Source organism: Frondihabitans sp. VKM Ac-2883 (assembly GCF_015350875.1).
GTDB lineage: Bacteria > Actinomycetota > Actinomycetes > Actinomycetales > Microbacteriaceae > Frondihabitans.
Window position 1 is genome coordinate 502,780 of sequence record NZ_JADKSF010000002.1, and the last position, 56,961, is coordinate 559,740.

The window sequence follows — 56,961 nt, forward strand, 5'->3', positions numbered from 1 at the left end:
CACGTCTATGGCATCAACATGCCGACACGGCAGGAGCTGATCGCGCACGATCGCAAGATCCCCGAGATCGCCAAGGTGCTTGGCGCCGACCACCTCATCTACCAAGAGGTCGAAGACATGCGCGCCGCGATCACCGAGGGGTCGAACGTCACCGACCTCGAGATGAGCTGCTTCACGGGCGACTACGTCACCGGCTCGGTCACCCCCGAATACCTGGCGTGGGTCGAGGCGAACCAGCTCAGCTGAGCCCGGCACGCACCGCCCCCGCCCGGGCGGCACCCCCTGTTTCACCCCGTGGTGAGACCGGACGGGTGCGTAGGCTGATCGGCACCATGTCTGATGCTCCTCCACCCGACCCCGCGATGCGTCTGCTCGACTCGGTAGCGCCGAGTCGGCCGAGCGACGAAACGGGCGCCCCGGCGCTTGGCATTCGCGGCCTGGCCAAGCGGTTCGGCGAAAAGGTCGCGGTGCAGGGTCTCGATCTGGAGGTTCCCGCCGGATCCTTCTTCGGGCTCGTCGGCCCGAACGGCGCAGGAAAGACCACGACGCTCTCGATGGCGACGGGCCTGCTGCGCCCCGATGCGGGAGAGATCAGGATCCTGGGCACCGATGTGTGGGCTGATCCCACTGCGGCCAAGCGCCTCGTCGGGGTCCTCAGCGACGGGATCGCCCTCTTCGACCGTCTCAGCGGCGAGCAGCTCATCACCTATCACGGCCTGCTCAACGGCATGGACCGCGAGACAGTGAAGACGCGCACCCGCGACCTGCTCGACCTGCTCGACATGAACGAGGCGGCCGGCAAGCTCGTCGTCGACTACTCGGCCGGCATGACGAAGAAGATCGCTCTCGCCACGGCTCTGGTGCACGCACCGCGACTGCTGGTGCTCGACGAGCCGTTCGAGTCAGTCGATCCGGTCTCGGCCGCCAACATCCGTGACATCCTGCACGGCTACGTCGAGTCGGGCGGCACTGTGATCGTGTCGAGCCACGCGATGGACATGGTGCAGCGCATGTGCGACCACGTGGCCATCATCGCCTCCGGGCGAGTGCTGACCTCGGGCACCGTCGACGAGGTCCGCGGCGGGCGAGACCTCGAAGACGTCTTCGTCGATCTCGTCGGCGGTCGCCACCACACGAGGGGGCCGGAGTGGTTGCGCACCTCCTGAGCCTCCGGCTGCTGGTGCTGCGCAACACCCTGGCTCGGAGCCCCTGGCAGCTGGTCGCCGTCATCGCCGGAGGCATCTACGGCGTCGGGATTCTGGCCGTGGTGTTCGCCGGCCTCGTCTTTCTCGGTTCGGCCCCGGTCGGCCTGATCAAGACGATCGTCGTGCTCGCAGGGTCGGCGACCCTTCTCGGCTGGGCGATCGTGCCGTTGCTCGCGTCGGGGATCGACCAGACGCTGAGCGTCGCGCGCCTCAAGATCTTCCCGCTCGCTCCCACCCGCCTGGTGGCCGCCCTGGCCGTCTGCGGTCTGCTCGGCATCCCCGGCGCGGTGACGCTCCTGGCGGGCCTCTTCACGGCCGCCACCTGGTGGCGCCAGCCGGGGATCGCCCTCGTCGCCCTCCTGGTGGCGACGCTCGCCGTGCTGACCTGCGTCTGCGCGTCACGGATGATCGAGTCGCTCAACGCGGGCCTCTCCGCCCACCGGCGGTACCGCGAGATTTCGGGGATCCTGCTGCTCATTCCGCTGCTCCTGCTCGGCCCAGCCATCACCGTGCTCGCCCAGGGGCTCCGGGGCGCTGCAGCGACGCTGCCCGTCTTGGCGGAGGGGCTCAGCTGGAGCCCGCTCGGTGCCGCCTGGTCGGTCCCCTCCGACATCGCCCTCGGCCATCCCGGAGCCGCCGCTCTGAAACTGCTCATCGCGCTCGCCACCCTCGCGATCGTCGTCGTCGTCTGGCGCCGCAGCCTCGCGACCGCACTCGTCTCGACCCAGCAGCCGGCCTCGAAGAGCGCGGCCGCGGGCGACATCGGTCTCTTCGCCCGCCTCCCGGCCACCCCCACCGGCGCCGTTGCGGCCCGAGCCCTGACCTACTGGATCCGCGACCCCCGCTACAGCCGGCAGTTGATCCTGATCCCGATCTTCCCGATCCTGCTCTTCGTCAACAGCCGCACGCTCGATCTGCCGGGCCTCGTGACCGCCTCGGGTCCGGTCGTCGCGGTGCTCGTCTCGCTGTCGATCTTCACCGACCTGTCGTACGACTCCACCGCCTTCGCGGCGCACCTGTCGGCCGGGTTGCCCGGCCGCGCCGATCGCGCCGGGCGCGTGATCGCCGTCTCCTCGTTCGCAGTGCCCATCGTCGTCGCGATCACGGTCGGATCGGTGGCGGTCGCGGGATCCTGGTCGTCTCTGCCGGCCTTGCTCGGCCTGTCGATCGGGATGCTCCTCACCGGGCTGGGTCTCTCGAGCGTGTCGTCGGCGCGGATCGTGCTGCCGGTTCCCGCGCCCGGCGACAGCCCCTTCGCTGCGAAGACCGGGGCCGGGTTCACCACGTCGGTGACCACGTTCGCGACCTGGGGCGTTCTGCTGCTGCTCTCGCTGCCCGAGATCGTGCTGACGGTGGTCGCCGGAGCCACGGGCAGCGCCCTGCTCGGCGCGATCACACTGGTGGTCGGGCTGGGGCTCGGCGCGACCCTGCTCGTCAACGGAGTGCGAATCGGCGGCCGCGAGCTCGATCGGCGCGGGCCCGACCTGCTGGCCCGCCTCCGCGTCCAGCGCTAATCGTCAGCCCACTCGGGGCTGAGGAGGTGCTGCCCGACTGACTATTCGAGTTCGCCGTCGACCGGCTGATCGGCCTCGTCGGGCTCGGGTGTCTCGACGACCGTCCGCTCCCCTTCGACCGAACGACCGCGGCGCGACAGGATCGCGTCGAGGATGACGGCGACGATCGCTCCGACCAGAGCGCCGATCGCGATGCCATAGAGCACGAAGTAGCCGAAGACCTGCGCGAACGGCGTCTGGTCGTCACCGGGTGCAGCCACAACGGCGATCAGCGTGACGACGACGCCCACGACGATTCCGCCGAAGATGAAGACCGGGTATTTCGGCGCTCGCCGCACTCGCACCTCGTCGCGGGTCGCGCTGACCTGCGGCTCGGGCTGCGGAAGATCGTCGGGTGCCGTACTCACGACACCATTCTCTCAGGAACAGCCGCGCTTCCCGACCCGGCGAGCTTCGCTTCGAGAGAGCCGAGGATCCCACGGCTCACTCGGCTGACCCACCCCACGCGATGGGAAGGTATCCGACGAGGTCGGCCCGGCTGCCGGACGCCGACACGAGCGCGCGGTCGACCGCGTCCTCCCATCGGAGTCGCCCGTCGGCGAGCGCCAGAAAGGTCTGCGCGTCGGTCTCGACGACGTTCGGCGGGGTGCCGCGCGTGTGGCTCAGCCCCTCGCGAAACTGCACGGCCCCGAACGGAGGAACCCGCACCTCGACCGTCGCTCCCGGCTCGCGGTCGCCGAGTAGCTGCAGCAGATACCGGACCGCCGTGGCGGTCGTCGGCCTCACGGCTTCGGTGCCCTCCTCGAGTGCCGTGCGGACGGCTGCCCGCCCTGTGGAGGGATCGATTCTCGCTTTGGCCATACTCGATAAGGTATCCCCCGTGCGAATCCTCGTCCTCGGCTCCGGTGCTCGTGAGCACGCCATCGTCACCGCTCTTCTCCGTGAGGGGGCGGGTCGAGACGGCAGCGCCGCTTCGGCGACACCGCCGCACCATATCGTCTCCGCGCCCGGCAACGCCGGTCTAGCCCACGACGTCGAGACCGTCCAGCTCGACGCGACCAACGGCAAGGTTGTCACCGAGTACGCCCTCGAAAACGACATCGAGCTGGTCGTCATCGGCCCGGAGGCACCCCTGGTCGCCGGTGTCGCCGACGAGTTGCGTGCCCACAGCATTCCCGTGTTCGGCCCCGGCAAGAGGGCTGCTGCCCTCGAAGGCAGCAAGACCTTCGCGAAGCGGATCATGGACGAAGCGCGAGTTCCGACCGGTCGCGCCGTTCGCACGGGCAACCTGGCCGAAGCGACCGCGGCGATCGACGAGTTCGGCGCCCCCTACGTCGTCAAGGCCGACGGCCTCGCCGCCGGCAAGGGGGTGCTGGTCACCACCGAGCGCGACGCGGCCCTCGAGCACGCCACCTACTGGCTGCAGCACGGCTCAGTGCTCGTCGAAGAGTTCCTTGACGGGCAAGAGGTCTCGCTCTTCCTGATCTCCGACGGCCACACCGTGCTCCCGCTGAGCCCCGCCCAAGACTTCAAGCGCCTCCTCGACGGCGACGCCGGCCCCAACACCGGCGGCATGGGCGCTTACTCGCCGTTGCCCTGGCTCGCCGACCGCTTCGGCAGCGAGGCCGACTTCGTCGCCGAGGTGATCGAGACGATTGCTCTCCCCACGGTTCGGCAGCTCGCCAAAGAGGGCACGCCGTTCATCGGTCTTCTCTACGCCGGGCTGATCCTCACCGAGCAGGGCATCCGCGTCATCGAGTTCAATGCCCGGTTCGGCGACCCCGAGACGCAGGTCGTCCTCCCCCGGCTCACATCACCGCTCAGCGACCTGCTCCTCGCCGCGGCAACCGGCTCGCTCTCGCAGCATGCTGCACCGACCTTCGCGACCGACGTCGCCGTCACGGTCGTCCTCGCCAGCGAGGGCTACCCCGAGTCTCCGCAGACCGGTCGCGCCCTCACCGGCCTCGACGAAGCGCTCGCCGTGCCGGGCGTCAGCATCGCCCACGCCGCGACGGCCCGCCTCGACGACACCCTCGTCGCCACCGGTGGCCGGGTGCTCAGCGTCGTCGGCGCCGGCGCCGACTTCACCGAGGCCCGCGCCCGCGCCTACGAGGCGCTCGGTCGAATCGGCCTCGAGGGCGGCCATTACCGCCGCGACATCGCCGCGAAGGTCGCCGAGTGACCACCGCCGCGCCGACCCCCGCCTCGGGCGATCTGCCCGGCTGGCGCCACTTCTACTCGGGCAAGGTGCGCGACCTCTACGTGCCGCTGGGCGCGACCGACCTCAGCGACGCCCCGGCCGTGCTCGTCGTCGCGAGCGATCGCGTGAGCGCCTTCGACCACCTGCTCGAGCCCGGCATCCCCGACAAAGGCGCCCTGCTCACGCGTCTGAGCCGGTGGTGGTTCGAGCGGTTGCCCGTCGCCAACCACCTCCTGTCGAGCGGCAGCGTCGCGGATCCTGCGGTTCCGGCCGTTCCGGCCTCGGTGGCCGACCGGTCGATGCTGGTGAAGTCGCTCGACATGTTCCCGATCGAGTGCGTCGTGCGCGGCTACCTCGTGGGCAGCGGGTGGCTCGAATACCAGGAGTCCGGCACCGTCTGCGGTATCCCGTTGCCCGCCGGCCTCGCATCGGGCGACCGCCTGCCCGAGCCGATCTACACGCCCGCGTTCAAAGCCGAGCTGGGCGACCACGACGAGAACATCACGTTCGAGCGCACCGTCGAACTGGTCGGCGAGGCCACCGCGACGGCCCTCCGCGACCTCTCGCTGTCGATCTTCCGGGCGGCGTCCGAGATCGCCGAGGAGCGCGGCGTGATCCTCGCCGACACCAAGTTCGAGTTCGGCGCCGACCGTGTCACCGGCGAGATCACTCTCGCCGACGAGGTGCTCACCAGCGACTCCAGCCGCTACTGGGATCGCCACACCTACGACGGCGGTAACCGCACTGACAGCTTCGACAAGCAGATCGTGCGCAACTGGCTTCTCGACAACTGGAACAAAGAGGGCACCCCGCCCATGCTCCCGGCCGAGGTCGTCGAGCAGACGGCGGGTCGATACCGCGAGCTGCTCGAACGCCTCACCTCCTGATCACTGATTCGGCCGTGGCCGAGCGGCAATCCATGAATCTGGATGGACCTGATTAACGATCGGAGCGAAGAAGATGCAGAATGTTCCGGTGACGAACGCAACTGCGACGGACATCCAGATTCAGGATCGCCCGTGGACCGACCCCGAAGGCGCACACCTCCGCTGCGAGCAGCGGGCTGAGATCGCCATCCGCTACGGCACCGACGATTCCGAGCCGGGCGTCAAGCCCACGGCCGACGACATCGCCGAGTTCGTCGTCGCGACGATCGACGGCAAGCCGGTCGCGTGCGGGGGCCTCCGCGAGCTCCACGACGAAGACGGCGTGGCCCCGGCCGGGGATGCCGAGATCAAGCGCATGTTCGTCCGCTCGAACAGTCGCGGCGGCGGGGCAGCCGTCACCGTGCTCCAGGCCCTCGAATCCCGCGCCGTGGCTCGCGGCTGGAGCCGCCTGGTGCTCGAGACGGGCAGCGCACAGCCCGACGCGATCCGCTTCTACGAGCGTGAGGGCTACACGCGCATCCCCAACTTCGGCCACTACGTCGGGCACCGCGACTCGATCTGCTTCGGCAAGACGCTCTCCTAGCAGCACCAGGATCCGCCGCCCGACGTCTCGCGGACACCGGGCCCTGCCGCGGCACGTCGCCGAGTCCGCACAGCGTCGGCTAGAGGTCTGTGCTGGCTAGAGGTCTGTGTCGGCCAGAGGTCTGTGCCGGCTGGAGGTCGGTGCCCGCTATCGGTGAGTACGGTGAGCCCATGACCTACCAAGCTGACGCCGACTCCCCCGCCGACGACGGCCCCACCCACCCCATCTTCACGACCGTGGCCGAGGGCGACCTCACCCTCGACGACCACGAGGCGATCACCGCGACCCTCGCGCGGGCGTTCCCGTCATACGATCACTGGTACCAGGGCGCGCGGAGCTGGGCCGGAATGCAACCCGAGCTGCGAGTCATCGCCCGTGCTGGCGACGTCGTCGTCGCCCACGCCGGCATCCGACGCCAATTCGTGACCGTCGGCGATGTCGACCAGCTCGTCGGTGCCGTCGGGATGGTGGCCGTCTCGCCGATCCTGCAGGGAACCGGCCTCGGCACCGGCCTGCTCTCGTACGTCGACGACGCACTCAGCGGGCTCGGCGTTCCCTTCGGCCTGCTCGAGACCGGCGAAGCAGTGCAAGGTTTCTACCGCCGCCACGGATGGGAACCCCTCGACGGAGTGACCGGCCACTACAACGCCCTCACCGCCGACGGAGCATCCACCCTGGTGAGTCAGGACGAAGGCTGGCTGATCCGCCCCCGCGGCGCCGACCGCGAGGCCTGGCCCGACGGCGACATCCGCTGGAACGGCCAGATGGTCTGAATCTATTTGGCGCGACGCGGGTCGCGGGCGCGGACCTCCGACAAGCTCCGGCCATCCGCGCCTGCGACCCGCGCCGCACCGCTTCCTCTTGGCGCGACGCGGGTCGCGGTGCCGGACCTCCGACAAGCTCCGGCCGTTCGGCACTGCGACCCGCGCGGCGCCGGCCGCGCAAAGCCAAACCCTCGCGGGCGGCGACCGAGGTGGCCCTGGGACCACCTCGGACGCCGAACGCGAGGGTTTTGTGATGCTGAGGCCGAAAGGCCCTACTACTGCGAGATGCCGACGGCAGCCGGATCCTCGTTCGAACCGGGAGCCTCGGGCGAGACACCGGCGCGAACGCGAGCCCCGAGATCGGGGTCAACCGACGTCCAGTAAGCGAACACGCGCTCGAGCAGGTCGGGGCGCGTGACCTTCGACACGTGGCCGACGATGTTGCCGACCATGCGCTCACGAGCGGCGTCGTCGAGAACCTCGCGGTACAGGGTGCCGGCCTGGCCGAAGTCATCGTCTTCGGGGTGCAGCGTGGCGGCCGTGCGGGTCAGGAGCCCGTCGGACTCCCAGCCCGAGTCGTCACCGTGCGCCTCGGGCGACGCGTGTGCGCCACCGACCGAGTTGGGTGCGTAGACCGGGGTCGTCGCCGACGAGAAGTGGTAGCGGGCGCCACCGTCTTTCGAGTAGTCGTTGACCTCGGTGTGCGGCATGTTCACCGGCAGCTGCGCGTGGTTGGTGCCCACGCGGTAGCGGTGAGCGTCGGCGTAGCTGAAGATGCGGGCGAGCAGCATCTTGTCGGGGCTGGCGGCGATCCCGGGCACGAAGTTCGAGGGGGCGAAGGTGGCCTGCTCGATCTGCGCGAAGTAGTTCTCGGGGTTGCGGTTGAGTTCCATGGTGCCAACCTCGATCAGCGGGTAGTCGCTGTGCGGCCACACCTTCGTCAGGTCGAACGGGTTGAAGCGGTACGAGGCCGCGTCGTCGTAGGGCATGACCTGCACCGACAGCTTCCAGGTCGGGAAGTCGCCGCGCTCGAGTGCCTCGGAGAGGTCGCGGATGTGGAAGTCGGCGTCTTCACCGGCGATACGGTCGGCGTCGTCCTGCGTGAGAATCTCGTTGCCCTGGTCGCTCTTGAAGTGGTACTTGACCCAGAACTTCTCGCCCGAGGCGCTGATCCACTGGTAGGTGTGCGACCCGAAGCCGTCCATCATGCGCCACGAGGCCGGGAGGCCGCGGTCGCCCATGAGCCAGGTGACCTGGTGGGCCGACTCGGGCGAGAGAGTCCAGAAGTCCCACTGCATGTTGTGGTCGCGGAGGTGCGAGCCCGGAAGGCGCTTCTGCGAGTGGATGAAGTCGGGGAACTTAATGCCGTCGCGGATGAAGAAGACGGGCGTGTTGTTGCCCACGAGGTCGTAGTTGCCCTCGTCGGTGTAGAACTTCAGCGCGAAGCCGCGGGGGTCGCGCCAGGTGTCGGGCGAACCCTGCTCACCGGCGACGGTAGAGAAGCGAGCGAGCATCTCGGTGGTCGCACCGGGCTGGAACAGCGAGGCGCGGGTGTACTTCGACACGTCGTTCGTCACGGTGAACGTTCCGAACGCGCCGCCGCCTTTGGCGTGGACGATGCGCTCGGGCACCTTCTCGCGGTTGAACTGCGCGAGCTTCTCGACGAGGTAGACGTCGTGAAGCGCAATGGGGCCGTCGGCGCCGACGCTCTGCGAGTGCTCGTCGCTGGCGACGGGCGCCCCGGCCTGAGTTGTCGTGTGGTTGTGCAATTGGTCAGTCATGAGACTCCTTGCTGATCGAGATGGACGAAAGAGAAAGTTCAGGATCCGACGGCTCGGCCGCGCCAGCGGCCCCGTCGAGCTCGGAGGCTCGGCACTCGGGGCACAGCCCCCAGAAGGTCACCTCCGCGGTGGTCACCGTGTAGCCCGAGGTCGACGACGGGGCGAGGCACGGCGCTTCGCCGACCACGCAGTCGACGTCGGCGATCGCTCCGCAGATGGAGCAGACGACGTGGTGGTGATTGTCTCCGGTGCGGAGCTCGTAGCGAGCGGGCGAGCCAGCCGGCTCGATCCGCCGGAGGATGCCGATGCCGGTGAGGGCAGCGAGCACTCCGTATGTCGCCTGGAGGCTAGTGCCGGGGAGCCGGGCGGCCACGCGAGTGAAGACCTCGTCGGCCGTCGCGTGCGAGTGGTCGATCAGCGCTTCGATCGCGGCGACACGGGGTGCCGTGACGCGGAGGCCCGCGTCTCGGATCCTGGTGCTCGCCTCGAGTGAAGTCATGCGACAAGTGAACCACTTGTTTTGAGTGATTCAAAATAAGCGAGGAGTCCTCGCGGTGGGCGCATACTTGTCAGCGCCCGCCTCACCGATTGGAATAGCCACGCCTCCCGTCTCTACCGTGCTGCTCACGTTCCGCCTCGACCCCGTCGCGCTGGCCGTGATCGTCGGTGCAGCCATCCTCTTCGGAGCCGGTGTCATTCGAGCCCGTCGAGAGGGCACCCGCTGGAGCCCGGCACGCACAGCGGCCTTCTTCGTGCTGGGGCTCGGGTCGTACGCGATCATCTCGTTCGGGTTCCTCGGCGCGTACAGCCACGATCTGCGCTTCGCCTTCACCACCCGGATCGCACTGCTGCTGTTCGTGGTGCCGGCCCTCATCGCGCTCGGTCGGCCCGTGCACCTGGCCCGAGCGGCACTCGGGGAGGCCGGGCGGGCTCGATTGGAGCGGTTCCTCGGATCCTCGTTTCTGAGAGTCGTCGGCAGCGCGATCTTCTCGCCGCTGTTCGCGCTGGCCGTCTTCGCGGTCTTCCTCACGCCGCTCGCCTTCTCGATCCGCGAGAACGCCGTGGGCGAATCGCTCATCACGGTGCTCGTTCCGGTCGCCGGGCTGCTGATGATCCTGCCGGTCTTCGAGGGGTCTCGCGTGCACACGAGCTTCTTCATCACCGTCGAGTTCCTGCTGGCGTTCGTCGAGCTGATCCTCGATGCCATCCCCGCGATCGTGCTGCGCATCACCGGCCATGTGCTCGACCAGGGGCACGCCGTCGCGGCGTTCGCGCCCGGGTGGTTCCCGTCACAGCTGCGCGATCAGCAGCTCTCGGGCGATCTGCTCTGGTTCATCGCCGAGGTGGCCGACATTCCCGTGCTGATCTTCCTGTTCGTGCGCTGGAGTCGCACCGACCGCCGCGAGGCCCGCGCCGTCGACGAGCTGAGCGACGACGAGATGGAGGCGCTGACCCGGGCACACCTGCGCGGGGCTCGCGACTGACCTGGCTGCCTGCTTGCCTGGCTGGCGCTCTTGCAAAGGCACACAGCTGAGGGGAAATAAGGGAGGCGCCCAGCCATCGGGGGAAATGGCTGGGCGCCTTCGGGCCGGGAGTGGATCAGATACTCCACGGCTGAGCCGGAGTGAGTCAGAAGCCCGATCACAAGGCCTCGTCTCTCCGACAAGCTCTACTCTGGGCCCGCCGTATAAGAGCGGGCTGACAGGAATCTTGGCGTCTGCCGCTAATGGCGCGACTTGTAGACTTGGCGAGTCCGCTCGCCTCCCCTCTACGTGATGGAGTTCCTGTGCCCACGATCGTCGTCGAAGTCATGCCCAAGGCTGAACTGCTCGACCCCCAGGGCAAGGCAGTCACCTTCGCTCTCGCCCGTCTCGGCAAAGACTTCGCCACCGAGGTGCGCATCGGCAAGCGCTTCGAGATCACCGTCGACGAGGTGACCGACGCCATCCTGGCCGACGTGAAGCAGCTCGCCGACGACGTCTTCTCGAACTCGGTCATCGAAGACGTCGTGTCGATCGAGGTGCTCCAAGATCCTTCGGCAACCGCCCCGGCCGAAGCGTCCAGCACCGCCGCCGCCCTCTGATGGCAACCGGCATGCGCATCGGCGTCGTCACGTTCCCCGGGTCGCTCGACGACCGCGACGCCCAGCGCGCCGTTCGCCTCGCGGGTGGCGAGCCCGTCGCCCTGTGGCACGGCTCGCACGACCTCGACGGCGTCGAGGCGATCATCCTTCCCGGCGGCTTCAGCTACGGCGACTACCTGCGCGCCGGCGCCATCGCCAGCCTCTCGCCGATCATGAGCGAGGTCGTCGATGCCGCGAACAAGGGCATGCCCGTTCTCGGCATCTGCAACGGCTTCCAGATGCTCGCCGAGGCCCGTCTCATCCCGGGCGCGCACACCCGCAACGCGCACCAGCAGTTCATCCGCCGCGACCAGCGCCTTCGCGTCGAGAACGCCGACACCGCCTGGACGAACGGCTTCGAGCAGGGTCAAGAGATTACCATCCCGCTGAAGAACGCCGACGGCCGCTTCATCGCCGATGCGGAGACCGTCAAGCGGATCGAGGGCCAGGGTCAGGTCGCCTTCCGCTACCTCGGCGTCAACCCCAACGGATCCTTCGACGACATCGCCGGCGTCTCGAACGAGCGCGGCAACGTGGTGGGCCTCATGCCCCACCCGGAGCACGCCACCGAGCCCGGCTTCGGCCCCGACACGGCCCTCGCCATGTCGTCGGGCGTCGACGGCCTCACCTTCTTCACCTCCGTCATCCGAAAGGCGCTCGTCGCGTGACTACCGAACTCACCCAGGCTCCCGGCAGCGCAGGATCCGAGCGCCACATTCCCGACACCGTCTCGAACGCTGCAGCGACACCTGACCGCGAGCAGCCCTACGGTGCACTCGGCCTGAAAGAAGACGAATACCTCAAGATCCGCGAGATCCTCGGCCGTCGCCCCACCTCTGGCGAACTCGCGATGTACAGCGTCATGTGGAGCGAGCACTGCTCGTACAAGTCGTCGAAGATCTACCTCCGCCAGTTCGGCGAGAAGGTCTCCCCCGCCATGAAGAAGAACCTCATGGTCGGCATGGGCGAGAACGCCGGCGTGGTCGACATCGGCAACGGCTGGGCCGTGACCTTCAAGGGCGAGAGCCACAACCACCCGAGCTACATCGAGCCGTTCCAGGGTGCCGCGACCGGCGTCGGCGGCATCGTCCGCGACATCATCTCGATGGGCGCCCGCCCGGTCGCCGTGATGGATCAGCTCCGCTTCGGCGCGATCGACGCCCCCGACACGCAGCGCGTCGTCGACGGCGTGGTGTCGGGCATCAGCTTCTACGCGAACTGCCTCGGCCTGCCGAACATCGGCGGCGAGACCGTGTTCGACGCCGTCTACCAGGGCAACCCGCTCGTCAACGTTACGAGCGTCGGGGTCCTCCGCCACGAAGACCTCCACCTCGCCAACGCCAAGGGCGCCGGCAACAAGGTCGTGCTGTTCGGCGCCCGCACGGGTGGCGACGGAATCGGCGGCGCCTCGATCCTCGCCTCCGACACGTTCTCGGCCGGCGGCCCGACCAAGCGCCCCTCGGTGCAGGTCGGCGACCCTTTCGCCGAGAAGGTACTCATCGAGTGCTGCCTCGAACTGTTCCGCGACGAGCTCGTCGAGGGCATCCAAGACCTCGGTGCCGCGGGTATCTCGTGCGCCACCTCCGAGCTGGCCAGCAATGGCGATGGCGGCATGTTCATCGAGCTCGAGAAGGTGCTGCTGCGCGACCCCACGCTCACCGCCGAAGAGATCCTCATGAGCGAGAGCCAGGAGCGCATGATGGCCGTCGTGCGCCCCGACAAGCTCGACGCATTCCTCGCGGTCGTCGCGAAGTGGGAGGTCGAGACCAGCGTGCTGGGTGAGGTCACCGATACCGGCCGCCTCATCATCAACTGGCACGGCGAAGAGATCGTCAACGTCGAGCCGCGCACCGTGGCCGTCGACGGCCCCGTCTACGAGCGCCCCGTCGCCTACCCGTCCTGGCTCGACGAGCTCCAGGCCGACACCGCTCGCGGCCTCGATCGGCCCGAGACCGGCGACGAGCTCCGCGAGCAGTTCCTGGCCCTTCTCGGCTCCCCGAACCTGGCCGACAAGTCGTGGATCACCAACCAGTACGACACCTACGTGCTCGGCAACACCGCGCTCAGCTTCCCCGACGACGGCGGCATGATTCGCGTCGACGAAGAGAGCGGCCTCGGGTTCGCGATCGCGACCGACGCCAACGGCCGTTACTGCCAGCTCGACCCCGCGCAGGGTGCTCGCCTGGCTCTCGCTGAGGCCTACCGCAACGTTGCCGCCACCGGTGCCACCCCGGTCGCTGTCACTGACTGCCTCAACTTCGGCTCCCCCGAGAACCCCGAGGTCATGTGGCAGTTCTCGAAGACCGTCGAGGCCCTGAGCGACGCCTGCCTCGAGATGGAGATCCCCGTCACGGGCGGAAACGTCTCGTTCTACAACCAGACCGGTACCGCGCCGATCCACCCCACGCCCGTCATCGGCGTGCTCGGCGTGATCGACGACGTCGCGAAGCGCATCCCCTCAGGGTGGCAAGATGAGGGCGACAACATCTACCTCCTCGGCACGACGTCGCTCGAGCTTGACGGCTCGGCCTGGGCCGGCACCATCCACGATCACCTTGGCGGCCGTCCCCCCGCGGTCAACCTCGTGGCCGAGCGTCAGCTTGCGGGCCTTCTGGCCGCCGGCGGCAGCGAGTCGCTCCTCGGATCGGCGCACGATCTCAGCGAAGGCGGCCTCGGCCAGGCCCTCGCCGAGTCGGTTCTCCGCTTCGGCGTAGGCGCCCGAGTGTGGCTCGACGAGGTCATGGAGCGCGACGGGGTCGACGCCGCGACGGCCCTCTTCTCGGAGTCGACCGGCCGCGTGCTCGTGTCCGTCCCCCGCGAAGACGACGTGAAGTTCCGCGGTCTCTGCGAGGGTCGCGGCTACCCGGTCGCCCGCATCGGTGTCACCGACAAGCAGAACCCAGGCCTCGAAGTGCAGGGCCTGTTCGTGGTCGATCTGGCCGAGCTGCAGGCCGCGAATCGCGGCACCCTCCCCGCGCATTTCGGAGCAGTCATCTCGGAGTGATACACCGGGATACGTAATTATCATATTGTACTCTTCTGATACGACCCGCCATCAGAAAGAGACTTCATGTTCGATAAACGAAGCCTGCTCGCCGCAGGCGTGGCTGCAGCCATCGGCTGCGGCGCCGCCGTCCTACCGGCGGCGACCGCTTCTGCAGCGGCACCCATACCAGCAGCCAACTCGGCACCGACGGCCCTCTCTCCACTCGTCAGCCCCCTTCCCATCATCTCGGAAGAGATCTTCCAACAGGGCAGCGGAAGCTACGTCAACATGGTCTTCGGAGGTGTCGAGCCGAAGTACTACGCCGTCGTGACGAACACGGCAACGGGTGGCGAGACCGACTATCTCGAAGTCACGGCAGCCGGTCGCTTCGGGTTCCAGCTACCCATTCTGGCCGGCAAGCTCAACACCCTGTCCGTCACGCTGACCAACTACGACGACCCCGCCGACACCACCACGTTCACGCACGATGTCGACGATCGCCGTCCCGACCTCACGGCACCCGAAGTCACCACGAGTATCGAGGGCAAGAGCGTCGTCTTCGACGTCTCGGGTCTCGACGGCGCCCAGGCTGTCATCCGAAACGCCGATGGGCTGGCGATCGCCGGCCAGCGGCTGACGGGCGGAAAAACCCGCCTCCTCCTCGCCGACACCGGGCGCGAAACGACCTACGACGTCGTCCAAGTCCAGGAGAACGCCTCCTCGGAAGCGACCAGGGTCGTCGTCAACGAGGGCGCGGGCGCCTCCCGTCCCGTCGCGCCCGTCGTGACAGCGGCACTCGTGTCAGAGACACGTGCCCTTGCGACCGTCGAGGGCGAGGCCGGCGGAACCCTCCGTGTCACCGATTCGTCCGGCAAGCTCGTCGCGGCGGGCGTCATCGGCGCCTCGGGCCGCAAGCAGCTCCTCGTGCCGACCTCGGTGGCTTCGGCATCATCCCCCCTCGAGGCCGTCGTCAAGATCCACGGGTCGACCTCCGACTACACCCGGTTCACCATCGCACCCTGAGCGGTGCCTCTCACAGCCTTCCCTCCTACCAGAAACGAGAAATCATGCCTGTCCAGAAATGTCTCCTGACCGTCGGTACCGTCGGCCTCGTGCTCTCCAGCCTCTTCGTCGCCCTCCCTGCCTCCGCAGCCGCTCCCTCTCCCTTCAGCGTTTCGAGCGAGACGGAGAACGGCCGCTCGACTCTCACCATCTCGGGAACAGACGGCACCCAGATCGCGGTCAAGAATGCCGCAGGGCGCACTGTGGCAGGCTCGACCATCCGCTCCGGCGTAGCCGCCATCGTCGTCGCAGCCCCGACCAGCGCTCAGACCTACACGGTCGAGGAATCCGGCACCGGGGCCTCGCTCGGCCAGGTCGTCGTCAACGAAGAGGCCGGTGTCCAGGAACTCGCGGCGCCCGTGATCGGAGAGGCGAGCGTGCACGACCGCGACCTTCACAAATACACCCTGCCGGTCTCGGGCCGCCCCTCCGCGGTCGTCACTGTTCGGCTGCAGGCGAGGGAATTGATTAGCCAGGCCGTCCGGTTGTCTCCGTCCGGCAAGGGCACGGTCGTGCTCGACGGTCTAGGTACCGGCGTAGTCAATACTTTCATCGCAACCCAGACGCTCGACGGCGTCGAGTCGCCGGAAGCGACCATGCAGGTCGTCAGCCCCGCCGGCGACGCCGCCGTCACCGACTTCGACGGCACCACCGTCATGATCGCTCTGAGCGGCTATCCCGGCAAATACGAGGTTCTGAACTCCGAGGGCAAAGACATCTCCAAGCTCCTGGGCAACGTCCGAACGCGAGACTACATCTCGACTCGCCTCAAAGTCACGCCCGGCGAGGTCCTCCGCGTGGTGCACACCGTCGACGGTGTCCGGTCGGCCCCCATCACACTCCACGTTCCGAATGCACCGCTGGGAGCACCTCCGGCACCCGAGGTGTCGGAGGTCGGCCCGGTCCTCGGCAGTCCCTACTCCTTCAACGTCACGCTCAAGGGATACCCCTCGACTGCGACATTCCGAGACCTCGACGGTAAGGTGATCTCGGCTCCAGCGCGCACGTCCGGATCGTGGTACTCCGGGCCAGAGGTCACGTACAACCTCGGGTTCGTCCAGCCCGGCGAGAAGTTCACGGTGACGCAGGAGCGCCTCGGTGGCGACTCCGCTGCGACGAGCTTCGTCGTGCCCGAGCGGGGTTAGGCGAACACCACACAGGAGGGGCTGCCGGTCTCGATCAGACTCATCGCACGACGGGGAATGCCTGTGATCGCGTCCAGAGCGAGGATCGACACGGTGTCCGACATCTGGTTGGCGACGTAGAGATCGGCACCCTCCAGTGAGGGGGCGATGGCGAAGTGACGCGGCCATCGCCCCCCACAGGGCACCTCGCCCACGAGAGTAAGGCGGTTCGTCTCGGGTGCGGCCGACTCCGGTTTAGCCAGCACCGCGACGGTATCGCGTCCGCGAACTGCCACATACACGCGTTCGTGATACACCTCGATGTGCGAGAGCAGCGCCTCGCCCGTCCCGTGATTTACCCGCACGTCGTAACTCGCAACCGAGTAGTCGACCTCCAAGACACCGTCGGTGTACGACATCACATGGACGCGACCGTCGAGTTCACCGGCCACGAGCAGCGACGATCCCCACCAGGCCAAATGCCGCGGACCAGAACCCGAGGGCATCGGATGCACGGCGACGAAGTGCGGTTCGAGGGTGATGGGGTCGACGCGGACCTCGACGAGTCGGTCGGTGCCCAGATCTGCGAGCAGGAGTGTGCCCCACGGTGTCGCAGTCACGCTGTGCGTGTGCGGCCCCTCCTGGCGATCGACGACGGGCCCGCTGCCTCCGGGCAAAGGCAGAACTCGGGCCACGCGGGCCTCGTCGAACGCGTCCGCCGAGAGAACGGCGAGCGTACCCGCGCCGTAGTTGGCGACCACGATCGCCCCGGAGGCAGGATCCAGCGCGATATGGCATGGGGAGGAACCCCCGGAAGCGGCGACGGAAGCCGGAACGAGTTGCCCCGCCGACACCGTGAATGAGACGACCCGCCCGGCCGTCGTCTCGGAGACAGCATGCACGGCACCCTCGGTGAGTGCGAGGAACGAAGGATCCGAGACTCCCGCGACCTGCTCGAGTCGCCACGGCTCGTCGATTTCACCCCGTTCAAAAACGGATATACCCTGCCCGTGGCAACCACTCCCCGCCGTGTAGCAACCGAGATAGAGGCGCGTGGGCGCGCCGGCAGTCATCTGTCGTTCTCGGCCTCGCCGATCGGCCCTGCATCCGATTCGCTGGCACCGGACGCAATGCGAACGTGGTGCTGGATGACCTCGCCGACGATGAAGTTGACGAATTTCTCGGTGAAGTCGGGATCGAGGTGCGACTCGGCCGCCAGCGCGCGGAGCCGCGTGATCTGCTCTACCTCCCGCTGAGCATCACTCGGCGGCATTCCCGCATCCGCTTTCAAATGGCCGACGGTCTGAGTGAACTTGAAGCGCTCGGCGAGCAGGTGAACGAGTGCAGCGTCGATGTTGTCGATGCTCTGCCGGATGCTCCGCAGGCGCTCGACTGGTGTCGGTCTCGGTTCCATAGGTCGACTTTATCGGCAACCCGTAGAGCCGACCCCCTCGACGCCCCTCGTCGACAAGCAGTGACGCTCTACCAGTCGCCGAGGAGGTCGTGCCGGACGACGACTTCGTCGCGCCCGGGGCCGACCCCAATTACGGAGATGCGGGATCCTGAGATCTTCTCGATGGCGAGGACGTAGTTCTGCGCCGCGACAGGGAGGTCGTCGAAGCTGCGGGCTCCGGTGATGTCGTCGGACCAGCCGGGGAACTCTTCGTAGATCGGCTTCGCGTGGTGGAAGTCGGACTGCGAGACGGGCATCTCGTCGAAGCGGACGCCGTCGACCTCGTAGGCCACGCAGACGGGGATGGTCTCGAGACCGGTCAGCACGTCGAGCTTGGTCAGCACGAAGTCGGTCACGCCGTTGATGCGAGCCGAGTAGCGCGCGATCGGGGCGTCGTACCAGCCGCAGCGGCGCGGACGACCCGTCGTGGTGCCGAACTCGAAGCCCTGACTGCGGAGGAACTCCCCGGACGCGTCGAAGAGCTCGGTCGGGAACGGGCCGGCTCCGACGCGGGTCGTGTAGGCCTTCACGATTCCGACGACGCGCGAGATCTGCCCCGGGCCGATGCCCGAACCGGTCGAGGCGCCCCCCGCGGTGGCTGACGACGAGGTCACGAACGGGTACGTTCCGTGGTCGACGTCGAGCATGGTCGCCTGGCCCGCCTCGAAGAGGACGTTCTTGCCCGCTTCGAGCGCGTGGTGCAGCTCCAGTGCGGTGTCGGCGACCATCGGGCGCAGGCGCTCGGCGTAGCTGAGCAGCGTCTCGACGACCTCGTCGGCGCTGATCGCCCGGCGGTTGTAGATCTTGACGAGCAGGTGGTTCTTCTGGTCGAGAGCCGCCTCGACCTTCTGTCGCAGGATGTTCTCGTCGAAGAGGTCTTGCACCCGAAGGCCGACACGATTGATCTTGTCGGCGTAGGCCGGCCCGATGCCGCGACCGGTAGTGCCGATCGAACGCGACCCCAGGAAGCGCTCGGTGACCTTGTCGAGCGTGCGGTGGTAGTGCGTGATGAGGTGCGCGTTGGCGCTGACACGGAGCTTCGACACGTCGACGCCTCGGGCGATGAGGGCGTCGAGCTCGTCGAACAGCACCTCGATGTCGACCACGACACCGTTGCCGATCACCGGCGTCACGCCCGGGGTCAGGATGCCCGACGGCAGCAGGTGCAGGGCGTACTTCTGATTGCCGATCACGACCGTGTGACCGGCGTTGTTGCCACCGTTGAATTTGACGACGTAGTCGATGCGGCTGCCGAGCAGGTCGGTCGCCTTGCCTTTGCCCTCGTCGCCCCACTGGGCTCCGATGATCACGATTGCGGGCATGGTGTTCTCCTCGCGGTCGGGGATCGCACCCGTGCGCAGGTGCACCCCAGTGTATCGGAGCCGAGGATCCGACGGCCCGGCGGGCAGAATCGACTTACGAAAAACACAATCGAGCCACGGCATGCCGTGGCTCGATTGCGTTATTTCGGTCTGACGCGGGTTCGCCGGCCCTAGTCAGCCGACGGCGGCTGCGAGCCGGAGCCGCGCCGCGCCCTGGTGAGCACCACGACGACGGCCACGAGCGCGACGAGGATCACCCCGCCGCCGACCCCGAGGGTGAGGGGGAGGCCGTTGGATCCTTGGCTCGTCGCCTTCGGGGTGGTGCCATCGCCATCGGTCGCGGCCGCGGAGCCCGACGAGGCTGCGGGCGCCTGGTCACCGCAGGTCGGTCTGCGGTCGGCGCCTTCCGCCGCGGTCGCCGACGCCGGCTTGTCGTAGCTGAACGCGAGCGACGACGTCACCGTGTGACCGTCGGCCGAGACGATCTGCCAGCGGGCCGTATAGTCGCCGGACGCGCCCAGGGCGACCGGCACGGTCACATCGGTGTCGGCGATGGTCGGGCAACCGGTCTCGAAGTGCTTTCCGGCTGGGCCGGTCACCTGGACGACATTCGACGAACCGTCGCCCGACAGATCGAGCACGCGATCGTCGAAGGTCAGCTTGACGCTCGTGAGCTCGGTCGACACGGTCGAGCCGGCCTTCGGCGTCGACGACACGAGGTAGTCGTGCGCGCTCGCGGCGGCTGCCGGGGCGAGCACGAGGGCGCCGACCCCGACAGTGACCACGAGGGCCGTGGCGAGGCGCCTCACGAGCGGGCCGAGCCTCGAGCGCTCCGCACGTAGGCGAGGAGCGCGACCACGAGGGCCAGGGCTCCGAGCCCGAGACCGGCGATGCCGAAGCCGAGCCCCAGGCCCGAGGTGGTTCCGGTGCTGGCGGATGCCACCGGCGTCGCCGTCGCCGTGTCGGTGGCCGTCACGCCGCCGTGGTGGCTCTCGGTCGCCGCGCCGATCGCGAGCACCGGTGCGGGGTGTTCGGGCTCTTCGCCGTCGGCGGGAGTCGGCTCGTTCCATTTGACGACGCTGCCGTCGCTGTAGGTCTGCGTCGTCGGGAGCTCGACCTCGTCGACCTCGGGAACGGCACCGGCCGACACGGTGAAGAGCTGGAACTCTCCCGGCGCGATCCCGTCGGCGGTCGAGGCGGCGGTCCAGGTGACGCGGGTAACCGCCTTCGTGATGGTGCCGTCGTCGGTCTTCACGGCCTTGGGGAGCGTGCTGGTGGTCACGACGGCTTTCCAGCCGGCGAGCGGCTGGTACGACACTGAGGTGAACGGGTGGTCGGTTGGGAAGTCGACAGCGACCTTGGTCGTCGACGCGGTGGCCGACTCAGTCGGAACCTTGAACTGGAGCGTGGAGTACGAACCAGCGGTCACGTCGTCGCCCTCGACGTGCACGTGTGCCGATGCGGCGAGAGGTGCGGCCAGTGCGAGAGCACCGGCGAGGGGAAGGGCGAACGCGGCGCGCAGGGCGAGGGTGCGGGTGCGGGTGGTGGGCATGGTGAATCGTCTTTCTGTCGTCTGAATGGCGCCCGGGCGCGGGAGGCTCGGGGCGCAGCGACTTCGCCCGGCAGCGGGCGGTCGCAGGAAAATGGGATCAGACGACAGCGGGTGGGCCGCGATGGGGGCGAGCAGCGAGGAGCACACCGAGCCGGCGAATGCCACGTCGGTCGGCCAGAGCCCGGACGAGCCCGTGCCGGTCGGGGAACAGGGCGAACCCGAGGATCCGCGACACCAGCGCGAGCCGGGCGACCGCAAGTCGGGCGATGGTCACCAGCGCCCGCTCACCGTGGAGCAGCAGTGCGATCGTGAGGAGAGCAGCCCCGGCGTGGCCGAGCCACATGCGCGTGTCGCTCATGCCCTCCATGCCGTGGCTGGCCGATCCGGCGACGTCGGGGAGGTGGACGGTCGAGCCGCCCGACATCACCATGCCGAGCATGCCCACCGAGTGACCGCTGCCGGCCGAGGCGGGAAGCGACGATCCGAGGCTGAAGAGCAGGTGGAAGACGATCTGGCTCACGCCGACGGAGACCGCCAACGGAACGACGGCGAGGGCCCGTGCGCTGAGGGCGATGCAGACGAGGCAGGCAAAGACGAGAGCCAGCACCGTGCCGAGGAGGCCCGGCACCATGCCGCCGCCGACGACGTGCGAGAACGCAGCGATTGCCACGGAGAGGGTCGCCACGATCAGGCCGCGTATGACGCGCAAACCCCTCGAAGCGACCCGGACCGTCATGCCTGAAATCTTACGGGGAACGCGATTAGCGGGCGTTGTCGGAGCCCGCGTCGCCGGAGCCTGAGTTGCCGGCCGGGCCCGCCGGTGCTTTGCCGGCCATGCGCGCGAGCTGCTCGTTGTAGGCGTTCAGCTCGGCGTCTCCGTCGACGTCAGCTCGTCGGTCGTACCGCTTGGCGGTCTTCTCGTCGCTGGTGATCCACTGACGCATCACCATCAGGGCCACGAGCACGGTCGGGAACTCGCCTGCACCCCACGCGATGGCGCCACCCGTGTGCTGATCGGCCAGGAGGTCTTGGTAGTTCGTCTTGCCGAGCGCATGCCACCAGTCGGCGGCGAGGATGTCGGTGCCCGACATGATGGCGAGACCGAAGAACGCATGGAACGCGAGCGTCGCGAGAAGCAGGATGATTCGGAGTGGGAACGGCGGCCGCTTGGGGCCGGGGTCGACGCCGATCAGCACGAAGAAGAAGACGTACCCGGAGAGGAGGAAGTGGACCTCCATGATGAAGTGCCCGGGGTGCGTCTGCAGCGAGGCTTCGAACCAGCCCGTCCAGTAGAAGGCGACGAGACTGCCAGCGAAGACCACCGCCGCGACGATGGGGTTGGTGATGAAGCCGGCGTAGCGCGAGTGCGTGATGAGCATCAGCCACTCGCGAGCTCCGCGGCTGTTGTCGTGGCGCTTCGGGAGCACGCGAAGCGCCAGCAGAATCGGGGCACCCAGCACGAGGAGCGGCGGGACGTACATCATCAGCACCATGTGCTGGATCATGTGTGTCGAGAAGTTCACGGCGCCGTAGACGCTCGGGCCGCCGCTCGTGGCGAAGAGCACTCCGAAACAGCCGAAGAGCCAGGGGACGGTGCGGCCCCACGACCAGCTGTCGCCGCGGCGCTTGAGGCGGTAGACGCCGACCAGGTAGAGACCGGCCATGACGGCCGCGACGGCGATGAAGAAGTAGTCAGGGTGGAACCCGAACAGGAAGCGCGGCAGCGTGACGGGCGCCGGGTACGCGAAGCCGATTAGCCCATCGCGGGTGTCGCCCTCCGCGACCTGCGGTACGGGCGGCGCGCTCCTCGAGAGGGCCACCGACAGACCCATCGCGACCGCCATGAAGACGACCTCGACCACGGCCAGCCGGACGAACGCCCGAGAGCGACCCGGTTCTCGGATGAGCCGTGGAATCACCCGTCGCCGGTGCACGACGCCAGCCACACCCAGCCCAATCAGGATGACCGACTTGACCAGGATCAGTACGCCGTAATTCGTCGTCACGAGGTCGGCCGGGCCGGTCAGACGCAGGCTCGCGTTGATCACGCCGGAGAACGCGACGAAGGCGAAGGCCCAGACGGCGATCGTGGAGTAGCGGGAGACGATCGCTGCGAGATGCCGGCCCGCCTTGTTGCGCAGCAGGATGACTGCGATCAGACCGCCCATCCACACGGTGACGCCGATGAGGTGCATGGCCAGGCTGTTCACCGCGTTGACGTGCTCGTTCGTGCCCGATGAGTGGCCGGAAAGGGAGAGCGGGAGCAACGCGAGGAGGGAGAACACCGTCGCCGTGGCCGTCCACGAGACGTTTTTCGTGGCGAGCAGGATGATCAGGGCCACGAGCGTGCAGCCGATCGAGACGACCCAGGTCTGACCCAGCTCGAGTTGGAACGTGAAGAAGAAGAATTGGCGACGGAAAGTCGAAGAGGTAAACGGCACCCCGAGCACATTTGCCGCCGTGAACATCAGCGTGGCCACACCCGCGATAAACCACACGGTGGCCGACCACGTCGCCCAGCGTGTTGCGTGCCACTGGCTGAAACTCGCCGACTTCGGGTCTTTCGACTGGCCGGGGAGAACGACCGACGAGACCACCAGCAGGCCGATCGTCACAGCGGCCGCGCCATTGAAGACGCCTTTGGCGAGGGGCAGCCCATTGTTGACGACGACACCGGGATCGACGATGAGTGAACCACCGAGCGCACCGGTGAAGTACATAGCCGCGAGCGCGAGCACGAGCAACAGCACGCCCGATCCGATCAGCCAGATGGCCACGGCAGACGGCCGGCCGGATCGCACCGGACGGGGAACATCACCGCTCGAATCGCCCCCCTGCGAGGCGCGGCGGCTCGACGACAGGTCGAGACGGGTGGTCTCGAAGCGGAGGTCGTCGATCTGATCGGTCACCCAGTAATAATACGGACACGCTCTCGATCCCCGTCGGAGTTATCCACAAGGCCGAGACACCTCCCCGTATTCGCAACCGCTCGTTCACCCGGGCTCGCCACTCTGCCGGCATGAACGCACGCACGAACCCCGACGAGATCGCACGCACGATCCCCGATTCGAGCCCCGGAACGACCACACACGCGAACCCGCGCAAGATCCTGCTGGTCGGCATCGACGGCCTGCGCATCGACGACGCCCTCACAGGCGTCCACGCCCCCGTGCTCGCCGCCTTCACCCGCGCGGGCCAGCTCCTCCCGCTCGAGATGGAGGTGCCGACGATCTCCGGCCCCGGCTGGTCGTCCATTCTGACCGGAGCACCGCATTCGGTCCACGGCGTTTTCGACAACACCTTTCACGGTCACTACCTCGACTCCACCACCGATTTCCTCGCACGCGCCTCGCACGCGGGCCGCTCCACCTTCGCCGCGGTGAGCTGGCCGCCGCTCGCCGATCCGGCGAGCGCGGGTCCGATCCTCACCACTCGGCTCGACGACCAGAGAGCCGGCCGCCATCGCCTCGTGGTCCGCGACGGCGAGACCTACGGCTACCGCATGGCCGACGGCGACATCGCCGCCTTCACGCGCCTTGCGATCCGTGACGCCGGGCCCGACGCGAGCTTCGTCTACCTCGGCGAAGTCGACGAGGCCGGTCATCTCTATGGCGGGGTCGCCCCCGAGTACGACGCCGCCGTCGCGCGTGTCGATGCCCACCTCGGCACGATCCTGGCCGCGGTTGAGCGCCGGGCGAGCACGCACGACGAAGACTGGCTGGTCGGCGTCACGACCGACCACGGGCACCTCGACGAGGGCGGCCACGGCGGCGCCGACCCCGTGCTGACGCGGTCGTTCCTCGCCCTCGGCCGATACGGGAGCGGCGTGCCGGTCGACGGCGACAGCGCGATCAGGATCCAGCCCACCGACATCTCGCGGATCCTGCTCTCCCATCTCGGTTGATCGGACCGGCGCCCGCCGACGGCGCTACTCGCCGATCGCCTTCGGGTGCCGTGCTCGGAGCGCCGTCTCTTCGGCGTCGATCGCCGCCAACACGGCCTGCACGGCGTTCTCCTGGTACCGCCCTTCGCGGCGCGCAAGAAGCACGGCCTCGCGCTCGGCCTCGATCATGCTGCCGCGAAGCCTGCTGAACATCACCGGCGACTGCTCGCGGTCGGGAGGCGCCGGGTTCGCGAGCGACTCGGAGAGGAAGCTCGATGCGCGCCGGAGCTGCTCGACGACGCGCTCCTCATCGTCGTCGCCGCGCACGGCGTCGAGCCGGTCGATGCCGGCCTGCTTGGCCTCTGCCGTGAGCAGCTGTCGTTCGGTCCACTCCTGCGCGAGGTTCGGGGCGGGCAGGTGCACCCGGCGGATGAGCAGCGGCAAGGGAAGTGCCTGCAGCAGCGTGCCGAGAACGACGACGAACGCCAAGAACTGCAGCAGTTCGCGCTGCGGAGTGCCTTCGGGAAGGAGAAAGGCCGCAGCCAGAGTGACCACGCCACGGATACCGGCCGCCGAGACGACCGTGCTCGACGCGGCCGTCCACGCGCGTTCGCGGACTCGCGCCGGCCCGATCCGGTAGAGGAACATCGTGAAGAACACCCACGCGAACCGGGCAGCGATCACGATGGCGAGCACGGCGAAGCTGATGCCGATGGTCGGCCAGAGCCCCGGCCCGAATCGGACCACGTTCTCGAGCACCCCCGCGAGATTGAGGCCGATGAAGAGGAACACGGCGTTCTCGAGCAGAAACTGCACTGTGCGCCAATTGAGCCGTTCGGCCACGCGGGCCTCGGCCGAGAGCACGACGGGCGACCGGTAGCCGAGGTAGAGGCCGGCTACGACGACGGCGAGCGCCCCGGAGCCGTGGAGGAGTTGCGCGGGGAGGAAAGCGAGAAAGGGGGTGACGAGCGAGAGGCTCGTGTCGAGCACGGCGGACCGGAGCCGGCTACGAATCTGGGCCAGCACGATACCGACGACCAGGCCGATACCTCCGCCGACGATCACCGCGAGGCCAAAATCAACCGCGACTTCACCGGGCTTAACCGTATGGTGGATGGCGGCGATTGCCGCATCGAGTGCCACGAGAGCCGTGGCGTCGTTGAGCAGGCTCTCGCCCTCGAGTATCGTCACGACTCGACGCGGAAGCGGCACCTTGCCGGTCACCGCCGTGACCGCGACCGCGTCGGTGGGCGCGACCACAGCGCCGAACGCGAGGCCCGCCGCGATCGTGATGCCCGGCACGATCCACCAGGCGGCGAATCCGACCACCACGACGGTGAAGGCGACGAGCGCGACGCTGGTCAGCACGATGCTGTCGTTACGAGCCCGAATGTCGATCAGCGACGTGCGAATGGCGGCGGCGAACAGCAGGGGCGGCAGGAGGGCATAGAGGATCAGATCCGGCTCGAGCGTGACCCTCGGCACACCGGGGATGAACGACGCCACTGCTCCGACCGCGACGAGGGCGACCGGGGCCGACCAGCCGACTCGACCCGAGAGCCCGGTCACGGCGACGGTCACGATGACGAACGCGACGATCCAGGCGATCGAGGTCACGGGGTCCATGAGGTCGAGGATGGCACAGCGTCGGCGGCTCGACGAGGGGTGAGCGGAAAGGCCCCCTTAGAACGCCCCGCCGAGCACGAGACCGAGACCGGAGGCGGCGATCGATACGACGAGCATCCCGATGCCGTAGAGGGCTGCTGCCCCGTACCGGCGGTCGTGCACAAGACGCACGGTCTCGACGCTCGCGGTGCTGAACGTCGTGTAGCCGCCCATGAGGCCACCCCCGAGAATTAGCACCCACTCGTGCGGCAAACCGGCCGCCGTGCCGAGCCCGGTCAGCAGGCCGAGCCCGAACGATCCGGTGACGTTGATCACGACGGTCGCGACCGGAAAGCGGCTGACGCGCGCCTTGATGACGCCGTCGAGAACGAAGCGCAGCGACGACCCGACACCGCCGGCGAGGCAGATCGCGAGGAAGACGAGAGGGGTGGTCATCCGGCGTCCTCCTCTTCATTGCCGGTGACGTGGCGGGTCGAGCGCGACTGCACGGCCCCGGCGACGGCGATGCCCAGTGCCGCCGCCGCGACCCCGGCGAGCAGCGACAGTGCCGCGTAGGTCAGAGCGACGCCGGTCGCGAATCCTAGGCGGGTCGCCACGTCGGTCGCGAGCGCGCTGTAGGTGGTGAAGCCGCCGAGCACGCCGGTGCCGAAGAGAAGGCGAAGGATCCGGCGCCCCCCGTCATCCGATCCGCGCCGAGAGAGCGACTCGAGCAGCACTCCGAGCGCGAACGAGCCGACGAGGTTGATGGCGAAAACCGTCGTCGGGAACCCGTGGGGCGCGGCCGGCCAGGTGAGCGACAGCGCCTCGCGGATGCCGGTGCCGACGGCGCCGCCCGCGAATACGAGGAGGATCAGCCGGGGCTGACGGTGAAGTGGGCTCACGTGTCCAGTTAATCATCCCCGCGCCCTGCTCCGAATTTGAAGGAGATCCGCGCCCTCGACCCCGGCGGATCCTGATGTTTCCGTCGGGGCCGGCGCGTTTCTCCTTCAAATTCGGAAGCGGGCGCGACCGGCAGCAGCTAGTCGCCCTTCACATTCACGATCTGCCGCAGCGTGTGCCGGATCGACACCAGATCGGACGCGTCGTCCATCACCTGGTCGATCGGCTTGTACGCCTGCGGGATCTCGTCGAGGAATGCGTCGGTGTCGCGGTACTCGATGCCGACCATCGCCTCGCGCAGCTGATCGTGCGTGAAGGTCTTGCGAGCCTTCGACCTCGAGAACTGCCGACCCGCGCCGTGCGGCGACGAGTCGAGTGCGAGCTTGTTGCCGAGCCCCTCGACCACGTACGACGCCGTGCCCATGGAGCCGGGGATCAGCCCGGCCTCACCGGCCCGCGCCGAGATCGCGCCCTTTCGCGAGAGCCAGACGCTCTTGCCGAAGTGCGTCTCTTTCTGCGTGAAGTTGTGGTGCGTGTTGATGCGCTCGAGCTCGGTGACGGGCGATCCCATCCAGTCGGCGAACTGCCGCACGACGCGGTCCATCATCTCTTCGCGGTTGAGCAGGGCGAAGTGCTGCGCCCAGCGGAGCTCAGCGATGTACCGGTCGAACTCCGACGTGCCCTCGATCAGGTAGGCGAGGTCGTCGTCGGGCAGCGCGATCCACCACTTCTTCATGAGCGCCTTGGCGACCTGGATGTGCTTCTGCGCGATCTTGTTGCCCACGCCTCGGCTGCCCGAGTGCAGGAACAGCCAGACGTCGTCGTTCTCGTCGAGGCTGATCTCGATGAAGTGGTTGCCCGAGCCGAGCGTGCCGAGCTGCAGCTCCCAGCTCTTCGTGTACGACGCCGGGTCGAATCCGGCCTCGACGGCCATCGCCGTGAGCTCGTCGATGCGCGGTGCGGCAGTCGCCACCACCTTGCGGTTGTACGAGCCGGCCGAGGTCGGCACGGCCCGCTCGATCGCCTCGCGCACCGGCTTGCGGTCGGTGGGCAGGTCGGCGGCGGTGAACTGCGTCTTCACGGCGATCATGCCGCAGCCGATGTCGACGCCCACGGCGGCCGGCATGACCGCCCCGAGTGTCGGGATGACCGACCCCACGGTGGCGCCGAGACCCAGGTGGGCGTCCGGCATCAGAGCGAGGTGCGGAAATATGAACGGCATGGTCGAGGTGGTGCGAGCCTGGGCCTCCGTGGAGTCCTCCAGGATGCTCGCCCAGCTCAGCAGCCGGTTCGTGATCTTCTTCATGGTCCTTTCGTTTCTGTTCGGTGTGACGGAGTGCACCCGGGGAGGCGCATTCCGAGCGACCTGCAGTGTCGAAAGAAACGAGAGAAGCCCCGGGCCTCATCGGCGGCCGGGGCTTCGACGGATCGAAAGCTACGGCCCTAGATGGGTTCGTGGAAGGTGCGCTGGCTGAGCTCGAGCTCATAGCGCGGGGCGAGTTGCTGGTTGTTCAGCATTTCGTTCCTTCCAGGGGCGGCGTGCCGAAGTGGCACGGAGAACCGAGCATAGCGGGCCGAGGATCCGACGTGTCAAGCAATTAGGTCAGGTCACCATCGACCTGCTTCCGTAAAGTGCACACGAGAGTGCAAGTTAGGCGTACACTCGCTGCATGCCTTCTACCGCCAGCCGCCCGCGCGCCCCGCGCCGCGACGCGACCGAGAACCGCGAGAGCCTCCTGCTCGCTGCCGGCACCCTGCTCAACCGCGACCCGAACGCTTCCCTCGAAGCCGTCGCCGCCGAGGCCGGGCTCTCCCGTCGCGCCCTCTATGGCCACTTCGCGAACCGCGACGACCTGCTTCGCGAGCTGGCGCTGCGGGGCGCCGCGCGCATCAACGCGGCGCTGCTGCCGGGCGCCGGTGCCGTGCCGGGGGCCGAGCCGACGGATCCTGCACTTCAGCTCGCTACCGTCGGTGCCCGCCTCTGGAACGAGGTCGATCACGTCCGAACCATGGCCCTCATCACTGTGCGCGGGCCGCAGGCGCTGCTGGTCGGCGACGCGCTCCTCCCCCTGCGCGAGCACGTCCGCGGCATCGTCGAGCGCGGCATCGCCGACGGCTCGTTCCGCGACGACATCGACGCGCGCACCCTGGCCCACCTGATCGAGAGCGCCGCCATCTCCGTGCTCGACGAGTCGACCCGACATGAGATCTCGACCGCGGAGGGGCGACGCCTCGTCGTGCTCTCGGTGCTCGCCCTCGCCGGCTTCGGTCACGCCGAGGCGACGACCATTCTGACCACCCTCACTCCGGAAGAAGAACGATGAGACTCACCCTCGACGGCGTCGCCATCGGCGAGGGCCCCGGCGCTCCGCTGCCCCGGCTCGACGCCACCGCCACCAGCGACACTCCCGCGGTCGTCGCGGTCGAGACGGAGGGGGCCCCGACACTCGCCTCGCTCATCGCCGGTGGCCGCATGGCCCCTGACACCGGCCGAGTGCTGATCGACGGCGTCGACGACCCCGCCCGCATCCGCGAGGCGTTCGCCCTCATCGACACCCCGACCGTCGCCGAGCCGTTCGCCGACCTCACCGTCCGCACGGTCGTGCAGGAGGAGCTCGCTCTCGCTGGCCAGCGTGGCAACCGGGTGACGTCCGACCTCTTTCTCGAGGCGGTCGGTCTCGCCGAGCACGACGAGACGCGCATCAAGCACCTCCCGACCGAGGCCCGTATCCGCATTCTCTGCGAGCTCGCGCTCCTCCGCCCCGGCGTCGAGGGCCTCATCATCACCACGCCGGAGCGCCACGGCGGCGATACCGCGGCCTGGTTCGGTGTCGTCCGCGACCTCGCCCTCCGCCACGTCGCCGTCCTCCTCGTCACCGGCGTCGCCGCGGCCGCGCACGTCAGCGCGCTGCTCGCCGCGCCCGAAACCGCTTCACAATGGCAGGACACCGAATGAAGATCGCCGCCCTCGTCCGCTCCGAGCTCAAGCGCCTCACCGCGTCGCCGCTCGCCCGGCTCGCCTTCATCGCACTGATGTGTGTTCCGCTGCTCTACGGCGGAATGTATCTCTGGGCCAACCAGGATCCCTACGCCAAGCTCGACCACATCCCCGCCGCGATCGTCGACAACGATGCCGGGGCGACCGACTCCGACGGCAACGCGGTCGACTATGGGCGGAAGATCACCGATCAGCTCGTCGACGGCAACGACTTCGACTGGCATGTCGTCTCGCAGGCCGAGGCCGACAAGGGCATCAAAGACGAGACCTACAACTTCGTCTTCTCGATTCCGAAGTCGTTCTCGACCGACCTCACGAGCGCGTCGACGACAAATCCGACCGCGGCCAAGATCGACCTGACCACGAACGACACGACGAGCTATCTCTCGTCGACGATCGCGGATCAGGCGGGCAAGACGATCCGGGCGACGATCACCGCGGAGGTCGGCAAGACGGCCGCCAAGACCCTTCTCGTCGGCTTGAACGACGTCCGCGACAACCTGAAAGACGCGAGCACAGGATCCAGCAAGGTCACCTCGGGCGCGACCGACCTCAAATCCGGTCTCGACTCGGCGAAGTCCGGCGCCACGAAGCTCGCCTCGGGCGCATCCCAGCTCTCGACCGGAGCATCGAGTCTGAATACGGGTCTCCAGCAGCTCCGCACCAAGACCGCAGCTCTCCCCGCCCAGACGGCGCAGCTGTCGAGCGGCCTCGACACTCTGCAGTCGCAGACCTCGTCGCTTCCGGCCGACTCCGCAGCCCTCGACACCGGCGCTCAGAAGGTCGCAGCGGGCAACAAGGCGCTCGATGACGGGGTCGCCCTGCAGAAACAGGCCGCGTCTGATGTCACGGCAGCCCTGCCGGCTCAACTCTCGGCCGCTCAGAAGAAGCAGCAGGCCGCTCTCAACCAGATCTACGCCGCCACGGGAATGACCGATGCGCAGAAGGCCGCCATCCAGCAGGTCGTCGATGCCTCGAACGAGTCCACGGCCACCAAGCTGACCTCGGCCGCGACTGCCGCCGAGACGCAGCTGTCCACGCTCGAAACCACGACCGGCCAGCTCGCCACGGGCAGTGCCCAGGTCGCCGCAGGCACCTCGAAGCTCTCGGCACAGACGCCGGCCCTCGTCTCGGGAATCCAGCAGCTCGACGCGGGAGCGAACGAGCTCAGCACGGCCGCTCCGGCCCTCACGAGCGGCATCGCCAGCGCGGCCGACGGCTCCGCGCAGCTCGCCTCCGGCGCGGCCACCGCGTCGACCGGCGCCTCCTCGCTCTCGTCCGGCATCACAAAGCTCGACTCGGGCGCGAAGTCGCTCGTCACGGGTTCGACGAAGCTGACGAAGGGCCTCAAAGACGGCGTCAAGCAGATTCCGGCCACGACCGCGGCCACCCGAGACACCCAGGCCGCAGCGATCGCCGACCCGGTGAGCATTCGCGACTCGTCGATCGCGAGCGCTGGCAACTACGGTGCGGGGCTCGCACCGTTCTTCATCAGCCTCGCCGCCTGGATCGGCATGTACGCGCTGTTCCTGATCATCAAGCCAATCTCCAAGCGAGCCCTGACGGCAGTCCGCGCCCCCGGCCGAATCACCCTCGCCGGCTGGCTCTCGCCCGCGATCCTCGGTCTGGTGCAGATGGTGGCCCTGTTCGCGATCGTGAAGTTCGCTCTCGGGTTCGACGTCGTGAACCCGGTGCCGATGGTCGGCCTGATGGTGCTTGCGTCGATCACTTTCGCGGCCATCATCATGATGCTCAACGTTCTTCTCGGCAGTGTCGGGCAATTCCTCGGGCTAGTGCTGATGCTCATCCAGCTCGTCACCGCCGGCGGCACGTTCCCCTGGCAGACCCTTCCCGGCCCGCTGGCGGCGCTGCACTTCGCGCTGCCGATGAGCTACGCCGTCGACGGCATCCGTCAGCTCATGTACGGCGGCAACATCGGCGCCGCGTGGAGCGACGCCGGAGTGCTCGCCCTCTGGATGATCGGCGCGCTGCTGGTCTCGTTCGTTGCCGCTCGACGCATGACGAAGCGCCGCACCATGCGCGACCTGCGCCCCAGCCTGATCGGCTGATCGGCTGATCGGCTGATCGGCCGGCGTTGCCCTAGCGCCCCCGAGGCCACTCCTCTTTGGAGACCAATCCGGGCCGGCCGGGGAGCGCCCGAAAGTGCACGAATGGGTGCTCGCACGGCCTCCAAGCCACCAATTCCGCACTCTCGGCGGCGGCAGCGCGCCAGCAGCCCGACGCCAGCGCACCTAACGCCGAATAAGCCCCTCGAGCTCGACCTCGTAGCGCCGGCAGATGTCAGCCCACGTGTAGTGCTCCAGCGCCCGTGAGCGGGCAGCCGTCGACAGCTCCTCCTGCCGCGCGGCATCGCCGATCAGACCGACGACGGCCGACGCAATCTCCGACGGCGTCGGCTGCACGAAGACCGCCGCGTCGTCGAGCACCTCGCGGTTATACACGGTGTCGCGGGCGACGGTCGGCGCACCGCAGAGCATCGCCTGCACGAGCGCCGGATTGGTTCCACCGACGCTGTGCCCGTGAAAGTAGGCACCCGCGTGCTGCCAGAGGGCGAGCAGGCGTCGGTCGTCGCTCAGGTGGCCGAGCCACGTCACACGCGGCTCGGCGTCGGCCAGCAACCGGACCGCGTCGTCGATCTCGCCGCCGTAGCCGCTGGATCCTACGATGACGACATTCGTCGTGAGAGCGATCGTGCGGGCCGCCTCGATGAACTCGTGCACGGTGTTCTCGGGCACGAACCGCGCGACGATCAGGGCGTAGCCGCGATGCGTCTGCCCTTCTTCGACAGGGAGGTCGCCGGGCTCTTCGCCGCCGTAGGGGATGAACACGCTGTCGCGTCCGAATCCGTCGCGCCAGCGCCGGGCGATCTCGCGCGCGTCGGCGACCAGTCGGGTGCCCCACCACGCAGTGGTCTTGGCCCCGGCCCGGAACATGAGCTTGGCCAGGCGGCCCCACTTGGCGCGCTCCCATTCGATGCCGTCGACGTTGACGAGCGTCGGGATACCGCGCAGCTTGAGCAGCGGCAGCCAGAAGCCGTTCGCGACGTTCATCACCAGAGCGACGTCGGGCTTGCGGATCATCGCGTCAAGAGTGGCGGTCAGGCCGTAGCTGAGCGTCGAGAGCGACTTGCTCTCGACACCGCGGGTCGTCTTCGCTCGGACGCGCGGGTCGAGGTCGGGGTCGTCGTCGCGGGTCGACCCGTCGCGGCCATAGACGGTGACGTCCCAGCCCTGCTCGGCGAGGTGCGGCGCGATCTTTCGCACGGCCGTCTCGAATCCGCCATAGTAGCTGGGGTACCCCCGGGTGCCGATGATGGCGACGGATTTCGGCATGTCCAGACCCTACCGGGGTTACTCACCGCTGAGCAGGCGGAGAGCTTCAGGATCCGAATCGGTCAAGAACGCAGTCAACCTCTCGACCTCCTCCGTCTCGCCGATTGCCGCTGCGCCGCGCCGCAGAGCGAAGAGTGCACGCAGCACCCCCCGGTTCGGCTCATGTGACCACGGAACGGGACCGTACCCCTTCCACCCCGCTTTGCGGAGGGAATCAAGACCGCGGTGGTAGCCCACCCGCGCGTAGGCGTAGGCCTCGAGGTCACGGCCACCAGCCTGAGCTGTCTCGTCGGACAGCAGAGCCCACGCCAGCGACGACGACGGGTGTGCCGCCGCGATCACGACGAGTGGAGTGCCGCCGGACAGGGCCGCCTGGACCTCGGGTTCATCAGGAAGGAGCGTCTCGGGTACGCCGAGCAGATTCATGGAAGCCATGAGACCACGCTAGTGGCGACGTCCGTCAGAAGCGCACGTGCTGAAGAACCCAGGAGTGCATGACCACGGCTGCAGCCGCGGAGGCGTTGATACTGCGGGTCGAGCCGAACTGCACGATCTCGAGCACAGCCTCCGATGCGGCGATCGCCTCGGGCGAGAGGCCGGGTCCCTCCTGCCCGAAGAGGAGGACGCACCTCTCAGGCAGGGCGAACGTCTCGATGGGGACCGAGCCCCCGACGTTGTCTATCGCGAGCACCGGGATCCTCTGCTCGTCAGCCCACCGGGCGAACGATTCGATGTCGGGATGGTTCATCACGTGCTGGTAGCGGTCGGTGACCATGGCGCCGCGCTTGTTCCAGCGTCGCCGACCGATGATGTGCACCGTGTCGGCTGCGAACGCATTGGCGCTCCGCACGATCGAGCCGATGTTCATGTCGTGCTGCCAGTTCTCGATGGCGACGTGAAAAGGGTGCCGGTGGTCGTCGATGTCTTTGACGATGGCCTCCATCGTCCAGTAGCGGTAGCGGTCGATGACGTTGCGGGTGTCGCCTGCGCGGAGGAGATCACGGTCGAACCACAGGTCGGTGGGCCATTCGGCCTCGTCGCCGGGCCACGGGCCGACGCCGTAGGTCGTCTGTTCGGGTGAGGGATTCAAAGGCTCAAGCACAGGCTTATTCTTCCAGCACGAACTAAACTACTTGTGTTTTGTATTTCAGTTGCATATTCTAGGATGATTGGTCCTCCAGCCCGATACGAGTCACGCGGAGACAACCCACTGTTCCGTCCGCACCCGAACTTTAAGAGAGCAGGGACAATGACCCTCAACGACTACGCGCGCGTTCTTCGCCAAGGCTGGCTCACCGTCCTCGCCTTCCTGGTCGTGGCTATCAGTGGAGCATTCGCTCTGACTGCCGTCACTCCCGAGCGCTATGCAGCTACCGCTGAGCTGTACGTCTCGATCCAGGCGTCGACCTCCACCACCGCGGGTGAGATCGGTCAGGGCAGTACCGCGGCGCAGCAGAAGGTCCGGTCGTACACCGAGGTGGCCACAACTTCCCGCGTTCTCCAACCGGTTATCGACAGCCTTGATCTCGAGACGACACCTGGCCAGCTCGCGAAACAGATTACAGTGACCTCGTCGGTAAATACGGTCGTCGTGTCTCTGACTGCAACGAACGAAGATCCTGCTCAAGCAGCGAGAATCGCGAATGCCGTGGGGGAAAGCCTCCGCGACGTCGTCGACAGCCTGGAATCCCCCGCCGGCGGCGGTGACAGCCTCGTGCGCCTCGAGTCCGTCCAGCCGGCAACGAGCCCGACCACGCCGGTGTCGCCGCGCTTGACGACGAACATCCTCATCGGGTGCCTGGCCGGGCTCCTCGCGGGTTTCGCCGCAGTGATCTTCCGGAACACCTTCGACACCAGGATCCGAGGCGAGCACGACCTCCCGAGAGGTATCTCGACTCCGCTCATCGGCACCATCGGATTCGACCCGACCGCCTCGAAGCGGCCTCTGATCGTCCATCTCGACCCGCGGAGTCCCCGCGCCGAATCGTTCCGGTCCCTGCGCACCAACCTCCAATTTCTCGACGCGGAGAGACCAGCGCGGATCTTCGCGTTGACCTCCGCCATGCCGAGCGAAGGCAAGACCACGACCGTGGCGAATCTCGCCATCTCACTCGCCGAGAGTGGTGCACGTGTCGTCGTCATCGACGCCGACCTGCGGCGGCCTCGCCTCGCCGAGGTCATGGGCCTCGAAGGTGCAGTGGGGCTCACCGATGTCCTCATCGGCCGAGCCGAGATCGACGACGTGAGCCAGCCTTGGGGAACCAGGTCTCTCATGGTCATTCCCGCAGGGCAGATCCCTCCCAACCCGAGCGAACTCCTCGGATCCCGTGCGATGCAGGCTCTGCTCGAAACGCTGGGCGGGCTCTACGACTACGTCCTGCTCGATACTCCGCCGCTCCTCCCTGTCACGGACGCAGCCGTCCTGAGCAAGTTGACCGATGGGGTCGTGCTCGTTGCCGCGGCTGGTCGATCACGACGACCTCAATTCGACAAGGCGCTCTGCGGACTCGATGCCATCGACGCCCGAGTGCTCGGGGTCGTTCTGACCATGTTGCCGCTCCGCGGCCCCAACAAATACGGGCAGAACGTTTACGGCGGCTACTACGGCCCTCCGCGCGACGAGCCCATGGCCGACCACCGCGCTTTCACCCCGAAAGGTTTCTGAGATGAGCGACACCCGCGTATTCGCAATCACGACGATCTGCACCGGTAATATCTGCCGATCGCCGTTCGCCGAGGCTCGATTACGACACTCTTTTCCCTCTGGTCAAGTGCACGTCTCCAGTGCCGGCTCCCAAGCCACGACAGGGCGGTCCGTACCCGACGACGCGCGATTGATCGCGTCAAACTACGGCATCGACCTCTCACGACACCGCTCTCGCGCTCTCACGCCCGAACTAGTCGACGGGTCTGCATTGATGCTCGGGCTCGCTCGCGAGCATCGACGAGCAGCCGTTGTGCTTAAACCCCGGGCAAGCCGCTACGCGTTCACGCTGATTGAGTTCGCCCTGCTCACGCAGACGGTGACGAGGAACGACCTGGCGCCCCTGAGCGACATACCTCGCGAGAACGTTCCCGAGCGCATGGCGGCCATCGTCACCGTTCTTGCGTCCCGGCGAGGGTTCCTGCCGGTCCTTTCCTCCTCGGACGAGCTCGATGTTCCGGATCCCTTTGGTGGGCCCCGCGCCTCGTATGAGGCCTCATCGGCCAAGATCGACAGGACCTGCGCGACGATCGACGAATTCATGGCGCACGCACTCGCCCTCTGAGCACCGCTGCTGCCTTTGGCGTGACAGCCTGCAACCCGACGGCCTTGGCTCTCGCCACACGAAAGACCACCCACTCTAGCGAGTGGGTGGTCTTTCGTTTAAGGGGTTGCCTACCGTAGTGGTGTCAGGCGGTTCCGGCCTCGGCAGCGTCGCGTTCGACGATGTCGCAGAAACGAGACGACAAACGCTCCAGCGAGAACTCGGTGGCCGCCAAGTGGGCGGCTGCTTCCTTCGCGACTGCGAGGAAGGTCGAATCCGATGCGGCGTCGAACAGCGCGCTCGCGGCCGCATTGGCATCGCGGGGCAGTCGGATTCCCGCCTTCGTTCTCTCGAGCGTCTCAGCCTGCCACCCCCCGTAATTGACCGCGACCGGCTTTTGCGCCGCTAAGGCATCGAAGAACTTGTTGGCACTGTTGCTCTCGAGCTCGGGGATGTCCGCGAACAGCGAAAGAACGATTGTCGCGGACGCGAGGACCCCCGGAAGCCGTCCCTTTGGGAGCACGTCGAAGAGGAAGAAGTTGCGGTTCAGCACGCCGGAGCACGCCGCGCGCTCCCGCACGGCATCCTTTTCGGAGCCCTCCCCGATCGCCACGAAAGTCAAGTCGTCTCCTCGCGCACGTGCTGCTTCGGCGACGTCCACGAGATAGCCGACATCGTTGGCCAGCCCGAAGGTTCCGCAATAGACGATCAGCTTCCTCCCCTTGAGGAAATGGTTGTCGGCGAGAAACTCCTCAGGATTTGAGGAATGCGGAGCAAACGCCGCAGTATCGGACACGTTGGTGATTACCTCGACCCGGTCGGCGGGATACCCCGCGCGAACTACTCCCGACTTCATCCCCGGGGAGAGCGCGATAACAGTTGAGGATGCCCTGTAGGCGGCTTTCTCGAGCCTTCGAGCTGCGAATTGCAAAAAGGGATTGGACAGTGCGCCCAGAGCGATCGGAAGCTCAGGCCAGACATCCCGGACTTCGAAAACTAGAGGAGCCCCTCGACGGGCCGTCGCGACGATTCCGGGCACGGCAATGGTCAACGGTGTACTGGTGGCGACGACGACGTCACCACGAATCTTCCGCGCGCGCCGCGACGAGCGGATCGCGAACGAGGCGAACGCCTTCATTCTCCGCGTGAACGGCATGGCGTTGGAGTACGGGATGGCTAGGGAGTGCACGGTCAGCCCATCGACCAGGTCGACCTGAAAGCCCCGAGCCCGGTGCCGCGTCTGTTGCCGATCGATTCTCGACGTGACCACGTGGACGTCATGACCGCGCTCGGCGAGAGCCCTAGCGAAGTGGTAAGAGCGCACACCTCCGCTCTGTTCAGGTGTTCTGAAGTACTGGTGCAGATAAACAATTCGCACGGGTAATCTCCCCTTTCGAGCGATCTCGGAGTAAAGGAATGGTCCAGGAGAGAGCCAGCGTGACCCACAGCAGTCGGTTGTCATTGATGTCACCGGAAACGCTGGCGTTGACGAGGGAGAAAGCCCCTAGCGCCAAGAGGGGTAGGCATGCCGACTCTTTGGCGAGACGCCAAAGTCGCAGAGTCGATAGGAGAATGAAAACCGTGATCGCGCCACCGGTGATCCAGCCACCTTCGACGAAGACCTCGAGGAAGACGTTGTGAGGGTATTGCGTCAGACCTGTGGGAAGAAGCTCACCCGCTCGCATAACCTGAACGAAGCCACCCCACCCGGTTCCCCCCAGCGAGTGGGATGGATCACCGAGGTAGCGAACGGCAGCGTCCCAGAGCGGCTGTCGCGTGGCGGTCCCCGAGGCCTCACCGGTGATGGAGTCCTGGATCCTTTGCGATCCTGCTGATTGATCCGTCGAGAGGAATAACCAGCCCGCAGCCAAGAGCCCTGCCGTCAGCGTGAGTCGGAGGGCTCGACCACCACGATCGGAACGTAGCGCCAAGAGCACAAACACGAGGACGACCGCGAGCAGCGGGCCACGGGATCCCGTGGCCAGCATCGTTACCCCGGCGAAGAGCGCGAGACCCGCTGCTACTCCTCGGGCGAGAGGGCGAGCAGGTGAAAGAACCACCGTGGCCAGGATCACGACGGCCATGCCAGTCTGGCGACCCGCGGCGATGGTGTTGGACCCCTCGAGAACTGCTCGACCGTACTGGCTCGGATCTGGCGGGAGGACCGCTAGCCCGACCGCAGTGAGCAAACCGGCGAGTGCCAGATATCGAACCCACAATGTTCTTCTCTGCTCACCAGTCACGAGGAAAGACGAGGCGCTGACTAGCAGGAGCGTGATGAGGAGGCCCTCTACTTTCTCGCCACGATAGCCCAGAGGATTCCCCGCGATGGCGGGGGGAACGAGAACTGCGACAAGAGCGATCGCGCCCGGAAGCACACGGAGGGAGGCCCCCCGCCCTAGGGCATGTGCAAGGAGAGCCAGAAGTAGCAGAGCGCAGCACAGCACGGTCAAGTCGATGGGAACCCATGCAAGGTACGGAGTCCCCTTGACGGCTCCGACGACCAGTCCGAAAGCGCACACAGCAACGACGAAGTGGTTGAGCAGTCTCCCGCCTCGGGAGAGGCTTTCTTCGGCCACGGCTACAGTGTCGCCACGACCGCGCCCCACGAGAGACCGACACCAAAGCCCACGAGCAGGATACGCATACCGGACTGGGCTCGGCCGGAGTCGCGGGCCGCAGCAAGGGCGAGAGGAATCGACGACGACGTGGTGTTGCCACACTTCGACATCTCGACGACGAATCGATCCGACGGAATTCTGAGCTTCTTGCGAAGGGTCTCGAGCATGAACTCGTTGGCCTGATGGAACACGAACAGGTCGATGTCGTCCATCGACAGACCGCTTCGCTCCAGAGCGCGCTCGACGATTGACGGCACGGATCGAAGTGAGAAGGTAAACACCTCACTCCCGTTCATGTACATGTCGTAGCCGGTCGAGACGAGGCCGCGCGTTTCGACTCCAGCTGCTTCCGTCAGTCGCGAACCACTCGCCAGCCCGCCGTTGGGCACCACCAGATGCGCTGCACCGGCACCGTCAGTCCCGTAGGAGAAACCGGCTAGAGCCGGGGCCGACGCGGAGCCCGTGACGAGCGTGGCCGCCGCGCCGTCGCCGAAGATCGTTCGTAGTTGGCGATCAGCCGGGTTCAGATATTTCGTAAGAGTGTCAGCTGTGATGAGAAGAACCGACTGTGCTTGGCCGGATTCGATGAGCCCGGTGGCCATTCCCAGTCCGTACACATAACCGGAGCATCCCATACCGAGGTCGAGAGCTCCCGCGTCAGCGCGAAGGCCCAGCTGATGATGGACCAGGCACGACGTCGACGGCATCGGATGATCCGGGCTCTGCGTGCACACCAGGAGGAAGTCGACCGATTCGCGATCGATACCGTACTGACCAAAGAGGGCTTCGCCGGCAGCGGTCGCCAGGTCGGAGGTGAACTCGTCCTCACTGGCAACCCGACGTTCGGCAATGCCGGTCTTGGCCGCGATCCTGGTGATGGAACCGGCACCAAATTCGGACTCGAGATCGGAGGTCTTGACCACCTTGGCGGGCAGATACGTCGAGATAGCCGCTATGGCGGCGTGAGGAAGTGGGGTTGACATCGGGTGTCCTTAGGAAATGGTGCGCGCGGGATTGCCGAAGACGGTTGTGTCTGGTCGGACACGGCGGAGAACGAGGCTCCCCGCCCCTACTCTGGAGCGGCTGCCGATACGTGCGCCCGGCAGAGTGGTCGTCGCGGTGCCGAACCAAGCATCGTCTTCGACATGAACACCGCCGAGCAGCTGCGAATAGCCGCTGACGGTGACGTGATCTCCGACGATCACGTCGTGACCGATGGCGACCGCAGTGTTGAGAAATGCATGCGCACCGATCGAAATGTCGACCGTAAGCAGGCAGAAAGGGTAGATGATCGCCCCGGGACCGATCGTGACGCGAGGGCCAATCACTGCTGTCTCATGAATGAACGAGATGAATTTGGCTCCTCGGCTGGCAAGGAGCTCGACGATCGAGCGCCTCAGCGAGGTGACCGTGATCGTGCAGAGGACGACATCGTTGGGCTCGGGCATGAAGCCGACCACTGTTCCGATGACGGGCACTGTAGCGTCTGTGACGATGTCGTCAACGAAGACGATCTCGCCGATGTCGTGCGTCTTCAGAAACTGAGGATCGGCCTGCGCGAAGGCGAGAACCTCTCGACCGGCCCCTCCCGCCCCGACGAGGACAAGTCTGGATCGTCGTCTCACCCCTTGACATCCCATCAGGCGGAATCACGCGTCAGCTTCGCCACGTCGTTCAACGTGGTGCTGTCCGCAAGTGCAGATGCATCGACGACGATGTGCGTGCGGTCGTCGACATGAGCGATGAACTCGACGGCCGAGAGGGAATCCCAGCCGATGTCCACGAGTTGGTCGTCGAGAGAGAGCGTCTGGGGGGCTGCGTCGAGAATGTACTCGCAAAGGGCCAGGAATTCGAAGTCGCTCATGCGGAGCCTTTCTGTGTCGATCGGGATGCAAGCCCGACCGGGCCCGACTTACAAATATTACAGCGTACAATATCAATAATCAAGAGATGAGGTTGTGAGGGATGCCTACCCCGTACGCTGACCCCATGGCGACTCGTGACGAAGTGGAATGCTGGCTGACCGACATGGACGGCGTGCTCGTCCATGAGAATCAGGCACTGCCGGGCGCCGCCGAGCTGATCCAGCAGTGGCAAGACGAGGGCACCCCCTATCTGGTCTTGACCAATAACTCGATCTTCACGCCGCGCGACCTGTCTGCGCGGCTGCGGGCGTCGGGTCTCGAAGTGCCGGAGGATCGCATCTGGACGTCGGCCCTTGCCACCGCCGACTTCTGCCGCTCGCAGATGCCGGGGGGCTCCGCGTTCGTCATCGGCGAGGCCGGCATGACGACAGCCCTGCACGAAGCGGGGTTCATCATGACCGAGACGGCACCCGACTACGTCGTCGTGGGCGAGACGCGCAACTACTCGTTCGAGGCGATCACGAAGGCGGCCCGGCTGATCATGGGCGGGGCCCGCTTCATCGTGACGAACCCCGATGCGACCGGCCCCAGCGCCGAAGGGATCCTGCCCGCCACGGGAGCCATCGCCGCCATGATCACCAAGGTCACCGGCAAAGAGCCCTACATCGTCGGCAAGCCGAACCCGATGATGTTCCGTTCGGCAATGAACAGGATCGGCGCCCACTCCGAGAACACCGCCATGATCGGCGACCGCATGGACACCGACATCATCGCCGGTATCGAAGCAGGGCTCCACACGATTCTCGTGCTCACGGGCATCAGCGACCGCGCCGAGATCGACCGCTATCCGTTCCGCCCCACCGAGGTGCTGAACGGGGTGCACGAGCTCGTGCGCTCGGAGCCGGTCGCCTACGATCTCGGCGATGCCGAGGGCAACCTGTAGTCAGGCCCTAGGGCGCCAGGCTGCTCGACAGTTGCTCGCCGCCAGTGCGGTTCACGAAGCAGTAGAACGACCTCGCACCCGCAGCCCACTCCTCCGCGGTCGACGGGAAGCTGTCTGACACCTGCACGTCGGTGTAGGCCTGCGCGGCACTCAGGTTGATGGCCTTGTCGGACTGGCACTGCGGCGAAACCTGCGCCTCGAGAGCCGCGGCACCCGGGTAGTTCGACCCGGCGGCCCCGTCGAGCGTTCCGACGTAGACGAGCTGGGCGACGTGTGGAGTGCCGCAATCGACGACCGTGTAGCTCGACTGCCAGGCGTCGGTGAACGCCGTCAGGCACTCGCCGCCGCCGAGCTCGGTGTAGGGATGCACACCGGGTGCCGCTAGACCCGAGGCCGCGGTCGCCTTCGGAGTGGGCGTGCTGCTCGCCTTCGGTGTGGCCTTCGACGTGCTGGTCGCGGTCGCCTTCGGAGTGGCCGTGGCGACCGGCGCCGCCGTCGAGTCGGACCCTCCGGCCAGAACCCGCCCGAAGAAGAAGAGCGCTGCGAGCACGACGATGAAGGCGACGGCGATTCCGACGAAGAGCAGGATCCGGCGGCGGCCGGCATCCGATCCCCCGCCCCCCTGCGCGCGCGGGCGAACCTCGGCCGGCGTCGCCGTCGATGCGGTCGGTGCTGCGGGCGCGGCCGAAGACCAGGCAGCCGGCGCCTTCGAGACATCGATCGGCGTGATGGTCCGCGAGCTGGCTCCTCCGAGCGGCAGCGGACGCTCCGTCGGCGTCACCGGCACCACGCGCGTCGGCGCGTCGGGCGTGACGGTCGTCACCGGCGTGACCGGCACCACGGGCGTCACAGGCACCACGGGCGTCACAGGCACCACGGGCGGAACGAAGGCGACGGTCGGCGCATCACTCGGAGCCGGGTCGGGCCGGGCGAAATCGGCGTCGGTCTCTGCCGGCACGGCCGACATCGCCTGCGTGACAGGTAGCTCAGAATCCACCGGCTCGTCCGCCCAGGCACCGTCCGGTCCGCCCGGCGGCAGATCTTCTGCGGCGGGGTCGGCGACCTCGGGGCGGGCGTCCTCCCCGAACAGCGCAGCCACGGCGTCGACGTCGTCGGCCGGGCCGAGGGGCTCGGCGCCGGACTGTTCGACGTAGGGCCGAACCGGGTCCGGCAGCTCGTCGTGGTCCGGCACAGCTGCAGCCGCGGAGGCAGTCGGGGTCGCCGCCGGCTCGGGCTCGAGGTCGTCCAGCGACCACACGACCGGGGCGGTGACCGTCGGCGTTTCGTCCCTCGTTGCAGCATCAGGCACCGACGTCACGGGCACAGGCGCCACGGGCTCAGGCCTGACCGGCTCGGGCACGACGGGCTCGGGCCTGACCGGCTCGGGCGCAGGGGGCTCAGGCATGAGAGGCCCAGGCTCACGCGAGGCCGGTTCGACGGGCGGCAGATCCGTCCAATCGAAGCGGGAGGGCTCGCTCGACGTCGCCGCATCGGCCGGGGGCACCGAGATGAGCTCGGTGAACGAGGCAGCACGAGCGGGCGGGGACTCGGGACTCGCGGGAGCGGGATCCTGCGGGGGAACGATGTGGACGGGAGCGGTCGGAGTCGCCCCGAAGACCGCGCCGAAGTCGGAGGTGGGCGTCTCGCCGCGGCCGTCGTGCGCCGGCAGTGCCGACGTGTCGAGGGGTTCGGCGACGGTCGGGGTCGAGAGACTCCAGGGCTCGGGGGCTTCGGCGGATCGGTCTTCGTCGGACGCGTCATCGCGCTGGCCGCGGAGGGCCGAGAGATCGAGCGACATCGGGTGGGGCGACTCGGGAGACGCCGGTGTGGCGGCCGCGGGAGGAACAGGCGGAGGTGCCGCGGGGGTCACGGGCGGTTCGACCCGAGCGGAATGGCGCGGCGGACGCGGCTCGCCGAAAAAGGCCTCGGCGCTCGGCAGCCGACGCGGAACGATCGGAGCGGTCTGCGAGGCCTCGGGCTCGGTAGGGGTAGCGGGAACAGCGGATTCGCGTGCTGCCGGGGGCGGCGTCGCGGATCCTGCGCTCTCCGCCTCGGGATCGTCGCCCGGGCGACGCTCGTCGCTCACGGCTCCAACCCGAGGTCGTCCAGACTGATCGCCGCGAAGTACGGGTAGCCGGCCGCCTCGATCACCTCTCGGGCACCGGTGGATCGGTCGACGACGACTGCGACTCCGACGACGACCGCGCCGACCTTCTCGAGCGCCTCGATCGCCTTTAACGGCGAGCCGCCGGTCGTCGAGGTGTCTTCGAGCACGATCACGCGCTTGCCGTCGAGCTCGGGGCCTTCGACCTGGCGACCGCGACCGTGGTCTTTGGGCTCTTTGCGTACGACGAAGGCGTCGTAGTCTTTGCCGGCGGCGGCGCCCTGGTGCAGAACCGCGGTGGCGATGGGGTCGGCGCCCATGGTGAGACCGCCCACGGCGAAGACGTCGGGCACCTCGTCGATGAGGTCGACCATCACCTGGCCGATCAACGGGGCCACCCGGTGATCGAGGCTGACCTTGCGCAGATCGACGTAGTACGACGCCTTCTTGCCGCTGGTCAGCGTGAAGTCTCCGTGGAAAACGGCGAGTTCGCTGATGTAGTCGATGAGCTTCTGGCGTACGTCGGTCACGCCCACATGGTACCCGGCCCCTCTCCACGGCCTCACGCCCCGTTCGCGGGGCGGCTGGACACCGGTGTCGCCGGGTCTTAGTAGCGTGGGTGCATGCGAGTCGCCACCTGGAACGTCAACTCCATTCGAGCCCGTGCGGGCCGCGTCGTCGATTGGCTCGTGCGCGAAGACATCGACGTGCTCGGTATGCAAGAGCTCAAGTGCAAACCGGAGCAGTTCCCTTACGACATTTTCCAGGAGGCCGGCTACGACGTCGAGCTTCACGGGCTCTCGCAGTGGAACGGCGTCGGCTTCGCCAGCCGCTTGCCGATGGACGATGTCGAGATCACCTTCCCGTCGCAGCCCGGCTTTGCCAAGGGCGTCGAATCGGCCGAGGCACCGAAAGAAGCACGCGCGATCGGCGTCACCGTCGACGGCGTCCGGCTCTGGAGCCTGTACGTGCCGAACGGTCGCGAACTCGACGACCCGCACTACGTCTACAAGCTCGACTGGTTGGCCAAACTCCGCGATGAGACCGAGGGCTGGATCAAGGCCGACCCCGAGCAGCCGCTCGCGCTGATGGGCGACTGGAACGTCGCGCCGCTCGACTCCGACGTGTGGGATTTCGCGGTCTTCGAAGGCCACACCCACACCAGCCCGGCAGAGCGCGACGCATTCGCTGCCTTCCAGACGAAGGGGCTGCTGACCGACGTCGTTCGGCCGCGCCTCCCCGAGGGCTACACCTACTGGGATTACAAGCAGCTTCGTTTTCCGCGCAACGAGGGGATGCGGATCGACTTCATCCTCGGCTCGAAGCCGTTCGCCGACCTCGTCACGAGCGCGCGCATCGACCGCAACGAGCGCAAGGGTGATGCGCCGAGCGACCACGTGCCCGTCGTCGTCGACCTCGATGTCGACCCGGGTGACGACGACGATCGGCCGATGATCTTCTAACCGGCCGTTTTCTCGATCGCGAGACCTTCCAGATTTAAAAATTTGGCCGGATCAAGGTCGTCCGCTGCGAGGGCGGGCACGGAAGTGTGCGAGATCTTTGGGTGGACAGGGCGACAGTCGGTCTCGCCCTCACCGATGAGCTCTTCATGAAGTTTCTCGCCCGGGCGGAGTCCGGTGAAGACGACGTGTGAGGGCTGCGCGGACAATGAAATCATGCGGTTAGCGATGTCGAGAATTCTCACCGGTTCGCCCATGTCGAGGATGAGCACCTGTCCAGGGTCGCCGATTCCTCCCGCTTGCAGAACGAGGTGGCACGCCTCGGGAATGCTCATAAAGTAACGTGTCGCCTCGGGATCAGTGACGGTCAATGGCGCTCTCGCCTCGAGCAACGTTTGGAACACGGGGATAAGGGATCCTCGACTGCCAAGGACGTTGCCAAATCTGACGGAAATGTAGCGACGAGCACCACGCCGGGCAAAATCGGCTGTGAGACGTTCCGCGAGGCGCTTAGACGCTCCGAGCACGCTGCAGGGGTTGGCGGCCTTATCGGTCGACACGTTGACGAACGTTTCGACGCCGGCAGCCTCTGCGGCATCGAGGACGTTGAGAGTGCCGAGCACGTTGGTCTTCCACGCCTCGAGCGGGTATTGCTCGAGCATAGGCAAGTGTTTCAATGCCGCTGCATGAAAAACGACTTCCGGTCGCCGTTCAAGGAAAATCGAGGTCAACGCGGCGCCGTCGCGAATGTCGGCGAGAACGACCTCCCTCGTATCGAGAAGGCCATGCCCAGAAACCGCCATTTGCGCTTGTTGAAGGCCGGTCTCGTCGCGATCCAGCATGATCAGCTCGGCCGCGTCGAGTCGTGCCAGCTGCCGACAAAGTTCACTTCCGATTGATCCGCCGGCGCCGGTCACCAAGACTCGACGGCCTCGAATATAGGCGGCGTTGATCGTGGAACCGATGTCGACTGGCTCCCTGCCGATGAGGTCGTCAATGGAAATGGACCGGAGGTCACTCAGCTGGTCCGCGCCGCTCAATAGCTCGTTGAGGGTCGGCACGATGACCAGTTTCAGACCCGCCGTACTGGCGGAGCTCATGAGGGAATGCAATAACTCGGAGCTCGAGTCCGCCACTGCAACAACCAGGGTCGTTGCCCCGGTCGCCCGGGCCACCGTCTCAAGGTCGTGTCTCGTGCCCAGAACAGGACACGAGTGAATTATTTGTCGCCCCTTAGCGGGGTCGTCATCGAGGAAGCCGACCGGGTTGTAGGCGGACCCGGAATCAACCAGCATGCGTCGGACAAGGTGCTCACCGACTTCACCTGCACCGAATACGAGCGTGGCGTCCCCTTTGCGGGCCGATCGGCAATAACGTTCGCGCACAGTCTTTGGCAGTCCGCGCATGCCGATCATGAGCATCGCCGCGAGCGGAGCAGCCACCAAGACGATCGACCAAGGCGCGGATGCGAACCCGATGCGCAACAGGCTGCCCGACGCTCGCGCCATGGGGATGCAGACGAGGACGAACAGGGATACCGCTGCCACGACGCTCACGAGCACTCGGGCCTCGGCGGTCGAGCCGGACCGAAACCGTCCCCGATAGATGCCGGAAGCGAACCCTCCGGCGACATGCAGGGCGGTTGCAACCAGGCCCGCGAGAAGGACGAAAGAGGCGGACACGGGCAGACGGTCGTGCGACACGAGCGCCGCACTTGCCAGCAGAGCCACGCTCCAGCAGCCGATATCGATGACGGCCAGCTTGAGAGAGCGTGGGACATTCGCCATCAAGGACATGGCCATTCGGAGGCGAAGACGTTCGGGAACGGACATGGGCGACCTCATTCGGATCAGATAGAAGCTGTTGTCATTCTGAATTCTACGTGATAAATTTCACATTGTCACCGTGGTACTCATATTCGCCCCGATCGAACGGATCCCGTGAACACCCCTATCTTCCTGTCCCCTCCCGACACCGGGGACGCAGAACAACAAGCTGTGGCGCGTGCAGTAGCGAGCGGTTGGGCAGCCCCTATCGGCCCCGAGCTGGACCAGTTCGAACGTGAGCTGGCGACGCGTGTCGGCGTCGACCACGGTGTCGCCGTATCGTCCGGCACAGCCGCCCTCCATCTCGCTCTGCTCGGCGTAGGCGCACGCGCCGGCACCCGAGTCATCACCTCTACCTTCACTTTCGCCGCGACTGCAAATGCAATCGCCTACACCGGCGCCGAGCCTGTTCTCGTCGACTGTGATCCAGTTACCGGCAACCTCGATTCAGACCTCGTCGAAGGAGCCTTGGCTGAAAGCCAAGCCAGCGGCCCATCCGTCGCAGCAGTGCTCGCAGTAGACATCTACGGCAAATCCGCCGACTACTCGACTCTCGACGCGATCACGAAGCACTACGGGGTGCCCCTGCTAGCCGATGGGGCCGAATCTCTCGGCGCCTTTCACAAGGGTGCACCGGTCGGATCCCTGGGTCGCGCGACAGCGGTGTCCTTCAATGGCAACAAGATCATGACGACCTCCGGAGGCGGCATGCTGTTGACCGACGATGCCGTTCTCGCCGCAGAGGCACGTAAACGAGCGGCCCAATCTCGCGAGCCCACCGACCACTATGAACATCATGAAGTCGGCTACAACTACCGCTTGAGCAACGTGCTGGCCGCACTTGGGCGAGCTCAACTCGTCAGGCTCGACGACATGATCGCACGCCGTCGCGCAAACCGTGAGTTCTACCGCAAGGTCGTCGCCGACTTCGACGGAGTCTCTCTCCTGCACGCCGACGACGACGAATCTGATAACTGCTGGCTGACATCCATCGTGATTGATCCGGCCCTCGGCATAGCGCCTGGCGCAGTCAGGTCTCACCTGGCAAAGAAGGGCATCGAATCGCGGCGCCTATGGAAACCCCTGCACAGACAGCTCGCCTTCAGCACCGCTCACTCGATCCAATCGGGGGCCGCCGACGCACTATTCGCCACAGGTCTGTCACTGCCGAGTGGCTCACAGCTCGTGCCAACACAACTCGATCGCATTGCCGACTCGCTTCACTCTGTCTTAGGCAACGCGCGTGCGTGACCCCCGGCCATGGTCCCTCCGCGCGAAACGAACGTTTGATGTGGTTGCCGCCGCCGTTGGTCTCATCGCCGTCGTTCCGCTCGCGCTCGTCGTGGCCAGTGCTGTGGGCATGTGCCTCGGGCGCCCGGTGTTCTTCTTCCAGGTCCGTGCCGGCCGCAACGGCCGACCCTTTACGATGATCAAATTTCGGTCGATGAGGGCCCCTTGCGACCGGGGACATCCCGAATCAGATGCCGACCGGCTCACACGATTCGGTTACTGGCTCCGCGCTTCCAGCCTCGATGAGATCCCCGAGTTGGTGAACATCCTCCTGGGGCACATGAGTTTTGTCGGGCCTCGCCCTCTCCCGGTCGATTACCTCAGCCGCTACGACGCTGTGCAAGCGCGGCGGCACGAGGTCCGTCCCGGGCTAACCGGCCTGGCCCAGATACGCGGTCGCAACGACCTGAAATGGGATGACCGTCTGCGAAGCGACGTGGAGTATGTCGACACCTGGTCGCTTCACGGCGACCTCCTCATCCTGTGGCGGACCGCCGCCGTAGTCATCAGTCGAAGGGGCGTCTCGACGCAGGGCCTTGCGACCACTAGCGAGTTTCACGGTTCCACCGAAGCGACCTCAACCGTTCAATCCCCCTAAGCGCACCCGAGGAATACCAATGTCCCTGTTCCCTGCTAAATCACCTGATCGTCGATTCGACGTCGCCCATGTGAGTAGTGCTCACGCATGGACCGATAATCGTATCCACATGCGCGAGGCGGCATCGACCGCGAGGTGCTACCGAACCCTCCTCATAGCGGTCGACTCCCCGACATCCGTGCCAGAGACGGGTGTCTCCTCCCGTCTGCTCCGGCGACGGTCACGAATGACCCGCCTCCTGGTAAACGTTCCGAGCGCCATCGTCCTCGCCATCCGCTCTGGCGCTCCGGTCGTTCACCTCCATGATCCGGAGCTAGTCGTCGGCATTCCGTTCCTTCGCCTCCTCCAACGCCGGGTCATCTTCGATGCTCATGAGGACGTCCCCGAGCAAGTACTAGACAAGCCGTATATCCCGCATTTCCTTCGGCGTGCGGCGTCAGAGTTGTCGAAGCTACTAGTTCGACTCGGCGGGATGGCCGATGCCGTCATCGCCGCTACTCCGATCGTCGCGCTTCGATACCCTGCGCACAAAACCACTGTTGTCTGCAACTTTCCGATCTTGAGAGCGGCAGAGCTGACCCTCACCCCGCTCACAGAGAGGCCCCGCCGCGCCGTTTACATCGGTGTCGTCAGTGAGGAGCGGGGCTCGACCGTGATGCAGCGAGCAACTCACACCCCCGCCTTTCCCGACGACTGGCACGTCGCCCTCGCGGGCGCCTGTTACCCAGCGGCGCATGGAGACGACCTTCGAGGGGACGGCCGGCTGACAATCCACGGCCTGCTTGATCCAGAGTCTGCTCGCGACCTATTACTCGCCTCTCGGGTCGGACTTGTCGTCCTGCACCCCACGCGTGCCTACCAGCAAGCTCTTGCCACAAAGATGTTCGAATACCTCGCTGCGGGGCTCCCGATCATCGCCTCGGACTTCCCCGTTTGGCGTGACATTCTCGCCGGGTACGATTGCGCAATTTTCGTCGACCCCGAAGACCCTGACGCCGTGGCGGCCGCGATGGCAAAATACGCATCGAACCCGGCTCTCCTAGAGACCCACGGTTCGACCGCCCGGCGGGCGGCAGTGGAGCGATTCAACTGGGCTCGAGAAGAGCCCCAGCTGCTCGCCGTCTACCAATCCCTCGGTCTCGAGTCACGAGATTGACTCAGCCCGATGCCTCCGACCCAGTCCTCGAGGCGGCGAGAGACCGCGCCGAAAGGCGCACATCACTCCTGCACCTCTTGACGACGAGTGCCGCCGGACAGGCGGCGGTATTGGCTGCCTCGCCCTTACTCGCCAGGCTCTATTCACCCGACGATTTCGGCGTGCTCGCCGCAATAGTCGCACTCTCGACAATCGGAGGGTCTGCGGTGACGCTGTGCTGGGAACGCGCGATCCCGCTCCCCCGTGCCGAGTCGGCTGCTCGAGCGCTTGCGCTTCTCGCCGGCGCGACGACGGTCTCTATGTCGATCGGAATTGCCGTCGTTCTCGCTTGCCACTCTGATGCCATTGCCGGGGTGATCGGAGTTTCGGGGCTAAAAACATACTGGTGGATCTGCCCTATCACCGTTGCCAGCATCGGTCTGCAACGAATCGTCTCTACGCTGTCCATCCGGCAGTCGAATTTCGCGTCGCTGTCTAGGAGAAACCTGCTGCAGAGTACCGGGCAGCTGGCGGCGAATTTCGGTCTGGCGTGGACCGGCCCTGCCGGCTTGCTACTGGGAACGGCTATGAGCCGATTAGCAGGGGGCCTTGTCGTCGTCCGACGTCAGAACCGCAGAATCTTCAGGGTGTCCGCGCGACGCCTAGGGCACACGGCTCATCAGTTTCGGCGGTTTCCGCTCATCTCGACCTGGTCCGCGCTCGCCAACTCCGTGGGCGTCCAACTGCCCATCCTCCCCTTGTCGGGCGCCTATGGGTCTCTGACGGTCGGCTTCCTAGCATTCGCCATGCGATTGACAACGTCACCTGCCGGGCTGGCGGCCGAGGCTCTCGGCCAACGCTTAGACGCGTCGGCTTCCAGCGCGATCCGAGACCGGGAAGCCGTCATTGGCACCCTTGTCCGGCGGCACCTCCTGGTTGCAGGGACTATCACATTGATCGGCGGGAGCGTCGCAGCGCTGGTGTGCCCGCCGGTCATCACCTGGATCTTCGGGGGTGCATGGAGAGAATCAGGCGACATAGCACGACTCCTGATTCCCGTAGCTGGAGCGCAACTCGTCGTCGTTCCGATCTCGCGCGTCCTGACGCTCTTGCAGCGACAGCGGACCCAGCTATTCTGGGACATCCTCCGCGGCACCGTCACAATCGGCGTCGTCATGTTGACCATCGCCCTCGGAAAAAGCATCGAGACAACCCTCGCCGCCTGGACAGCCCTTTCCGTAGCGGCTTATGCCCTGATGATCGCGCTCGTGATGTCGGCATGCCGGAGGTTTGACGACGAAATTCTCACTTCAGTAGCGCCGCGACGACGACCAACACCGGCACCGCGGCAATCGTCGTGATCAACACCGTATCCCGCGCCACGACCACCCCCGTCTGATACCGCTGCGCGTAGTTGAACGCGTTCTGCGCACTCGGCAGCCCGGCGACCACCACCGTCACGAAGAGCTCGTCGTGCCCGAAGTCGAACACGAAAGCGCCGAGGATCCACGCCACAACGGGCATCACCACGACCTTGAGCGCGCTTTCGACGAGCACGTCCACCCGCGCACTCCCCGCCTGCAACGGCTTCTGCCCGTGCAGCGACATGCCGAACGAGATCAGCACGACGGGCACGGCGGCGGCACCGACCAACGCGAACGGTTCGAGCACGTCGGTGGGAATGCGGATGTCGAACACCGAGACGAGCACGCCGAGGAGAGAGGCGATGAGGAGGGGATTGCGGAACGGGCGCGTCACGGTGGCCAAGCGGCTGCTGCCGGATCCTCGGTTCGTCGACACGTCCATGATCGTCAGCACGACCGGCGTCAGAATCAGCAGTTGAAAAAGGAGGACCGGCGCCACATAGGTGGCACTCCCCAAGACGTACACGGCGACGGGGATGCCGATGTTGTTGGCGTTGACGTAGGCCCCTGCCATCGTGCCCATGGTGGTCTCGGGCACCGAGCGACGAAGCACGAGCCGCAGCACCACGATCGAGATGGCCGCCACGGTGAGCGCCGCGAGGGTCGACACGATCAAGATGGGCGAGAACAGCACGTGCACGTCGGCCTTCGAGATCGTCGTGAAGAGCAGGCACGGGGTGAGCACGAAGAAGACGAGTTGGCTGAGCACGCGGTGCCCCTGCGGTCCGAGCAGATCGATGCGCCCGACGACGTACCCGATCAGAATGACCGCGCCGATGATTGCGAACCCGATCAGAACTCCAGCCATACTCCCCAGTCTGGTGGCTGCGGCGTTAGCCTCGAGCCATGGCTGAGACTGTTTTCAACGGGGGCACATTCGCCTACGAGCTCGACGGAGAGCCGAGCGCTCCGGCTCTGGTGCTGATCCACGCGGGGGTGGCGACGCGGCGGATGTGGGATCCGATCGTGCCGGGCCTGGCCCAGAACCACAGGATCCTGCGCTACGACACCCGGGGTTTCGGTGACACGGCAACCGACGACGTGCACTTCTCGGAGGTCGACGATCTTCTCGCCGTGATGGGCGCCGCGGGCATCGACCGGGCCACCCTCATCGGCGCCTCCCGAGGGGGCCGGATCGCGATCGACGCCGTCGTCGAGCACCCCGACCGCTTCACCGGCCTCGTCACTGTCGGGTCGGTCCCGAGCGGTTTTCCGGAGGTCGAGATGACCGAGCGCGAGAACGAGTTGTTCGACGAACTCGACGCCCTGCTGGCAGCGGGAGACCACGCGCAACTCAACCGCGTCGAGGCCGAGCTCTGGGCCACGGGGCCGACGCGAGACCTGATCGAACTCGAACCCGCTTTTCTCGAGCAGGCCTACGCACTCAATGCGGCCAATCTGCCGCACCTGACCGAGGCGCCCAAGCCCGTCCCCCTCGAGTCGCCGGCCTACTACCGCACCGTCGACATCGAGCTGCCCGCGCTCATCGTCGTCGGCGAGCACGACCTCTCGGGCGAGTTGGCCGCGACCGAGTACCTCCTCTCGACCGTCCCCGACTCGTCGGGGGCGCGGTTTCCCGACTCGGCCCACTTGCCGAGCGTCGAGCGCCCCGTCGAATTCGTCAGGATCCTGAACACCTGGCTCGAATCTCGACAGCTCTAGTCTCGATGTATGAGGTGTGACATACCATGTTCTCTATGGCAGTCACCACCTCGCAACTACGTCGCGCCCTCACCGCCCTGCTCGGCATCGTTGCCCTCAGCACCGTGGCCGGCCTCCTCGTCAGCGTCGCCATCACGCCCGGCGTCGCAGTGGCCGGTCAAGCAGCCTCGGGTGCGATTAGCGCCTTCGATCAGATCCCCGAGTACATCGAGATCGGCAAACTGCAGCAGCGCAACGTCGTCTACGCCCACAAGGGCGGCCAGGAGGTGCCGCTGGCCACCCTCTATAGCGAGAACCGCGTAACAGTCGAGTGGAACGACGTCTCCAGAAACCTGAAGAACGCCGCGGTCGCGGGTGAAGACCGGCGCTTCTTCGAGCACGGTGCCGTCGATCTGAACTCCCTCGTCCGGGCGGGTGTCGGTAGCCTGGCGACGAAAGAGCTCGGGTCGGCGGGTGGCGGCTCGACCCTGTCGATGCAGCTGGTGCGCAACATTCTCGTGGCGAAGGCCATGTCGCTCGACACAGAGAAAGCCCGTCAAAAGGCCTATGCGAAAGCCACCGAGAAGTCGACGGCTCGCAAGATCGCCGAGATGAAGCTCGCGATCGGCCTCGAGAAAAAATACAGCAAGAAAGAGATCCTGCTCGCCTACCTCAACATCGCCTACTTCGGCGATCAGGCGTACGGCGTCGAGGCGGCGGCCCAGCACTACCTCGGCAAGAGCGCCAAGACGCTGACGCCGGCCGAGGCGGCCAGTCTCATCGCGATCGTCCAGTACCCCGAAAGCCGCAACCTCTCCACACCGAAGCACTACAAGGCCAATAAGGCTCGGCGCGACGTGATCCTCCGGTCGATGGCGAAGGAGAAGATGATGTCGAATGCGTCGCTCTCGAAAGCCCTGAAGGCGCGCATCGGTTCGTACGTCCATCTCACCCCCGCGACACAGGGTTGCATGGCAGTGACGGAGGCCGGAGCACAGCAGTGGTGCGACCTGATCCGCCGTGTCGTGAAGACGCTTCCGGCCCTCGGCAAGTCGGCCGCCGAGCGAGACCGCAACTGGCGACTCGGCGGGTACGAGATCCACACCTCGCTCGATCTCGACCTCACGGCGAAGGCGAAAGAGCTGGTCGACACCTATGCCCCCAAAACCGAGACTCGATACGCGCTGGGCGCCGTGGCCACCTCCGTCGAGGCGGGTACCGGCCGCGTGATCGTGATGGCCCAGAACAAAGACTTCGACGACACCCTTCAGGGCGGCGGGCCCGGCACCACTGCGGTCAATTACGCCGTCGACGAGAAGTGGGGCAGTTCGACCGGCTTCCAACCCGGGTCGACCTACAAACCTTTCACGCTTCTCGACTGGCTGAAGAAGGGCCACAGTCTCTACGACACCGTCAATGCGACTCCGCGCGATTTCAGCCCGATGACGGCCTGCGGGGCTCCCGATTACACCCGCTTCGACCCCAAGAACGACGACTTCGGCAACCCGGGCACGGTCACAGCACTCCAGGCCACGATTCGCTCGATCAACACGGGCTACGCCGCGATGGCGCAGAAGCTCGACCTCTGTGATATCCGCGACACCGCCAAGTCGCTCGGCGTCCACCCCGCCGACGGCGGCGAGCTCTCCGCCTATCCGTCGTCCGTCATCGGCTCCGGCAACACCGTCGCCCCGCTCACCATGGCAGCGGCCTTCGCCGCCATCGCCAACGGCGGCACCTACTGCGAACCGACGTTCATCGACTCGATCGTCGACGACGCCGGCACGACCCTTCCCGGCCAGACGAAGAAGTGCGAGCAGGTCATCGACGCCGATGTCGTGGCCAAGGCCGCCGTGGCTATGCAGGGCGTGTTCGCCTCAGGAACGGCGACCTCCGCCAACCCGCGAGACGGCGTGCCCGTCCTCGGCAAGACCGGAACGACCGACCACGCCGAACAGACCTGGCTCGTCGGCGGCTCATCGAAGGTCGTCACGGCCTCCTGGGTCGGCAACATCGAGGGCCACCAAAACCAGTACCGCATCTACGGCACCTACGGCGCGATGAACGTGCAGCGGCTGAACATCTGGCGCGGCCTGCAATCGGCTATCAACGCCGCTTACGGCGGAGACGCCTTCGCGGCAGCGACGCCCGAATACCGTCCCCGCACCACCCCGCTGCCGCTCGGCGACGGGGAGACCGACGGTGAACACGACGGCGAGCTCGACAAAACCGGCGACAGCAACGGTAACGCCGCGACGCCTTAGAACGACGAGCCGGCCGCCCCTCCGACGTCAGACACCGAGCCGGCTCCGACCGCGACCGCGCCCACCCCGCCGGGCAACGAGTAGGTCGGCCCGCACTTCGTGAGAGAGACTGGGCGGGTGACTCCTCTGCACGATCCCGCACTTCACTCGTTCGCCTCCGACAACTACTCGGGCGCCCACCCCGAGGTCATTCAGGCGCTGGCCGACGCGAACGGCGGCCACGTCGCCTCCTACGGCGCCGATCCCTACACGGCGCGATTCAGCGAACTCGTCGAGCAGCACTTCGGCGCCGGCTCGGCCGTCTACCCCGTCCTCACAGGCACCGGCGCCAACGTGGCCGCCCTACAGGCGCTCGTTCCGCGCTGGGGCGCCGTCATCTGCGCATCGACCTCGCACATCTACACCGACGAGGGCGGGGCTCCCGAGCGCCTCGGCGGGCTGAAGCTCCTCTCCGTTCCAACACCCGACGGCAAGCTGACACCCGATCTGATCGACAGGCAGGCCTACGGCTGGGGCGACCAGCAGCGCCCTCAGCCCCTCGCCGTCTCGATCACACAGACGACCGAGATGGGAACGGCCTACTCGGTCTCCGAGATCCGGGCGATCACGCAACACGCGCACTCCCTCGGCATGACGGTGCACCTCGACGGTGCGCGCATCGCCAACGCCGCCGCGAGCACCGGGGCCACGCTCCAGCAGATGACGCGCGACGCCGGAGTCGACGCGGTCTCGTTCGGCGGCACCAAGAACGGCCTCCTCTTCGGCGAATCGGTCGTCTCGCTGAGCGACGCGGGTCTCGAGGGCATCACGTACATCCGCAAGATGGACGCGCAGCTCCCGTCGAAGATGCGCTTCGTGTCGGCCCAGTTCGTGGCACTCCTCGAGGGTGATCTCTGGCTCCGGTCAGCGCAGCACGCCAACGCCCTCGCGCTCCGCGTTCGCGACGCGCTCGTCGACCTCCCCGGCGTCACGATCACGCAGGCGGTCGAAGCCAACGCGGTCTTCGTGGTCCTCCCGAAACCGATCATCGAGACGGTCCGCGCCGAACACCGGTTCTACGACTGGAACAGAGAGACGGGCGAGGTGCGACTGATGTGCTCCTTCGATACGACGACCGACGACGTCGACTCACTCGTGGCGTCGATCCGTCGCGAACTGGGCGTGCTCTCGTGACCGAGCCGTCGGATCCTCCGGGCATCCCCATGCCGGCTACCAGCCCTGGAACATCGAGCCCCGGGCTTCCCGCCG

General features: G+C 66.7%; 56 protein-coding genes (2 of these 56 cut by a window edge). 29 read left to right on the top strand and 27 right to left on the bottom strand.

All coding sequences use genetic code 11. The features are described from left to right. The 3 genes from purF to ITJ49_RS05970 form a co-directional block, all read left to right on the top strand. Positions 1-246: the final stretch of an amidophosphoribosyltransferase gene (gene purF, locus ITJ49_RS05960; protein ID WP_194602924.1), read on the top strand. The gene continues 1,218 nt to the left of window position 1, outside the view; 246 of the gene's 1,464 nt are visible here — the last part of the coding sequence; its start codon lies off the left edge, out of view; its stop codon occupies positions 244-246. An 86-nt stretch (positions 247-332) separates the two neighbouring features. Continuing rightward, the gene (locus ITJ49_RS05965; protein ID WP_194602661.1) at positions 333-1,166 is read left to right on the top strand and encodes an ABC transporter ATP-binding protein; all 834 of its coding nucleotides are present in this window, start codon (positions 333-335) and stop codon (positions 1,164-1,166) included. Next, the gene (locus ITJ49_RS05970) at positions 1,148-2,719 is read left to right on the top strand and encodes a transporter (protein ID WP_194602664.1); all 1,572 of its coding nucleotides are present in this window, start codon (positions 1,148-1,150) and stop codon (positions 2,717-2,719) included. Before ITJ49_RS05965 ends, ITJ49_RS05970 begins: the two co-directional genes overlap by 19 nt. Positions 2,720-2,760: 41 nt before the next feature. Here the strand turns inward: ITJ49_RS05970 and ITJ49_RS05975 are convergent, their stop codons facing one another. Then, the gene (locus ITJ49_RS05975; protein ID WP_123940832.1) at positions 2,761-3,126 is read right to left on the bottom strand and encodes a hypothetical protein; all 366 of its coding nucleotides are present in this window, start codon (positions 3,124-3,126) and stop codon (positions 2,761-2,763) included. A 76-nt stretch (positions 3,127-3,202) separates the two neighbouring features. Continuing rightward, on the bottom strand, positions 3,203-3,580 hold the full coding sequence (locus ITJ49_RS05980; RefSeq protein ID WP_194602668.1) for a sterol carrier family protein: 378 nt from the start codon (positions 3,578-3,580) through the stop codon (positions 3,203-3,205). A gap of 19 nt (positions 3,581-3,599) precedes the next feature. On the opposite strand from ITJ49_RS05980, the gene purD reads away from it, so the two are divergent. From purD to ITJ49_RS06000, 4 genes are all read left to right on the top strand, one after another. Continuing rightward, positions 3,600-4,901 carry a phosphoribosylamine--glycine ligase gene (gene purD, locus ITJ49_RS05985; protein WP_194602671.1) on the top strand — a complete coding sequence of 434 codons (1,302 nt, stop codon included), beginning with the start codon at positions 3,600-3,602 and terminating at the stop codon, positions 4,899-4,901. Further along, on the top strand, positions 4,898-5,806 hold the full coding sequence (locus ITJ49_RS05990; protein WP_194602674.1) for a phosphoribosylaminoimidazolesuccinocarboxamide synthase: 909 nt from the start codon (positions 4,898-4,900) through the stop codon (positions 5,804-5,806). Before purD ends, ITJ49_RS05990 begins: the two co-directional genes overlap by 4 nt. 88 nt (positions 5,807-5,894) lie before the next feature. Further along, entirely contained in the window at positions 5,895-6,389 is a 495-nt protein-coding gene (locus ITJ49_RS05995) for a GNAT family N-acetyltransferase (protein ID WP_370544387.1), read from the top strand. Positions 6,390-6,559: 170 nt separating this feature from the next. Continuing rightward, the gene (locus tag ITJ49_RS06000; protein ID WP_194602679.1) at positions 6,560-7,162 is read left to right on the top strand and encodes a GNAT family N-acetyltransferase; all 603 of its coding nucleotides are present in this window, start codon (positions 6,560-6,562) and stop codon (positions 7,160-7,162) included. Between the two features lie 266 nt (positions 7,163-7,428). Here the strand turns inward: ITJ49_RS06000 and ITJ49_RS06005 are convergent, their stop codons facing one another. Both ITJ49_RS06005 and ITJ49_RS06010 read right to left on the bottom strand, forming a co-directional pair. Beyond that, a complete protein-coding gene (locus ITJ49_RS06005; protein ID WP_194602682.1) occupies positions 7,429-8,934 on the bottom strand; it encodes a catalase in 1,506 nt (501 codons plus the stop codon). Then, positions 8,927-9,433, bottom strand: a complete 507-nt coding sequence (locus ITJ49_RS06010) for a Fur family transcriptional regulator (RefSeq protein WP_194602685.1) — start codon at positions 9,431-9,433, stop codon at positions 8,927-8,929. Before ITJ49_RS06010 ends, ITJ49_RS06005 begins: the two co-directional genes overlap by 8 nt. A 118-nt stretch (positions 9,434-9,551) precedes the next feature. Between ITJ49_RS06010 and ITJ49_RS06015 the strand changes: the two genes are divergently transcribed. From ITJ49_RS06015 to ITJ49_RS06040, 6 genes are all read left to right on the top strand, one after another. Further along, positions 9,552-10,418 carry a cytochrome c oxidase assembly protein gene (locus tag ITJ49_RS06015; RefSeq protein ID WP_370544388.1) on the top strand — a complete coding sequence of 289 codons (867 nt, stop codon included), beginning with the start codon at positions 9,552-9,554 and terminating at the stop codon, positions 10,416-10,418. Positions 10,419-10,720: 302 nt separating this feature from the next. Next, the gene (gene purS, locus ITJ49_RS06020) at positions 10,721-11,017 is read left to right on the top strand and encodes a phosphoribosylformylglycinamidine synthase subunit PurS (RefSeq protein ID WP_123940817.1); all 297 of its coding nucleotides are present in this window, start codon (positions 10,721-10,723) and stop codon (positions 11,015-11,017) included. Positions 11,018-11,028: 11 nt separating this feature from the next. After that, complete coding sequence (purQ, locus tag ITJ49_RS06025) at positions 11,029-11,724, top strand: phosphoribosylformylglycinamidine synthase subunit PurQ (protein WP_055962349.1); 696 nt, start codon at positions 11,029-11,031, stop codon at positions 11,722-11,724. Next, positions 11,721-14,060 (top strand): phosphoribosylformylglycinamidine synthase subunit PurL, encoded by a 2,340-nt coding sequence (gene purL / locus ITJ49_RS06030; protein ID WP_194602689.1) that lies wholly within the window; start codon positions 11,721-11,723, stop codon positions 14,058-14,060. The genes purQ and purL overlap by 4 nt, the downstream gene beginning before the upstream one ends. Positions 14,061-14,126: 66 nt before the next feature. Beyond that, entirely contained in the window at positions 14,127-15,065 is a 939-nt protein-coding gene (locus ITJ49_RS06035) for a hypothetical protein (protein ID WP_194602691.1), read from the top strand. A gap of 44 nt (positions 15,066-15,109) precedes the next feature. After that, entirely contained in the window at positions 15,110-16,249 is a 1,140-nt protein-coding gene (locus ITJ49_RS06040) for a hypothetical protein (RefSeq protein WP_194602694.1), read from the top strand. On the opposite strand, the gene ITJ49_RS06045 is transcribed toward ITJ49_RS06040, so the two are convergent. From ITJ49_RS06045 to ITJ49_RS06075, 7 genes are all read right to left on the bottom strand, one after another. Then, complete coding sequence (locus ITJ49_RS06045; RefSeq protein WP_194602697.1) at positions 16,246-17,301, bottom strand: beta-propeller fold lactonase family protein; 1,056 nt, start codon at positions 17,299-17,301, stop codon at positions 16,246-16,248. The genes ITJ49_RS06040 and ITJ49_RS06045 overlap by 4 nt on opposite strands. Continuing rightward, positions 17,298-17,642, bottom strand: a complete 345-nt coding sequence (locus ITJ49_RS06050; RefSeq protein WP_194602700.1) for a chorismate mutase — start codon at positions 17,640-17,642, stop codon at positions 17,298-17,300. The genes ITJ49_RS06045 and ITJ49_RS06050 overlap by 4 nt, the downstream gene beginning before the upstream one ends. A gap of 68 nt (positions 17,643-17,710) precedes the next feature. Further along, the gene (locus ITJ49_RS06055) at positions 17,711-19,003 is read right to left on the bottom strand and encodes an adenylosuccinate synthase (RefSeq protein WP_194602703.1); all 1,293 of its coding nucleotides are present in this window, start codon (positions 19,001-19,003) and stop codon (positions 17,711-17,713) included. Between the two features lie 170 nt (positions 19,004-19,173). Then, positions 19,174-19,812: a copper resistance protein CopC gene (locus ITJ49_RS06060; RefSeq protein ID WP_370544389.1), complete on the bottom strand. Its 639-nt coding sequence runs from the start codon at positions 19,810-19,812 to the stop codon at positions 19,174-19,176. Beyond that, on the bottom strand, positions 19,809-20,555 hold the full coding sequence (locus ITJ49_RS06065; RefSeq protein ID WP_194602706.1) for a YcnI family protein: 747 nt from the start codon (positions 20,553-20,555) through the stop codon (positions 19,809-19,811). The genes ITJ49_RS06060 and ITJ49_RS06065 overlap by 4 nt, the downstream gene beginning before the upstream one ends. Positions 20,556-20,652: 97 nt before the next feature. After that, positions 20,653-21,291, bottom strand: a complete 639-nt coding sequence (locus ITJ49_RS06070; RefSeq protein ID WP_194602710.1) for a hypothetical protein — start codon at positions 21,289-21,291, stop codon at positions 20,653-20,655. A 25-nt stretch (positions 21,292-21,316) separates the two neighbouring features. Continuing rightward, positions 21,317-23,464 carry a cytochrome c oxidase assembly protein gene (locus ITJ49_RS06075; protein ID WP_370544390.1) on the bottom strand — a complete coding sequence of 716 codons (2,148 nt, stop codon included), beginning with the start codon at positions 23,462-23,464 and terminating at the stop codon, positions 21,317-21,319. A 110-nt stretch (positions 23,465-23,574) separates the two neighbouring features. On the opposite strand from ITJ49_RS06075, the gene ITJ49_RS06080 reads away from it, so the two are divergent. Then, positions 23,575-24,459 carry an alkaline phosphatase family protein gene (locus ITJ49_RS06080; RefSeq protein WP_194602713.1) on the top strand — a complete coding sequence of 295 codons (885 nt, stop codon included), beginning with the start codon at positions 23,575-23,577 and terminating at the stop codon, positions 24,457-24,459. A gap of 24 nt (positions 24,460-24,483) precedes the next feature. Here ITJ49_RS06080 and ITJ49_RS06085 read toward each other — a convergent pair whose 3' ends face one another. The 4 genes from ITJ49_RS06085 to ITJ49_RS06100 form a co-directional block, all read right to left on the bottom strand. Beyond that, the gene (locus ITJ49_RS06085; RefSeq protein WP_194602716.1) at positions 24,484-26,064 is read right to left on the bottom strand and encodes a Na+/H+ antiporter; all 1,581 of its coding nucleotides are present in this window, start codon (positions 26,062-26,064) and stop codon (positions 24,484-24,486) included. A 57-nt stretch (positions 26,065-26,121) separates the two neighbouring features. Continuing rightward, positions 26,122-26,499: a fluoride efflux transporter CrcB gene (crcB, locus tag ITJ49_RS06090; RefSeq protein ID WP_194602719.1), complete on the bottom strand. Its 378-nt coding sequence runs from the start codon at positions 26,497-26,499 to the stop codon at positions 26,122-26,124. After that, on the bottom strand, positions 26,496-26,945 hold the full coding sequence (locus tag ITJ49_RS06095) for a CrcB family protein (protein WP_194602722.1): 450 nt from the start codon (positions 26,943-26,945) through the stop codon (positions 26,496-26,498). Before ITJ49_RS06095 ends, crcB begins: the two co-directional genes overlap by 4 nt. Before the next feature lie 137 nt (positions 26,946-27,082). Beyond that, positions 27,083-28,249, bottom strand: coding sequence for an RtcB family protein (locus ITJ49_RS06100; RefSeq protein WP_194602724.1), 1,167 nt, complete (start codon positions 28,247-28,249; stop codon positions 27,083-27,085). A gap of 364 nt (positions 28,250-28,613) precedes the next feature. Between ITJ49_RS06100 and ITJ49_RS06105 the strand changes: the two genes are divergently transcribed. Genes ITJ49_RS06105 through ITJ49_RS06115 form a run of 3 tightly spaced genes read left to right on the top strand, consistent with a single transcriptional unit; the run spans position 28,614 to position 32,010 of the window. Further along, a complete protein-coding gene (locus ITJ49_RS06105; RefSeq protein ID WP_194602727.1) occupies positions 28,614-29,267 on the top strand; it encodes a TetR/AcrR family transcriptional regulator in 654 nt (217 codons plus the stop codon). Beyond that, positions 29,264-29,899, top strand: a complete 636-nt coding sequence (locus ITJ49_RS06110; protein ID WP_194602731.1) for a hypothetical protein — start codon at positions 29,264-29,266, stop codon at positions 29,897-29,899. Before ITJ49_RS06105 ends, ITJ49_RS06110 begins: the two co-directional genes overlap by 4 nt. After that, positions 29,896-32,010, top strand: a complete 2,115-nt coding sequence (locus ITJ49_RS06115) for a YhgE/Pip domain-containing protein (protein ID WP_194602733.1) — start codon at positions 29,896-29,898, stop codon at positions 32,008-32,010. The genes ITJ49_RS06110 and ITJ49_RS06115 overlap by 4 nt, the downstream gene beginning before the upstream one ends. A gap of 183 nt (positions 32,011-32,193) precedes the next feature. Here the strand turns inward: ITJ49_RS06115 and ITJ49_RS06120 are convergent, their stop codons facing one another. Genes ITJ49_RS06120 through ITJ49_RS06130 form a run of 3 tightly spaced genes read right to left on the bottom strand, consistent with a single transcriptional unit; the run spans position 32,194 to position 34,396 of the window. Beyond that, on the bottom strand, positions 32,194-33,294 hold the full coding sequence (locus tag ITJ49_RS06120) for a glycosyltransferase (protein ID WP_194602735.1): 1,101 nt from the start codon (positions 33,292-33,294) through the stop codon (positions 32,194-32,196). Positions 33,295-33,312: 18 nt separating this feature from the next. After that, positions 33,313-33,729 carry a DUF3151 domain-containing protein gene (locus ITJ49_RS06125; protein WP_194602737.1) on the bottom strand — a complete coding sequence of 139 codons (417 nt, stop codon included), beginning with the start codon at positions 33,727-33,729 and terminating at the stop codon, positions 33,313-33,315. 25 nt (positions 33,730-33,754) lie between these two features. Beyond that, positions 33,755-34,396 carry a TrmH family RNA methyltransferase gene (locus tag ITJ49_RS06130; protein WP_194602739.1) on the bottom strand — a complete coding sequence of 214 codons (642 nt, stop codon included), beginning with the start codon at positions 34,394-34,396 and terminating at the stop codon, positions 33,755-33,757. A gap of 147 nt (positions 34,397-34,543) precedes the next feature. On the opposite strand from ITJ49_RS06130, the gene ITJ49_RS06135 reads away from it, so the two are divergent. Both ITJ49_RS06135 and ITJ49_RS06140 read left to right on the top strand, forming a co-directional pair. Further along, on the top strand, positions 34,544-35,959 hold the full coding sequence (locus tag ITJ49_RS06135; RefSeq protein ID WP_194602742.1) for a polysaccharide biosynthesis tyrosine autokinase: 1,416 nt from the start codon (positions 34,544-34,546) through the stop codon (positions 35,957-35,959). 1 nt (position 35,960) lies between these two features. Beyond that, the gene (locus ITJ49_RS06140; protein WP_194602744.1) at positions 35,961-36,563 is read left to right on the top strand and encodes a hypothetical protein; all 603 of its coding nucleotides are present in this window, start codon (positions 35,961-35,963) and stop codon (positions 36,561-36,563) included. Positions 36,564-36,687: 124 nt separating this feature from the next. On the opposite strand, the gene ITJ49_RS06145 is transcribed toward ITJ49_RS06140, so the two are convergent. Genes ITJ49_RS06145 through ITJ49_RS06165 form a run of 5 tightly spaced genes read right to left on the bottom strand, consistent with a single transcriptional unit; the run spans position 36,688 to position 41,027 of the window. Then, the gene (locus ITJ49_RS06145; protein ID WP_194602746.1) at positions 36,688-37,920 is read right to left on the bottom strand and encodes a glycosyltransferase family 4 protein; all 1,233 of its coding nucleotides are present in this window, start codon (positions 37,918-37,920) and stop codon (positions 36,688-36,690) included. Continuing rightward, positions 37,880-39,121, bottom strand: a complete 1,242-nt coding sequence (locus ITJ49_RS18155) for an O-antigen ligase family protein (protein ID WP_194602749.1) — start codon at positions 39,119-39,121, stop codon at positions 37,880-37,882. Before ITJ49_RS18155 ends, ITJ49_RS06145 begins: the two co-directional genes overlap by 41 nt. A gap of 2 nt (positions 39,122-39,123) precedes the next feature. Next, complete coding sequence (locus tag ITJ49_RS06155; RefSeq protein WP_194602753.1) at positions 39,124-40,146, bottom strand: ketoacyl-ACP synthase III; 1,023 nt, start codon at positions 40,144-40,146, stop codon at positions 39,124-39,126. A 9-nt stretch (positions 40,147-40,155) separates the two neighbouring features. Then, complete coding sequence (locus ITJ49_RS06160; protein ID WP_194602756.1) at positions 40,156-40,788, bottom strand: acetyltransferase; 633 nt, start codon at positions 40,786-40,788, stop codon at positions 40,156-40,158. 14 nt (positions 40,789-40,802) lie between these two features. Beyond that, entirely contained in the window at positions 40,803-41,027 is a 225-nt protein-coding gene (locus tag ITJ49_RS06165; RefSeq protein ID WP_194602759.1) for an acyl carrier protein, read from the bottom strand. A 125-nt stretch (positions 41,028-41,152) separates the two neighbouring features. On the opposite strand from ITJ49_RS06165, the gene ITJ49_RS06170 reads away from it, so the two are divergent. Next, positions 41,153-41,971, top strand: a complete 819-nt coding sequence (locus ITJ49_RS06170) for an HAD-IIA family hydrolase (RefSeq protein ID WP_194602762.1) — start codon at positions 41,153-41,155, stop codon at positions 41,969-41,971. A 7-nt stretch (positions 41,972-41,978) separates the two neighbouring features. Here the strand turns inward: ITJ49_RS06170 and ITJ49_RS18160 are convergent, their stop codons facing one another. Further along, on the bottom strand, positions 41,979-44,057 hold the full coding sequence (locus tag ITJ49_RS18160) for a septum formation family protein (RefSeq protein ID WP_194602764.1): 2,079 nt from the start codon (positions 44,055-44,057) through the stop codon (positions 41,979-41,981). Then, complete coding sequence (pyrE, locus tag ITJ49_RS06180) at positions 44,054-44,605, bottom strand: orotate phosphoribosyltransferase (protein ID WP_055962361.1); 552 nt, start codon at positions 44,603-44,605, stop codon at positions 44,054-44,056. Before pyrE ends, ITJ49_RS18160 begins: the two co-directional genes overlap by 4 nt. Positions 44,606-44,698: 93 nt before the next feature. Between pyrE and ITJ49_RS06185 the strand changes: the two genes are divergently transcribed. Continuing rightward, on the top strand, positions 44,699-45,538 hold the full coding sequence (locus ITJ49_RS06185) for an exodeoxyribonuclease III (RefSeq protein WP_194602767.1): 840 nt from the start codon (positions 44,699-44,701) through the stop codon (positions 45,536-45,538). On the opposite strand, the gene ITJ49_RS06190 is transcribed toward ITJ49_RS06185, so the two are convergent. After that, a complete protein-coding gene (locus ITJ49_RS06190) occupies positions 45,535-47,367 on the bottom strand; it encodes a nucleoside-diphosphate sugar epimerase/dehydratase (RefSeq protein ID WP_228514080.1) in 1,833 nt (610 codons plus the stop codon). The two genes, ITJ49_RS06185 and ITJ49_RS06190, sit on opposite strands and share 4 nt — an antisense overlap. 108 nt (positions 47,368-47,475) lie before the next feature. Here ITJ49_RS06190 and ITJ49_RS06195 point away from each other — a divergent pair, with 108 nt between their 5' ends. The 4 genes from ITJ49_RS06195 to ITJ49_RS06210 all read left to right on the top strand — a co-directional run bounded on the left by ITJ49_RS06195 (position 47,476) and on the right by ITJ49_RS06210 (position 51,745). Then, positions 47,476-48,612, top strand: coding sequence for a DegT/DnrJ/EryC1/StrS family aminotransferase (locus tag ITJ49_RS06195; protein ID WP_194602770.1), 1,137 nt, complete (start codon positions 47,476-47,478; stop codon positions 48,610-48,612). Then, positions 48,605-49,249 (top strand): sugar transferase, encoded by a 645-nt coding sequence (locus tag ITJ49_RS06200; protein ID WP_194602773.1) that lies wholly within the window; start codon positions 48,605-48,607, stop codon positions 49,247-49,249. The genes ITJ49_RS06195 and ITJ49_RS06200 overlap by 8 nt, the downstream gene beginning before the upstream one ends. A 226-nt stretch (positions 49,250-49,475) precedes the next feature. Next, the gene (locus ITJ49_RS06205; protein ID WP_194602778.1) at positions 49,476-50,405 is read left to right on the top strand and encodes a glycosyltransferase; all 930 of its coding nucleotides are present in this window, start codon (positions 49,476-49,478) and stop codon (positions 50,403-50,405) included. Further along, entirely contained in the window at positions 50,402-51,745 is a 1,344-nt protein-coding gene (locus ITJ49_RS06210) for a lipopolysaccharide biosynthesis protein (protein WP_194602780.1), read from the top strand. The genes ITJ49_RS06205 and ITJ49_RS06210 overlap by 4 nt, the downstream gene beginning before the upstream one ends. On the opposite strand, the gene ITJ49_RS06215 is transcribed toward ITJ49_RS06210, so the two are convergent. After that, positions 51,690-52,616, bottom strand: coding sequence for an AEC family transporter (locus ITJ49_RS06215; protein ID WP_194602783.1), 927 nt, complete (start codon positions 52,614-52,616; stop codon positions 51,690-51,692). The genes ITJ49_RS06210 and ITJ49_RS06215 overlap by 56 nt on opposite strands. A gap of 38 nt (positions 52,617-52,654) precedes the next feature. Here ITJ49_RS06215 and ITJ49_RS06220 point away from each other — a divergent pair, with 38 nt between their 5' ends. The 4 genes from ITJ49_RS06220 to ITJ49_RS06235 form a co-directional block, all read left to right on the top strand. After that, on the top strand, positions 52,655-53,470 hold the full coding sequence (locus ITJ49_RS06220) for an alpha/beta fold hydrolase (RefSeq protein WP_194602786.1): 816 nt from the start codon (positions 52,655-52,657) through the stop codon (positions 53,468-53,470). 35 nt (positions 53,471-53,505) lie between these two features. Further along, the gene (locus ITJ49_RS06225) at positions 53,506-55,713 is read left to right on the top strand and encodes a transglycosylase domain-containing protein (protein ID WP_194602789.1); all 2,208 of its coding nucleotides are present in this window, start codon (positions 53,506-53,508) and stop codon (positions 55,711-55,713) included. Positions 55,714-55,830: 117 nt separating this feature from the next. Next, positions 55,831-56,886: a low specificity L-threonine aldolase gene (locus ITJ49_RS06230; protein WP_370544391.1), complete on the top strand. Its 1,056-nt coding sequence runs from the start codon at positions 55,831-55,833 to the stop codon at positions 56,884-56,886. After that, positions 56,883-56,961, top strand: the 5' end (the start) of a protein-coding gene (locus tag ITJ49_RS06235) for a hypothetical protein (protein ID WP_194602795.1). The gene runs 362 nt beyond the window's last position; only the first 79 of its 441 coding nucleotides appear in the window; it begins with the start codon at positions 56,883-56,885; its stop codon lies off the right edge, out of view. Before ITJ49_RS06230 ends, ITJ49_RS06235 begins: the two co-directional genes overlap by 4 nt.

Coding starts and splice junctions, on each gene's coding strand:
- ITJ49_RS06105 (WP_194602727.1), top strand. CDS start 28,614: ATGCCTTCTACCGCCAGCCGCCCGCGCGCCCCGCGCCGCGACGCGACC.
- ITJ49_RS06070 (WP_194602710.1), bottom strand. CDS start 21,291: ATGACGGTCCGGGTCGCTTCGAGGGGTTTGCGCGTCATACGCGGCCTG.
- ITJ49_RS06135 (WP_194602742.1), top strand. CDS start 34,544: ATGACCCTCAACGACTACGCGCGCGTTCTTCGCCAAGGCTGGCTCACC.
- purQ (WP_055962349.1), top strand. CDS start 11,029: ATGCGCATCGGCGTCGTCACGTTCCCCGGGTCGCTCGACGACCGCGAC.
- ITJ49_RS06000 (WP_194602679.1), top strand. CDS start 6,560: ATGACCTACCAAGCTGACGCCGACTCCCCCGCCGACGACGGCCCCACC.
- ITJ49_RS06190 (WP_228514080.1), bottom strand. CDS start 47,367: ATGTCCGTTCCCGAACGTCTTCGCCTCCGAATGGCCATGTCCTTGATG.
- ITJ49_RS06185 (WP_194602767.1), top strand. CDS start 44,699: ATGCGAGTCGCCACCTGGAACGTCAACTCCATTCGAGCCCGTGCGGGC.
- ITJ49_RS06120 (WP_194602735.1), bottom strand. CDS start 33,294: ATGCCGAAATCCGTCGCCATCATCGGCACCCGGGGGTACCCCAGCTAC.
- ITJ49_RS06045 (WP_194602697.1), bottom strand. CDS start 17,301: ATGACTGCCGGCGCGCCCACGCGCCTCTATCTCGGTTGCTACACGGCG.
- ITJ49_RS06050 (WP_194602700.1), bottom strand. CDS start 17,642: ATGGAACCGAGACCGACACCAGTCGAGCGCCTGCGGAGCATCCGGCAG.
- ITJ49_RS06065 (WP_194602706.1), bottom strand. CDS start 20,555: ATGCCCACCACCCGCACCCGCACCCTCGCCCTGCGCGCCGCGTTCGCC.
- crcB (WP_194602719.1), bottom strand. CDS start 26,499: ATGACCACCCCTCTCGTCTTCCTCGCGATCTGCCTCGCCGGCGGTGTC.
- ITJ49_RS05980 (WP_194602668.1), bottom strand. CDS start 3,580: ATGGCCAAAGCGAGAATCGATCCCTCCACAGGGCGGGCAGCCGTCCGC.
- ITJ49_RS06055 (WP_194602703.1), bottom strand. CDS start 19,003: ATGCCCGCAATCGTGATCATCGGAGCCCAGTGGGGCGACGAGGGCAAA.
- ITJ49_RS06100 (WP_194602724.1), bottom strand. CDS start 28,249: ATGAAGAAGATCACGAACCGGCTGCTGAGCTGGGCGAGCATCCTGGAG.
- ITJ49_RS06205 (WP_194602778.1), top strand. CDS start 49,476: ATGACCCGCCTCCTGGTAAACGTTCCGAGCGCCATCGTCCTCGCCATC.
- ITJ49_RS06170 (WP_194602762.1), top strand. CDS start 41,153: ATGGCGACTCGTGACGAAGTGGAATGCTGGCTGACCGACATGGACGGC.
- ITJ49_RS06165 (WP_194602759.1), bottom strand. CDS start 41,027: ATGAGCGACTTCGAATTCCTGGCCCTTTGCGAGTACATTCTCGACGCA.
- ITJ49_RS06155 (WP_194602753.1), bottom strand. CDS start 40,146: ATGTCAACCCCACTTCCTCACGCCGCCATAGCGGCTATCTCGACGTAT.
- ITJ49_RS06080 (WP_194602713.1), top strand. CDS start 23,575: ATGAACGCACGCACGAACCCCGACGAGATCGCACGCACGATCCCCGAT.
- ITJ49_RS06220 (WP_194602786.1), top strand. CDS start 52,655: ATGGCTGAGACTGTTTTCAACGGGGGCACATTCGCCTACGAGCTCGAC.
- ITJ49_RS06115 (WP_194602733.1), top strand. CDS start 29,896: ATGAAGATCGCCGCCCTCGTCCGCTCCGAGCTCAAGCGCCTCACCGCG.
- ITJ49_RS06035 (WP_194602691.1), top strand. CDS start 14,127: ATGTTCGATAAACGAAGCCTGCTCGCCGCAGGCGTGGCTGCAGCCATC.
- ITJ49_RS06005 (WP_194602682.1), bottom strand. CDS start 8,934: ATGACTGACCAATTGCACAACCACACGACAACTCAGGCCGGGGCGCCC.
- ITJ49_RS06040 (WP_194602694.1), top strand. CDS start 15,110: ATGCCTGTCCAGAAATGTCTCCTGACCGTCGGTACCGTCGGCCTCGTG.
- ITJ49_RS06125 (WP_194602737.1), bottom strand. CDS start 33,729: ATGGCTTCCATGAATCTGCTCGGCGTACCCGAGACGCTCCTTCCTGAT.
- ITJ49_RS06225 (WP_194602789.1), top strand. CDS start 53,506: ATGGCAGTCACCACCTCGCAACTACGTCGCGCCCTCACCGCCCTGCTC.
- ITJ49_RS06215 (WP_194602783.1), bottom strand. CDS start 52,616: ATGGCTGGAGTTCTGATCGGGTTCGCAATCATCGGCGCGGTCATTCTG.
- ITJ49_RS06140 (WP_194602744.1), top strand. CDS start 35,961: ATGAGCGACACCCGCGTATTCGCAATCACGACGATCTGCACCGGTAAT.
- ITJ49_RS06110 (WP_194602731.1), top strand. CDS start 29,264: ATGAGACTCACCCTCGACGGCGTCGCCATCGGCGAGGGCCCCGGCGCT.
- ITJ49_RS06085 (WP_194602716.1), bottom strand. CDS start 26,064: ATGGACCCCGTGACCTCGATCGCCTGGATCGTCGCGTTCGTCATCGTG.
- ITJ49_RS06010 (WP_194602685.1), bottom strand. CDS start 9,433: ATGACTTCACTCGAGGCGAGCACCAGGATCCGAGACGCGGGCCTCCGC.
- ITJ49_RS05965 (WP_194602661.1), top strand. CDS start 333: ATGTCTGATGCTCCTCCACCCGACCCCGCGATGCGTCTGCTCGACTCG.